General features: G+C 60.2%; 50 protein-coding genes, 4 pseudogenes and 1 other annotated feature (1 of these 55 cut by a window edge). Of the genes and pseudogenes, 28 read left to right on the top strand and 26 right to left on the bottom strand.

Annotated features, from left to right (window positions below; all coding sequences use genetic code 11):
- The first annotated feature begins 276 nt into the window (after positions 1 to 276).
- The 3 genes from KK488_RS11160 to KK488_RS21685 all read left to right on the top strand — a co-directional run bounded on the left by KK488_RS11160 (position 277) and on the right by KK488_RS21685 (position 2,946).
- Positions 277 to 564, top strand: a complete 288-nt coding sequence (locus KK488_RS11160; protein ID WP_214623538.1) for a hypothetical protein — start codon at positions 277 to 279, stop codon at positions 562 to 564.
- A gap of 64 nt (positions 565 to 628) precedes the next feature.
- Positions 629 to 1,621: a phytanoyl-CoA dioxygenase family protein gene (locus tag KK488_RS11165; protein ID WP_432653848.1), complete on the top strand. Its 993-nt coding sequence runs from the start codon at positions 629 to 631 to the stop codon at positions 1,619 to 1,621.
- The gene (locus KK488_RS21685; protein ID WP_214623540.1) at positions 1,564 to 2,946 is read left to right on the top strand and encodes a TylF/MycF/NovP-related O-methyltransferase; all 1,383 of its coding nucleotides are present in this window, start codon (positions 1,564 to 1,566) and stop codon (positions 2,944 to 2,946) included. The genes KK488_RS11165 and KK488_RS21685 overlap by 58 nt, the downstream gene beginning before the upstream one ends.
- Before the next feature lie 5 nt (positions 2,947 to 2,951).
- On the opposite strand, the gene KK488_RS11175 is transcribed toward KK488_RS21685, so the two are convergent.
- From KK488_RS11175 to KK488_RS11190, 4 genes are read right to left on the bottom strand one after another with little or no spacing between them, the layout of a single operon-like run.
- Positions 2,952 to 3,242: a putative quinol monooxygenase gene (locus KK488_RS11175; protein WP_214623542.1), complete on the bottom strand. Its 291-nt coding sequence runs from the start codon at positions 3,240 to 3,242 to the stop codon at positions 2,952 to 2,954.
- Positions 3,243 to 3,266: 24 nt separating this feature from the next.
- A complete protein-coding gene (aguB, locus tag KK488_RS11180; RefSeq protein ID WP_214623544.1) occupies positions 3,267 to 4,145 on the bottom strand; it encodes an N-carbamoylputrescine amidase in 879 nt (292 codons plus the stop codon).
- A gap of 18 nt (positions 4,146 to 4,163) precedes the next feature.
- On the bottom strand, positions 4,164 to 5,147 hold the full coding sequence (locus KK488_RS11185) for an agmatine deiminase family protein (RefSeq protein ID WP_214623546.1): 984 nt from the start codon (positions 5,145 to 5,147) through the stop codon (positions 4,164 to 4,166).
- 23 nt (positions 5,148 to 5,170) lie between these two features.
- Positions 5,171 to 6,250, bottom strand: coding sequence for a polysaccharide biosynthesis/export family protein (locus KK488_RS11190; protein WP_250890291.1), 1,080 nt, complete (start codon positions 6,248 to 6,250; stop codon positions 5,171 to 5,173).
- Positions 6,251 to 6,603: 353 nt separating this feature from the next.
- Here KK488_RS11190 and KK488_RS11195 point away from each other — a divergent pair, with 353 nt between their 5' ends.
- From KK488_RS11195 to KK488_RS11225, 7 genes are all read left to right on the top strand, one after another.
- Positions 6,604 to 8,370, top strand: coding sequence for a glycosyltransferase family 2 protein (locus KK488_RS11195; RefSeq protein ID WP_214623549.1), 1,767 nt, complete (start codon positions 6,604 to 6,606; stop codon positions 8,368 to 8,370).
- Positions 8,371 to 8,568: 198 nt separating this feature from the next.
- Positions 8,569 to 9,603 (top strand): GDP-mannose 4,6-dehydratase, encoded by a 1,035-nt coding sequence (gene gmd, locus KK488_RS11200; protein WP_214624017.1) that lies wholly within the window; start codon positions 8,569 to 8,571, stop codon positions 9,601 to 9,603.
- 34 nt (positions 9,604 to 9,637) lie between these two features.
- On the top strand, positions 9,638 to 10,546 hold the full coding sequence (locus KK488_RS11205; protein WP_214623550.1) for an NAD-dependent epimerase/dehydratase family protein: 909 nt from the start codon (positions 9,638 to 9,640) through the stop codon (positions 10,544 to 10,546).
- Positions 10,547 to 10,619: 73 nt separating this feature from the next.
- Positions 10,620 to 11,597: an ADP-glyceromanno-heptose 6-epimerase gene (rfaD, locus tag KK488_RS11210; RefSeq protein ID WP_214623551.1), complete on the top strand. Its 978-nt coding sequence runs from the start codon at positions 10,620 to 10,622 to the stop codon at positions 11,595 to 11,597.
- A gap of 35 nt (positions 11,598 to 11,632) precedes the next feature.
- Positions 11,633 to 13,060: a D-glycero-beta-D-manno-heptose-7-phosphate kinase gene (gene rfaE1 / locus KK488_RS11215; protein ID WP_349356878.1), complete on the top strand. Its 1,428-nt coding sequence runs from the start codon at positions 11,633 to 11,635 to the stop codon at positions 13,058 to 13,060.
- Positions 13,060 to 14,214, top strand: a complete 1,155-nt coding sequence (locus tag KK488_RS11220; RefSeq protein WP_214623555.1) for an AGE family epimerase/isomerase — start codon at positions 13,060 to 13,062, stop codon at positions 14,212 to 14,214. The genes rfaE1 and KK488_RS11220 overlap by 1 nt, the downstream gene beginning before the upstream one ends.
- Positions 14,211 to 14,744 (top strand): D-glycero-alpha-D-manno-heptose-1,7-bisphosphate 7-phosphatase, encoded by a 534-nt coding sequence (locus KK488_RS11225; RefSeq protein WP_214623557.1) that lies wholly within the window; start codon positions 14,211 to 14,213, stop codon positions 14,742 to 14,744. Before KK488_RS11220 ends, KK488_RS11225 begins: the two co-directional genes overlap by 4 nt.
- Here the strand turns inward: KK488_RS11225 and KK488_RS21690 are convergent.
- Positions 14,707 to 16,593: a glycosyltransferase gene (locus KK488_RS21690; RefSeq protein WP_214623559.1), complete on the bottom strand. Its 1,887-nt coding sequence runs from the start codon at positions 16,591 to 16,593 to the stop codon at positions 14,707 to 14,709. The genes KK488_RS11225 and KK488_RS21690 overlap by 38 nt on opposite strands.
- A gap of 363 nt (positions 16,594 to 16,956) precedes the next feature.
- On the opposite strand from KK488_RS21690, the gene KK488_RS11235 reads away from it, so the two are divergent.
- The 4 genes from KK488_RS11235 (at position 16,957) to KK488_RS11250 (ending at position 22,370) form a co-directional block, all read left to right on the top strand.
- Positions 16,957 to 17,895 (top strand): FkbM family methyltransferase, encoded by a 939-nt coding sequence (locus KK488_RS11235; RefSeq protein WP_214623561.1) that lies wholly within the window; start codon positions 16,957 to 16,959, stop codon positions 17,893 to 17,895.
- 99 nt (positions 17,896 to 17,994) lie between these two features.
- On the top strand, positions 17,995 to 18,468 hold the full coding sequence (locus KK488_RS11240; protein ID WP_214623563.1) for a hypothetical protein: 474 nt from the start codon (positions 17,995 to 17,997) through the stop codon (positions 18,466 to 18,468).
- 40 nt (positions 18,469 to 18,508) lie between these two features.
- Positions 18,509 to 21,001: a glycosyltransferase gene (locus KK488_RS11245; RefSeq protein WP_214623565.1), complete on the top strand. Its 2,493-nt coding sequence runs from the start codon at positions 18,509 to 18,511 to the stop codon at positions 20,999 to 21,001.
- Positions 21,002 to 21,146: 145 nt separating this feature from the next.
- Complete coding sequence (locus tag KK488_RS11250; RefSeq protein ID WP_214623567.1) at positions 21,147 to 22,370, top strand: class I SAM-dependent methyltransferase; 1,224 nt, start codon at positions 21,147 to 21,149, stop codon at positions 22,368 to 22,370.
- Between the two features lie 455 nt (positions 22,371 to 22,825).
- Here the strand turns inward: KK488_RS11250 and KK488_RS11255 are convergent.
- Positions 22,826 to 23,297: pseudogene (locus KK488_RS11255) on the bottom strand (transposase).
- Positions 23,298 to 23,337: 40 nt separating this feature from the next.
- Here KK488_RS11255 and KK488_RS11260 point away from each other — a divergent pair.
- The 3 genes and pseudogenes from KK488_RS11260 to KK488_RS21810 all read left to right on the top strand — a co-directional run.
- Positions 23,338 to 24,063, top strand: a pseudogene (locus KK488_RS11260) (IS3 family transposase); the annotation flags it as partial.
- Between the two features lie 40 nt (positions 24,064 to 24,103).
- Complete coding sequence (locus KK488_RS11265) at positions 24,104 to 25,153, top strand: mannose-1-phosphate guanylyltransferase/mannose-6-phosphate isomerase (protein ID WP_214623569.1); 1,050 nt, start codon at positions 24,104 to 24,106, stop codon at positions 25,151 to 25,153.
- Between the two features lie 562 nt (positions 25,154 to 25,715).
- Positions 25,716 to 25,931: a hypothetical protein gene (locus KK488_RS21810; protein ID WP_432653849.1), complete on the top strand. Its 216-nt coding sequence runs from the start codon at positions 25,716 to 25,718 to the stop codon at positions 25,929 to 25,931.
- A 1,053-nt stretch (positions 25,932 to 26,984) separates the two neighbouring features.
- On the opposite strand, the gene KK488_RS21815 is transcribed toward KK488_RS21810, so the two are convergent.
- Entirely contained in the window at positions 26,985 to 27,431 is a 447-nt protein-coding gene (locus KK488_RS21815) for a DUF3011 domain-containing protein (RefSeq protein ID WP_214623572.1), read from the bottom strand.
- Positions 27,432 to 28,031: 600 nt separating this feature from the next.
- Here KK488_RS21815 and KK488_RS11280 point away from each other — a divergent pair.
- Positions 28,032 to 29,257: pseudogene (locus KK488_RS11280) on the top strand (IS3 family transposase); the annotation flags it as partial.
- Positions 28,313 to 28,429: a sequence feature (AL1L pseudoknot), on the top strand. Its footprint overlaps the pseudogene before it by 117 nt.
- Positions 29,258 to 29,615: 358 nt before the next feature.
- Here the strand turns inward: KK488_RS11280 and KK488_RS11285 are convergent.
- From KK488_RS11285 to KK488_RS11300, 4 genes are all read right to left on the bottom strand, one after another.
- Positions 29,616 to 30,263, bottom strand: coding sequence for an ABC transporter ATP-binding protein (locus tag KK488_RS11285; protein ID WP_214623574.1), 648 nt, complete (start codon positions 30,261 to 30,263; stop codon positions 29,616 to 29,618).
- On the bottom strand, positions 30,260 to 30,988 hold the full coding sequence (locus tag KK488_RS11290) for an ABC transporter permease (RefSeq protein WP_250890296.1): 729 nt from the start codon (positions 30,986 to 30,988) through the stop codon (positions 30,260 to 30,262). Before KK488_RS11290 ends, KK488_RS11285 begins: the two co-directional genes overlap by 4 nt.
- Positions 30,989 to 31,045: 57 nt before the next feature.
- Complete coding sequence (locus KK488_RS11295; RefSeq protein ID WP_250890298.1) at positions 31,046 to 32,116, bottom strand: KpsE/RkpR family capsule polysaccharide export protein; 1,071 nt, start codon at positions 32,114 to 32,116, stop codon at positions 31,046 to 31,048.
- 509 nt (positions 32,117 to 32,625) lie between these two features.
- Positions 32,626 to 33,450 (bottom strand): DUF5672 family protein, encoded by an 825-nt coding sequence (locus KK488_RS11300; RefSeq protein WP_214623580.1) that lies wholly within the window; start codon positions 33,448 to 33,450, stop codon positions 32,626 to 32,628.
- Between the two features lie 198 nt (positions 33,451 to 33,648).
- On the opposite strand from KK488_RS11300, the gene KK488_RS11305 reads away from it, so the two are divergent.
- Complete coding sequence (locus KK488_RS11305; RefSeq protein ID WP_214623581.1) at positions 33,649 to 34,881, top strand: glycosyltransferase family 4 protein; 1,233 nt, start codon at positions 33,649 to 33,651, stop codon at positions 34,879 to 34,881.
- Positions 34,882 to 35,040: 159 nt separating this feature from the next.
- Here the strand turns inward: KK488_RS11305 and KK488_RS11310 are convergent.
- Positions 35,041 to 35,741: pseudogene (locus KK488_RS11310) on the bottom strand (capsular polysaccharide export protein, LipB/KpsS family).
- A gap of 284 nt (positions 35,742 to 36,025) precedes the next feature.
- Here KK488_RS11310 and KK488_RS21700 point away from each other — a divergent pair.
- The gene (locus tag KK488_RS21700) at positions 36,026 to 36,706 is read left to right on the top strand and encodes a glycosyltransferase family protein (protein WP_214623587.1); all 681 of its coding nucleotides are present in this window, start codon (positions 36,026 to 36,028) and stop codon (positions 36,704 to 36,706) included.
- A 233-nt stretch (positions 36,707 to 36,939) separates the two neighbouring features.
- Here the strand turns inward: KK488_RS21700 and KK488_RS11325 are convergent, their stop codons facing one another.
- From KK488_RS11325 to KK488_RS11350, 6 genes are all read right to left on the bottom strand, one after another.
- On the bottom strand, positions 36,940 to 38,148 hold the full coding sequence (locus tag KK488_RS11325; protein ID WP_250890303.1) for a capsule polysaccharide biogenesis protein: 1,209 nt from the start codon (positions 38,146 to 38,148) through the stop codon (positions 36,940 to 36,942).
- A gap of 35 nt (positions 38,149 to 38,183) precedes the next feature.
- Positions 38,184 to 39,698, bottom strand: a complete 1,515-nt coding sequence (locus KK488_RS11330) for a capsular polysaccharide export protein, LipB/KpsS family (protein ID WP_214623589.1) — start codon at positions 39,696 to 39,698, stop codon at positions 38,184 to 38,186.
- A complete protein-coding gene (locus KK488_RS11335) occupies positions 39,695 to 40,567 on the bottom strand; it encodes an alpha/beta hydrolase (RefSeq protein WP_214623591.1) in 873 nt (290 codons plus the stop codon). The genes KK488_RS11330 and KK488_RS11335 overlap by 4 nt, the downstream gene beginning before the upstream one ends.
- 9 nt (positions 40,568 to 40,576) lie before the next feature.
- Positions 40,577 to 41,401 (bottom strand): 3-deoxy-manno-octulosonate cytidylyltransferase family protein, encoded by an 825-nt coding sequence (locus KK488_RS11340; RefSeq protein WP_214623593.1) that lies wholly within the window; start codon positions 41,399 to 41,401, stop codon positions 40,577 to 40,579.
- 62 nt (positions 41,402 to 41,463) lie between these two features.
- The gene (locus KK488_RS11345) at positions 41,464 to 42,354 is read right to left on the bottom strand and encodes a KpsF/GutQ family sugar-phosphate isomerase (protein ID WP_250890305.1); all 891 of its coding nucleotides are present in this window, start codon (positions 42,352 to 42,354) and stop codon (positions 41,464 to 41,466) included.
- A 235-nt stretch (positions 42,355 to 42,589) separates the two neighbouring features.
- Positions 42,590 to 44,353 carry a M28 family metallopeptidase gene (locus KK488_RS11350; RefSeq protein ID WP_214623597.1) on the bottom strand — a complete coding sequence of 588 codons (1,764 nt, stop codon included), beginning with the start codon at positions 44,351 to 44,353 and terminating at the stop codon, positions 42,590 to 42,592.
- 168 nt (positions 44,354 to 44,521) lie between these two features.
- Between KK488_RS11350 and KK488_RS11355 the strand changes: the two genes are divergently transcribed.
- From KK488_RS11355 to KK488_RS11375, 5 genes are all read left to right on the top strand, one after another.
- Positions 44,522 to 46,555 (top strand): S9 family peptidase, encoded by a 2,034-nt coding sequence (locus KK488_RS11355; protein WP_250890307.1) that lies wholly within the window; start codon positions 44,522 to 44,524, stop codon positions 46,553 to 46,555.
- A 64-nt stretch (positions 46,556 to 46,619) separates the two neighbouring features.
- Positions 46,620 to 46,952 carry an ArsR/SmtB family transcription factor gene (locus KK488_RS11360; protein ID WP_214623599.1) on the top strand — a complete coding sequence of 111 codons (333 nt, stop codon included), beginning with the start codon at positions 46,620 to 46,622 and terminating at the stop codon, positions 46,950 to 46,952.
- Positions 46,945 to 47,409 carry an SRPBCC family protein gene (locus KK488_RS11365; RefSeq protein ID WP_214623600.1) on the top strand — a complete coding sequence of 155 codons (465 nt, stop codon included), beginning with the start codon at positions 46,945 to 46,947 and terminating at the stop codon, positions 47,407 to 47,409. Before KK488_RS11360 ends, KK488_RS11365 begins: the two co-directional genes overlap by 8 nt.
- An 8-nt stretch (positions 47,410 to 47,417) precedes the next feature.
- On the top strand, positions 47,418 to 47,627 hold the full coding sequence (locus KK488_RS11370; protein ID WP_214623602.1) for a hypothetical protein: 210 nt from the start codon (positions 47,418 to 47,420) through the stop codon (positions 47,625 to 47,627).
- Positions 47,628 to 47,639: 12 nt separating this feature from the next.
- Positions 47,640 to 48,350, top strand: a complete 711-nt coding sequence (locus tag KK488_RS11375) for a DUF899 domain-containing protein (protein WP_214623604.1) — start codon at positions 47,640 to 47,642, stop codon at positions 48,348 to 48,350.
- 194 nt (positions 48,351 to 48,544) lie between these two features.
- Here the strand turns inward: KK488_RS11375 and KK488_RS11380 are convergent, their stop codons facing one another.
- Positions 48,545 to 49,759, bottom strand: a complete 1,215-nt coding sequence (locus KK488_RS11380) for a PQQ-dependent sugar dehydrogenase (RefSeq protein ID WP_214623606.1) — start codon at positions 49,757 to 49,759, stop codon at positions 48,545 to 48,547.
- Positions 49,760 to 49,879: 120 nt separating this feature from the next.
- Positions 49,880 to 50,494, bottom strand: coding sequence for a 30S ribosomal protein S4 (gene rpsD / locus KK488_RS11385; RefSeq protein WP_214623607.1), 615 nt, complete (start codon positions 50,492 to 50,494; stop codon positions 49,880 to 49,882).
- A 311-nt stretch (positions 50,495 to 50,805) separates the two neighbouring features.
- On the opposite strand from rpsD, the gene KK488_RS11390 reads away from it, so the two are divergent.
- From KK488_RS11390 to KK488_RS11400, 3 genes are all read left to right on the top strand, one after another.
- Positions 50,806 to 51,465 carry an SRPBCC family protein gene (locus KK488_RS11390; protein WP_214623609.1) on the top strand — a complete coding sequence of 220 codons (660 nt, stop codon included), beginning with the start codon at positions 50,806 to 50,808 and terminating at the stop codon, positions 51,463 to 51,465.
- On the top strand, positions 51,465 to 51,809 hold the full coding sequence (locus KK488_RS11395; protein WP_214623610.1) for an ArsR/SmtB family transcription factor: 345 nt from the start codon (positions 51,465 to 51,467) through the stop codon (positions 51,807 to 51,809). Before KK488_RS11390 ends, KK488_RS11395 begins: the two co-directional genes overlap by 1 nt.
- Positions 51,810 to 51,951: 142 nt before the next feature.
- A complete protein-coding gene (locus KK488_RS11400; protein ID WP_214623612.1) occupies positions 51,952 to 52,191 on the top strand; it encodes a hypothetical protein in 240 nt (79 codons plus the stop codon).
- A gap of 13 nt (positions 52,192 to 52,204) precedes the next feature.
- Here KK488_RS11400 and KK488_RS11405 read toward each other — a convergent pair whose 3' ends face one another.
- The 6 genes from KK488_RS11405 to glyA all read right to left on the bottom strand — a co-directional run.
- Positions 52,205 to 53,392 (bottom strand): acyltransferase family protein, encoded by a 1,188-nt coding sequence (locus KK488_RS11405; RefSeq protein WP_214623614.1) that lies wholly within the window; start codon positions 53,390 to 53,392, stop codon positions 52,205 to 52,207.
- A 394-nt stretch (positions 53,393 to 53,786) separates the two neighbouring features.
- Positions 53,787 to 54,062, bottom strand: coding sequence for a hypothetical protein (locus KK488_RS11410; RefSeq protein WP_214623616.1), 276 nt, complete (start codon positions 54,060 to 54,062; stop codon positions 53,787 to 53,789).
- A 91-nt stretch (positions 54,063 to 54,153) separates the two neighbouring features.
- Positions 54,154 to 55,272 (bottom strand): TrmJ/YjtD family RNA methyltransferase, encoded by a 1,119-nt coding sequence (locus KK488_RS11415; RefSeq protein WP_214623619.1) that lies wholly within the window; start codon positions 55,270 to 55,272, stop codon positions 54,154 to 54,156.
- A 195-nt stretch (positions 55,273 to 55,467) separates the two neighbouring features.
- Positions 55,468 to 55,929: a transcriptional regulator NrdR gene (gene nrdR / locus KK488_RS11420; protein WP_214623621.1), complete on the bottom strand. Its 462-nt coding sequence runs from the start codon at positions 55,927 to 55,929 to the stop codon at positions 55,468 to 55,470.
- Positions 55,930 to 56,136: a hypothetical protein gene (locus KK488_RS11425; protein WP_214623622.1), complete on the bottom strand. Its 207-nt coding sequence runs from the start codon at positions 56,134 to 56,136 to the stop codon at positions 55,930 to 55,932.
- 5 nt (positions 56,137 to 56,141) lie between these two features.
- Positions 56,142 to 57,424 carry the 3' portion of a serine hydroxymethyltransferase gene (glyA, locus tag KK488_RS11430; protein ID WP_432653850.1) on the bottom strand. 22 nt of this gene lie beyond the right edge of the window, so the window shows 1,283 of its 1,305 coding nt (coding positions 23–1,305); its start codon lies beyond the right edge, outside the window; the stop codon is at positions 56,142 to 56,144.

Raw genomic sequence — 57,424 nt, forward strand, 5'->3', positions numbered from 1 at the left:
TCTTCGCCCACTGCGCATCGTTCAACTCGTAACGCTTGTTACCCATCGTCCGCTCCGCGTTCCAACACGGAGCCCTATGAATCAGCGATCAGACCTTTTGGAAATCCTGAATGTCGATCCGGCCTAGCACGATCGGCCTGGATTTGGCCAAGAACGCTGATTGGCGGGGCCGTCAGTTGATCCTTCCAAGATGAACGACCCGTTCATCTTGGGTGAATGTCGTGGCTCTTATCCTCGCGTGACTGCCATATCGTGAACACTGGGGGAGACGAGCCGATGCTGATCGCCGCAACCATGATCGCCGCCGCTTCAGGCATTCCGATGATCGATCCGAACAGCGTCATGATCGTCGCGCCCGTCTGTCAGCAAACCGGCCCGCGCAGCGCGAGCCGCGAGGGCGCGCTGTTCCAGGGCAATCGGGATGCCGCGCTTATCGCCGGCACGCGCAAGCTCGGCAAAGAGCCGGCCTCCGATGCGATCGCGGCCATGCTGTATACCGAAGGCCAGTGCTCCAAGCCGGTCGTCGTCAGCCGAAACAAAGGCATGAATTCAAAAGGCAAGTAACAGAGCGCGCTTGTTGAGCTCCGGCCGATTGCAACTGTCGTAGATCATCGCTAGGCAAGCCGCCATGTCGATGAGTCAGACTGTTTTTCCGGGCGTGCCCTTCATTGAATCGCCTCTTTTCGAGATCGATTTGCCGAACTCTTCGCTGAATGCGACGGAGCGCGAAATTGCTGTGCAGCTGAATCGCAATGGCTTCGCTGTCTTCGACTTTCCCGATCCATTGTTGGACGAGAGGATCGAGCGGATTCGCTCGCGTCTGGCGGCACACTTCGGGCTCGCACAGGATGGATCGGGTGATCTTGCCGGGCTGGCGGGCAATCGGGTTCAGGATGACTGGCGGAATGACGACGATGTTCGTGCGATCGCGTCAAATCCTGGCGTTCTGGACCTTTTGACCAAGCTCTACGGCCGTCGCGCCTTTCCCTTCCAGACGCTGAACTTTCCCGTCGGGACGCAACAGGCCTTGCACACCGATTCCGTCCACTTCTCGAGTCTTCCCGAGCGCTTCATGTGCGGCGTGTGGCTGGCCATGGAGGATGTCGGACCCGATTCGGGCGCGCTGACCTACGTGCCAGGCTCGCACCGCTGGCCAATCATGAGCAACGCGATTGTCGGACGTCGAGGATGGCAGAGCGGCCTTCATTCCGCGCAGGATCCTTATGCGGATGCATGGAGCGCCATGCTCAAGACCACTGGGGCGCATCAGGAAACTTTCTATGCGCGCAAGGGGCAGGGGTTAATTTGGTGTGCCAATTTGCTGCATGGTGGCAGCGCGCGTCTCAATGATCAACTGACGCGGTGGTCGCAGGTCACGCACTATTACTTCGACGACTGCATCTATTATACGCCTGCTTTTTCGGATGAGTCCCTGGGACGGCTGGCTCTGCGCGATATCACCGATGCGAGCACGGGCCGGCAAGTGCCGAACCGCTATTTGGACGAGGCGATTGAGCTCGTCCCGCCGCCTTCGGCCTCTTCGCGTCCGTTGGGACCCCGATGGTGGCGGCGGATGCGGAAGGCTTGGCGCAATATCTTGCCGTCTGGGAAGGCCACATGACTCGCTCTTCTGGATCATCGGCCACGCGTCAGTGGAAGCGCCTGCGCAGCCGGCTTGAGCCCAAGGGGCATGTCGATGCCGTCGCTGGCAGGCGCATTTCCGGTTGGGCTTTCAGTGGCAAGCAGCCCGTTCAAGTCGAGGTTTCGGTAAATGGCAAGCTCGTGGCCTCGGTTGCTCCGCACATCGAGCGCCACGACGTCGCCTTTTCCTTTTCGGGCGAGGCGGGCGCGCGCGTCAGCGGCTTCCGGGTAGAACTGCCGGAAGACGTCCTGCCGCCCGACGATATTGTCGATGTCGCAGTCTCCGTCCGCGCGCCGGGATGGACGGGCCGATCGCGCGAACTGAAGCGAGTTTTCATCGCGGGCCGGGAATTGGTCAGGTTGGTCGCAAACGCACCCGATGCCGGTATCGTGGGGCCTTTCCCGAAACCTGTCATCGATGCGGTCGCCGCGATTTGGCCGGAAAGCTGCCGCGATCTTTCCAGCGTCGACGGGCAGCGCGCCTTCATCGGCAAGCTGCGGAAGATTCTCGGTGCGTCCGAGTTGAGGTCGGCGCCGGCGATTGCGGACTATGCGCGCTACCTTCGATCGATCTGGGCGCACTTCAATTTCGTCGACCAGTTCTTCCCGGCGCAGAACGCACGCGCTGCGGAAGGGGCCCCCGATTTCCATTGCAAACCGAACTCTGTGTTCGAGATGCTGTCCATCGCGCATCAGCTTTATGTTCTCAAATCCTACGGGATCGAGGGCGATTTCGGCGAATTCGGTTGCTTCAAGGGCTTCAGCTCGTCGATGCTCAGCCACGCCTGCGCATTGCTCGGCATCCATATGCACATCTTCGATTCCTTCGAGGGGCTGCCGCCCGCTGAGGGGTCGAGCTATGCGGCGGGCGAATATGCCGGGAGTCTTGAGGAGGTCCGTGATCATGTACGTCGTTTCGGTGTGATCGAGGGCGTCGAATTTCACAAGGGCTTTTTCAGCGACACGTTTCGACGGATGTCGCCGCCGCCGCTGATGTGTCTGTGGATGGATGTCGATCTGGAGCTATCGGCGCGCGACATGTTGGCTGCGCTGGATCGGCTTGATCCGCGCGCGACTTTATTCAGCCATGAATGCGTCGCAGACATGTTCCAGGATGGCAATATCGTTACGGCCCCGCATCCGGACAATCCGATTCCGCCGGTGCTTGGGCGCTTTGAAGATTTAGGTCGACCCGTCACAGGACGGTTTATCAGGGGTAATACCGGCGCCTTCTGGCCACGCGAAGAGGCCGTGCCAGTGATGGACCACCAGCTTCTCGTTGAGCTGGTGGAAGCCATCCCTTAAGCAGATCAGCCCTTAATGTAACCGTAGTAGGCGCCATCCGGCGGGCCACCAGCAGCGGCCTTGACCGGATCCAGCGTGCCTTCGGGGAGGTTGGCGAGCGACTTGGCATGATGCTCCTCGCTCGCCCACTTCTCGATCAGGATGAAGCGGTGCTCGTTGCCGAGATCGCGCAGGATCTCGACGCCCTCGCTGCCGTCTGCCTTTTCGACGACCTTCGAGACGCCAAGCAGGGCTTCTTCCATTGCAGCACTTTTTCCTTCGGCGGCGGGTACGATATAGAGGCGGGCAACGGTCATGAGTGTCTCCTGCTTGAGGGGTAATCAGATGTCCTGGGCCAGGCGGCCGTAAAGATCGGGGCGGCGGTCGCGGAAGAAACCCATGCCGGCGCGGTGCGTCCGCACCTGGGCGAGGTCCAATGTGGCAACGATGCTGCCGGATTGCCAGTCTTCGACTTCCGCAACCAGATCGCCCCATTCGTCGGTGATGAAGCTGTGGCCATAGAACGTCTGCGGGCCGATGGCCCCGGGCATTTCTTCCTCGCCGATGCGATTGGCCGCGATCACGGGCATGCAGTTCGAAACGGCGTGGCCCTGCATCGCGCGGCGCCACATGCGGCTCGTGTCGAGCGTTGGGTCATAGGGTTCGGAGCCGATTGCGGTCGGATAGAACAGCATTTCTGCGCCCATCAGTGCCATGGCGCGCGCGACTTCGGGATACCATTGGTCCCAGCAGATGCCGACGCCGATCGTGCCGTAGCGCGTGTTCCAGACCTTGAAGCCGCTATTGCCGGGCCGGAAATAATATTTCTCCTGATAGCCGGGGCCCTCGGGAATGTGGCTCTTGCGATAGACGCCCATGATCTCGCCCTGATCGTCGATCATCGCGAGCGAATTGTAGTGGTGCGGTCCCTCGCGCTCGAAGAAGCTGGTCGGGATATAGACGCCCTGTTCCTTGGCAATGCGCTGCATCGTCGTGACGGCAGGGTGCTCGGCGAGCTGCCGGGCCCGAGCGAACAGCGCCTCATTCTCGACCGTGCAGAAATAAGGGCCTTCGAACAGTTCGGGCGGCAGGATGATCTTGGCGCCACGCGCGGCGGCCTTGTTCACGGCATCGGCCACAGCCTCGATATTCTCGGTCTCATCATCCGAGAAAGCGAGCTGGAGCGCGGCAACGGTGACCTTGGACGGGCGATCGGTCATCAAATCCTCGGAACAAGCTTAGACGGCGGCGGGCAGATGCATACTCATGCAGTGGAAGCTGCCACCGCCTCGCAATATGGTATCGGCAGGCAGGCCGACAATAGCCCTGTCGGGGAAGAAAGGGCGCAGCGCATCGAGCGCAGCCACGTCGTTGGGTGCCCCATATTGCGGGACGATGACGGCGCCGTTGGTGATCGTGAAATTCATGTAGCTGGCCGGCACAATCTCGCCGTCGATTTCGTAATGCCCAACGGACGGAATATGAGCAATTTCGACGCCAAATGCGCGCGCACGAGCTTCCGCGTCGGCATAAATCGCGGTGTTTGGATCATTGTCGGTCGTAGCCCGAGGAATGGCAAGAATTTCAGTGCTTACGAACCGCGCGAGATTGTCGACATGGCCATCGGTATGGTCGAGCTCGAGCCCATTCCCCAGCCACAACATGTTGTTGAGGCCAAGCGACCCAGCGAGCAGCGCCTCGATCTGCGCGCGGCCGAGGGTGGGATTGCGATTCGGGTTGAGCAAGCATTGTTCGGTGGTCACGAAAAGACCCGTGCCGTCAGTGTCTATGGCACCGCCTTCGAAGATGAGCGGAATGTGTCGGCAGGGAAGATCGGTTGTCGCGGCGAGACGCGCGCCGATATCCTTGTCGCCCGGCATGTCGAACTTGCCGCCCCAACCATTAAAATCGAAATCGGCGAGGGCGCGATGGCCGGTGGCGTCGACGACACCGATCGGGCCGGTGTCACGGAGCCAGACATCGCCAAAGGGCATTTGCACAACCTCGACGGCGGGCGCGGCGAGAGCGCGGGCGCGGGCTGCATCCGCCGCCGTACGCGCGATCAACATGACCGCTTCGCCTTGTGCCGCGACGGCAGATGCGAAGGCGGCCGCCTGCGCCTGCGCCTCGGGCAGGGCAGCGGGCCATTCGGCCGGGTCGCCCGGAAAGCCGATCCAGAGATGCTCCTGCGGCGCCCATTCTGCGGGGAGGCGGTGGGTCATGAAGCCCCTTGCAGCGCGACGCGCTACTGCGTGAGTTGACGCGCCAGAACGACCGGCGTGAAGAGCTGGCTTATGATCTGGATCAATTTTGCCGGCTGGTTGGCGCGCGCATTGCCGATGTACAGCAGATCCTTGTCGTGCATAGTGAAGCGCTGCGACAAGAAATATGCGCCCGCCTTCATCATGTTGAGATGATAGACGACAGGCTGTTCCTTGCCATCCGGACCCTCGACAAAGCGAAACAAGAAAATCGCTTTGGGGTCGCCCAGATTGGGGTCCAAACCGCCGGCAAGAGCGACGGCTTCAGCCAGGGAGACGACCGACGCGGGAAAAACGACCTGCTGGGCTCGAGTGGGCGCACCCATCACAGAGAAGGACAGCGGCTGACGCATGATGGTGACGCGATCGCCAGGATAGACCCGAAAGTCGCCGCTCGTTCCGGTCAGTATGTCGCTCAATCTGAGGTCGACATGCTGCGCGCCGCGCAAAACCCTCACAACCATGTCCTTGGTTTCGCCGCGGTTTCCTCCGGCGAGGGCGATCACGTCCGACAGCGTTTCCCGGTTCGTCGGCAACACGAGCCGACCAGGTCGGCCCACCTCGCCGCCAAGGATGATGGAATTCGTGACCGCTTCCCGGATGGTGACGAGGACCTGTGGGTTTTCGGACATTCCGCGCAGCGACGTTCGAATTTCGCCTTCCAATTCGGTCGTCGTCCGTCCCGCGGCGCGAACTGCGCCCGCGAAAGGCACCCTTACATAGCCGCGATCATCCACGCGGAAAGGCGGGAGACGCTCGACCTGCGCCGAGGGTTCTGCGGCTGCGGCATCTGCCACGCTTCGACCGCCGAACAAGGCGACGCCGGCTTCGTAAATGGAAATGTCCAGCACATCGCCTGGACCGATCAGGTCCGTCGGCGGCGCCACGCTGTCGGCAAGAGCGTCCATTCGTGCCGGCGTCACGACGGGCAAGGCCGAAAAATCGGAAAGCTCGACGATGCGAAAAGGAAGGCCGGCATCGGGTGAACGGGCTGCTTTTTCAATCTCCGCCCCGGTTGGGCCGCTGGAGGGCAGTGTCGCGCATCCGCCGGACAGGATGATCAAAGTCGCAGCAAACCCGATTCTGAACGCCGGAATGAAAGGATGTGCGGAGGTGGTTGGTCGCATGAAATGCCCTGGCTGTTTCCGAAGAATTCCGCGCGGCTTAGACTGGACCGCACGACTGTGCAATTGGGCAACTGATGTTCATTTGCCGCCCGTCGCCGCCGTAGGGCAGTCTCACCTGACCTGTAGCCTTTCGGACAGCCAGAAAGCGTGCGATGCCTGTTCGTTTTCGCGCGCCGTTACGCCGGATCGTATTTTGCCCCTCCATGCCAGCGGCCGATCCGAATTCTTGCGATTGTCTGGCGGTCGCAAGGCTTCTATCCCCGTCTTCTTCCGCACTCAGTTGGGTTATGATGAGTTTTTATACCGAGTTTTTCCTAGCCTTGCTGATCCGGCCCGTGCGCGCTCTTGTGGCGCTTTACTGGCACGCCACGCGTAGGCGCGTGCGGGCCCGAAACCAGCTGCGGGCGATAATCTCGCGTTCGCCTTATGTATATTTGCGCTGGCAAAAGCACATCGAGGCGGTCGGCCAGACTCTCGCCGGCGCATCCCGGGAAATGGCATTCTGGCACTACAAACCCCGCATTTCCATTTTTCTCCATATCCTGGCCGAAACAAAAGCTGCCGATGTGGCGTCGTCGATCGCTTCGATCGAAGCGCAATGCTATCCCGAATGGGAACTCCTGATCGTTCTCGCGCCGTCCGCTGAGCGGCCGGCGGACATTTTGGATCAGAGAATTCGATGTGTTGCGAGCCCCGCAAGCACCGATCTGGAGTGTCTCGACGCGGTCCTTGCGGACGCGCTCGGAAGCCATTTGCTGCCCATGACACCGGGGGGCCGACTTTCTCCTGCGGCGCTTTTCCTGCTTCTCGAGCGTTTGAAGGACGATCCAGATGCGTCGATCGTATACGGCGATCAGGACGAGATCGACCGAGCGGGCCGCCGCCAGAGGCCGTGGTTCAAGCCGCGGTGGAATGCCGAGCTCTTTCTAGCGCAGGACTATCTCTCGAGCGCCTGTCTCATCAGCCTGGACTGCGCGCGTTCGACAATCAGGCCGGTCGATGGGGTGGAAGGCGCAGCCATTTATGCACTCCTTTTGTCGATCAGTGCACTGAAGCATGCCAAAATTATTCACCTTGCGAAGGTGATCGTCCATCTGCCGGGCATTGCCGTATCCGATAATCAGGCGGCGCGTGTTGCGGCTGTTGGGCGACACGTCCACGCGGCCGACGGAAAGGCGAGCGCGGGCCGATTTGGCTCGGTGAAGCTGTGTTGGCCGCTGCCCGAGAAGCCTCCGAGGGTCAGCATCGTCATTCCCACCAGAGACCAGGTCTCCTTGCTCAGAGCCTGCATCGAAAGCGTCCGTCGCAACACGGACTATGGCAATTACGAAGTCTTGATCGTCGACAACGGAAGCATTGAAAAGAAAACGAAACTCTATCTCGAAGAGGTATCCAGACATCCGAATTTCAGGATCCTGGATTTCCCGGGCGAATTCAATTTCTCCGCCATCAATAACTACGCAGTCGCGATGAGCGCAGGAGATTATATCTGCCTCCTCAACAACGATGCAGAGGCCTTCATGCCGAACTGGCTCGGCGAGTTGATGCGCTATGCTATCCGGGATGATGTCGGCGCTGCCGGGGCGAAGCTCCTTTATCCGGACGGTTCGATCCAGCACGGCGGTGTCGTCATAGGGCTCGGGAACGCAGCCGGCCATGCGCACCGCAACCTGCCCGACGACGATCCCGGATATTTCGCGCGCGCACACGTCGCCCATTTTGTCAGCGCGGTCACGGCCGCCTGCCTTGTCGTGTCCAAGGCAAAATTTGAGACTGTCGGCGGATTAGACGCCGAGGGCTTCAAGGTGGCTTTTAATGACGTCGACTTTTGCCTCATGCTGGAGCGGGCGGGGTGGCGTAATGTGTACGTACCGCATTCGGTGCTCATCCACCATGAGTCCAAATCGCGCGGCAAGGACGATAATCCAGCAAAACGGAGCCGCTATCTGAAGGAGCTAGACCTGCTGCAGACGCGGTGGGACACGATAGGCTTCCACGATCCGCTTCACCATCCCCATCTGGACCGCGCCAGCGAAACATATGTGATCCACCTATAGCGATAGCTGGACACCCATGAAGGTGGCCGACCCATTACCCCTACCATAACGCAAAATGGATTCTTCCATCCACGGATATTGCGATCCGATCAAGCGATGGCTATACCGAAAAGAGGCCACGAAAATATCGGATTTTACCGATCAATTATTGACTTACTTTCTTACTACAACGTAAAATTTTGGGTGGAGATAGCAAACGTGCTTTCAGCAATCGTTACTGGCATTACTGGACAAGATGGAGCATATCTTGCGCAGTTGCTATTGGAAAAAAACTATCGCGTTTATGGTACTTTCCGCCGAACAAGCTCAGTTAATTTTTGGCGCGTCGAAGAGCTTGGTATTCAAAATAATCCGAACCTGTATCTTGCCGAGTATGATCTCACCGACTGTACTTCGATGATTCGATTAATAGAGCGCAGCGAAGCCAGAGAAATTTACAACCTTGCTGCACAAAGCTTTGTTGGTGTTTCCTTCGATCAGCCGATCGCAACCGCAGATATTACGGGTCTCGGCGCTCTGAATATTCTGGAGGCCATTCGGTGCGTTAATCCGAAGATCCGCTTCTATCAGGCCAGCACCTCGGAAATGTTCGGCAAGGTTCAGGCCGTCCCCCAACGTGAAGACACCCCATTCTGGCCGCGTAGCCCTTATGGTGTTGCCAAGCTGTTTGCGCACTGGGCTACGGTCAATTACCGTGAAAGCTACGATATTTTCGGGAGCAGCGGCATCCTTTTCAATCACGAAAGTCCCTTGCGCGGGCGCGAATTCGTGACGAGAAAGATCACCGACAGCGTCGCCAAAATCCATCTCGGTCAACTCGAATGTCTCGAGCTTGGAAACATCGACGCCAAACGCGACTGGGGCTTTGCCAAGGAATATGTCGCAGGCATGCATGCGATGCTTCAGGCTGACGAACCTGATACCTTTGTTCTGGCCACCGAGCGCACGGAAACAGTGCGCAGCTTCGTGGAGATGGCTTTCCGCGCGGCGGGCTACCAGATTGAGTTCAGGGGCAGTGGCGAGGATGAACATGCGGTTGACGTCGCCACCGGCAAGATCGTGATGCGTATCAACCCGCGCTTTTACCGACCCGCAGAGGTCGAATTGCTGATTGGCGACCCCACAAAAGCGCGGACCAAGCTGGGCTGGGAAGCGACGACCACATTGGAAGACCTGTGCCGAATGATGGTTGAGGCTGATATCGTCCGCAACAAGTCGGGCCGTTCGTTCTGACCTGTTGGTGACGTTGGCAAAGAGGGTAGCTGGAATGAAGCGGGTCCTAGTCACCGGCGCGGAGGGGTTCACCGGAAGGCACCTCCTCCCGCTTCTGACCGAACGTGGTTGGGAGGTGTTTGCGCTTGCCCGATCGATTCCGGAGGCGGACGCTCAAATGATGGAGTCCGCCAGCTGGCATGTTGCAGACCTCACCGATGCTGCATCTTTGCAAGATCTGGTTCGCGACGTTGCGCCCGAGGCGGTTTTGCATCTGGCGGCAATCTCGTCACCGACGCACGGTGACGTCGAGGAATTCTATCGCGTCAACCTCATGGGTTCCCGCAATATGCTCCAGGCGCTTGCCGAGCTCGATCGCCCGCCATCGGCCGTGATGTTGGCTAGCAGCGCCAATGTTTACCGGTCGGCGAGCGAGGGCTGCATTTACGAAACGTCGCCGCTGGGGCCAGTGAACGACTATGGCGTCTCGAAGCTGGCGATGGAGTTTCTGCGCGGCATTTACGCTGCACGATTGCCAATCTCGATCGTGCGTCCGTTCAACTACACCGGCGTCGGGCAATCGCGCACGTTCGTGATCCCCAAGATTGTCGGCGCCATCCGGGATGGTCGCGCCAGCGTCGAACTGGGCGATATTGATGTCAGCCGAGACTGGTCGGACGTGCGCAATGTGGTCGACGTCTATGAGCGGATGCTCCGCACACCTCAAGCCGTGGGGGCGACCGTCAACCTTTGCTCTGGTCGCGCCGTCAGCCTTCGTGAGATAATTGCCAAAGCCGAAAAGATTGCCGGCCTCGCGATTGAGGTTCGCTTTAATCCTGCTTTAGCGCGCCGAAATGAAATTCCCATGCTCTGGGGCAGCAATGCACGCCTCGCTACGCTGATCGGCGGATACGACCCAATCCCGCTGGAGGACACGCTGGACTGGATGCTAACGGGAAGCTAGTGAGCAACTACTGGAATTGCGTATTTACCGTGCCTTATTTTTATCCTGAGCCGGTAAAGTCCTGTGAGGTAAGATGATTGTTGTCACGGGAGCTGCGGGCTTCATCGGATCGAACATCGTGGCCGCGCTTAATAAGCGTGGTGAATATGATGTCGTGGTTTGCGATTGGCTTGGCCTGGACGGCCGCTGGATGAACCTGCGCAAGGCGATGTTCGCAGAACATGTCTTCCCCGAGGATCTTTTCGACCTGATCGAGACACGCCGTCCGGAAGCGGTCATCCACATGGGCGCGAATTCCTCAACCGTCGCGCAGGACGGCGACGAGATCCTACGTGTAAATCTCAATTATACGCTGCGTTTGATCGATCAGTGCGCGCGCCTAGGCATTTCCTTGGTCTATGCATCCTCTGCTGCAACCTATGGGAATGGCGAGCAAGGCTATGTCGATGACTTTTCCTTGCTCGCTTTGCGTGCGCTTAGACCGCTCAACCTTTACGGCTGGAGCAAGTCTCAGATCGATTCAATCGTCGCGTGGCGTGCGGAACAGGGGATGCCCTTACCGCCGCGCTGTATCGGACTGAAGTTCTTCAACGTCTATGGCCCCAATGAATTTCACAAGGGCGACATGATGAGCGTAGTCGGGAAAGCGCATCCGACCATCGTTCGTGGGGAGGCTGTGAGGCTGTTCTCCAGCCATCGTGATGGATATGTTGATGGTGGGCAATTGCGCGACTTCATCCATGTTGATGACGTTGTTTCCGTTGTGTTGTGGATGCTTGAACACGGTCCGGCGGTCGGCGTGTTCAATTGCGGCACGGGCCGCGCAACCAGTTTCCTTGAGTTTGTCGAAGCGATGTTCACAGCGCTTGATCGCGCTCCAAGGGTCGAATTTATCCCGATGCCGGAACATCTCCGCGCTCGATATCAATATTTTACGGAGGCAGACCTAAACAACTTGCGTCGCGTTGGCTATGATAGGCCTTTCATGGATGTCGAGGATGGCGTGGCTCGCTATGCCGAAGTTCTCGAGCGTGAGGACCCGTTTCGGTGATTGTTACCTCACATGAACTGTTGGGAAGCGCACCAGTGGCTTTCAACGGGACTCGGGTTGTCGTGATCGGCGATGCGCTGCTCGATTGCTATGAGATCGGGGAGGTCATACGCATCTCTCCCGAAGCGCCAGTTCCGGTAGTTCTGCATCAGGACCGACGAAGCGTGCCGGGGGGTGCGGCTAACGTTGCGATGAACTGCGCGACGCTTGGCGCCGACGTCACGCTGATCTATGTCGCCGGAAACGACGCTGCAGCCGAAGAATTGACCAAAATTCTTGCCAGAGGCAACATCGACAGCCGCGTCGTGCTTGATGCGAGCAGATCTACCTCGATCAAGACTCGCGTGGTCGCGGGCACTCAGCAGTTGCTGCGACTGGACCGGGAAACGACCGCACCAATAGGACCGAAGATTGAAGATGCCCTTCTGGCAGCCTTCGAATCCGTGATCAACTGTTGTGACACTGTCCTTCTTTCCGATTATTGCAAGGGTAGCCTGACTGACCGGGTGCTCGAACATGTCATTGCGCGCGCTCACTCGCTCGGCGTACCCTGCCTCGTCGATCCCAAACGTAAAGATTTCTCGTCCTATGCTGGGGCTACGCTCATAAAGCCCAATCTGGGAGAATTCGAGGCAGTGGTCGGACATACCTGCAACGAGACCGCCCAGATTGAAGAGGCGGCGGCGAAGCTGTGTCACAAATTGGGCAGCGACTTGTTAGTGACGCGGTCCAGCAAGGGTATGTCATTGCTGTCGCGCGACGCTGAACCCGTACATTTGGCCGCGCGGGCCTTTGAGGTGTTTGATGTTTCCGGCGCCGGCGATACAGTTTTGGCGACACTGGGAGTGGCTCTGGCCGGGCGGTGGGAAATGGCCAAGGCAATGGCGCTTGCGAATGTGGCGGCTGGAATCGTGGTGCAAAAGGCAGGCACCGCCACTCTGGCAATTGACGAACTCAACGAGGCAATCCTGGCCGATCATGCGGTTGCTTTGCCCGGCGGCAGCGTAGTAGACTGGGAGGAAGCACGGAAACGGTGTCAAGATTGGCAGAAGCGCGGCTTAAAAGTCGGGTTCACCAATGGGTGTTTCGATCTGCTTCATCCCGGCCATGTGCGTTCCATCCACGCTGCAGCTTCGCATTGTGATCGTTTGGTGGTCGCGATCAATTCAGACGCATCGGTCCGTCGACTCAAGGGAGCCACCCGGCCGGTTCAAAGCGAACAGGACCGCGCTGAAATTATGGCTGCCCTGTCTCAAGTGGCGCTCGTCATCATCTTTGATGAGGACACGCCATTCGAACTCATCGCCTATCTCGAGCCCGATGTCCTGGTAAAAGGCGCGGACTACCGCGAGGAGGATGTGGCGGGCGGCGATATCGTCAAGGCCAGGGGTGGGAGGATAGTACTGGTGCCGATCTTGGAAGGCCGTTCGACCAGCAAGTTGGTCGAACGCAGTCGCGCCTAATGGCCGGCTCATCCATCGCCAATAAATGTGACGCGACGACACAAGCTTTGCTCGGGCAACTTGCGCGGAGATACAACAGCTGGGCGCGCGATCACGCACTGCCCCTGTGGCGGCAGTATGGCATTGATCGCATACGGGGCGGCTTTTTTGATTGCCTCGATCCGACGAGTCTCGAAAACACCATCGACCATAAACGAGTGCGCGTGACCGCGCGGCAGATATGCGTGTTTGCGCAAGCCACATATTACGGCCTGATGGATGCTGGCGACGAGGTCGGCCATGGCCTCGATCACCTGCTTGGTCCCTGTCGCAATCCAGAAGGCGGCTATTTCAGCAAGATTTCGCACGACGGCAAGGTGATTGCTGCACCGCTGGATCTCTATGACAACGCTTTCGCACTATATGCCCTCTCGCAAGCGTATCAACTGAAGCGCGAATCGCGATTGTTGGAACTTGCTCGCGCTCAGTGTACGTTCCTGAGGATGTATATGTCGCATCCGGCAGGGGGGTTCGCGGAAAGCATTCCATCTGCCTTGCCCCGACGGCAGAACCCACACATGCACCTGCTCGAAGCCGCGCTCGGCTGGTTGAACGCGATAGGCCCCGAACAGCCGTTTCTTGATCTCGCGCGTGAATTGCTGTTGTTGTTCGAGGCGCGATTCATTTGTACCGAAACGCATCTCATACACGAATTCTTTGACGATGCGTGGCAATGCAACGTGCCGGTAGGCGAACCGGGTCACCATTTCGAATGGATCTGGCTGATTTCCCAGTGCCAGGCCTTCGTGCCGCATTTGCCGGATACTGACGCTTTGAACGCCACCGCCTTATGCCATGGGCGCAATGCCGATAATGGCCTGCTATTTGGAAGTTTCGGCCCGAACGGCTCTGACCAGCAAATCGACGTGCGGTTATGGCCCCACACAGAGTGGCTGCGGGCAGAAACGATTGGCGATGGCGAATATCTCCAGCAGGCCGCAGACGCAGTCGACCGTTTTCTTGATCATCCACGTCCGGGCCTGTGGTTTGAACGCTTCCATGTCAATGACGGGCTGGTACTCGAGGATGTTCGCGCCAGCAGCCTCTATCATGTGATGGGCGCCATTAATGCCGTCAATCAAGCTGCCGCGAAACTTGAGCAGGGGCAGCCATGACGCAGCGCGCCGTCTTTTTCGATCGCGATGGCGTCTTGAACGTGGATCATGGCTATGTCGGTACTATCGAACGATTCGATTGGCGCGACGGTGCAGTGGCTGCGATACGAGCTGTAAACGACGCCGGATACTTAGCGATTGTCGTTACCAACCAGTCGGGTGTCGGTCGTGGTAAGTATACGATCGATGATGTAGATGCGCTTCATTCATGGATGAATGAATACTTGGCACTGCACGGCGCGCGGATCGATGCGTTTTATACCTGCCCATTTCACCCAGATGCGATTGTGGAGCGGTATCGTGCATGCGATCATCCCGATCGCAAGCCTAACCCCGGTATGCTGCTTCGCGCCATCGCCGAATTTGACATCGACAGGGATCGCTCGTTTCTCGTCGGTGATTCCTCTAGGGACGTCGCTGCGGCATCAGGTGCAGGTATAAAGGGATACCTGCTTGATGATGGGAATCTAGCCGACATGGTGCGCGATCTGATCAACCGTAGCCTGACTGGCTCATCGAACTCTCCATAGAGGACAGTGCTTCAATGAACCGGCGCCCCACCGTCTCCGGCGAATACAATGCGACAATTCGCCGTTGTCCGGTAGTTGCGATCTGTTCGCGCCAAACATCATCTTCGACAATCCTGCGCATCAGCGCTGCTGCGGCATCAGCATCGGGTTCCGCCCAGATCTGTCCGGTTCCATAAGGGTAGTCGCCAGCGGCCAGCTGGCGCAGACGTACGGGCACTAACGCTGCGGTATCCGACCGTGTGAAATCCATATTACCCGAATGGGCAGTGACAATGACCGGCAAACCGAGGCCCATGCACTCCGCGATATTGCGTCCGAAGCCTTCCGCACGGTGCAGTGACAAAAAGCAATCGCAAGCGCGATAGAGATCGAGCATTTCCCCTCGTTCTAGTAACGATTCAACGAGAAACAGCCGGGGATCACGAGCGGCACGTTGCTTCAGCAATCGCCAGGCCTCGGAGCCGTCGGCGCGCAGACCCTTTATCACCAGGCCGACTGGCTCGTCGCCGCGGGGGAAGGCTCGGTCGAATGCGGTTAGGCAAGCTTTTGGATTTTTCCGCTGGTCATAGGACAGCGCATCATAGGCGAATAAGAACAGGAATCTGTCGGCCGGCAGTCCGAAATCGCCACGTCTGAGGTCAGCGGTTGCCTCGAAGGTAACAGCCATCGGCATGTGCCGCACCGGCACCGTTGCCGAACGCACATAGGCGTCGTGCGTATACCGGCTCGATGCCCAGACTTCATCGACATATGAATAGGCATGTCGCCAGAAGTCGGGAAATTCAGGGAGCTCCCAAGGCCAGAAACCGATCACCACTTGTCCTTCTAGCGCGCGCGGGCCAAGAAGATTGACGGCATAAATCATGTCCATGCCAGTCGTGCAGAAAATCGTGAAACGAAATGGCATCCTGTCCGAGACATGGGAATTGAAGCTGGCGTCTTCGACGGTGATGTTCGAGTGCGGCCCGATGTCGCGGATTGTAAATGGCACACCGACTGCTGCCAACGCCTGTGCTGCCATGCGCACATCTTCACCGATGCCGAAACGCCCGCGCGGATACCCTACCAGATTAACTCCGAATGGCAGGGTCACATCTGCAGATTGGCGACCGAGCGTGGCAAGACCGATGCGCGGGTCGCAAAGAACCCGCCAGCGATTGGCGCCGTTGTGCTTGAGCCATTCGCGCAGTGCCGGGTCGGTCGGTCCGCCAAAGCGTGCTCGGACGTCCGGTTCTTCCTCCCACAACCAATTAAGGATGACGGGCGCGCCATTGTCGTCGACTGTCATAAGCGCGGCGGCATGCGCATCAGTAAGCAAAGCCGACCAGTTGTATTTTGCCATGGCTGTCAGAAAGTACCAGCGCAGCAAACGCATCTGCCCTGCGCGATCTTGCAATTCCTTCGTGGTGATACCCTCGCGTTTTGCAGCTTCGCGCATCAACCATGTTATAGGCGTCAGGCCAAGGGTGGCCAGCTTCGGCCATGGCCTTTGCCAAGCTGACAGCGCTGCGCGGGAGCGGTTGTCGACGATGAAATCCATTTCGGGGAAACCATGGAACATCAACCACAACGAAAACTGCTGGCGCCCTTTGCGGGCTGCAAGGTCAAACGCCTTCCGCAAATCGTGCCGCTCATGGTAAATGTCCAGGGCAAGCGGCGGCAACCTCAGACCAAGCGGAGTCACGATTCGAGGCCGCATCCAGGTTGAAACGAACGGCGCGCACAGCAATTCCAATGCCTCGAAAAGTTTTTCCACAGACGGGATGCACAGCTTCGTCATAGGTGATTTCAAAAAGGCCATTCCTCGATGCCGTGAACGGCTGATATCCGCGGCTGTGCCATTGACCACGCGGAGTGCGCATGTCAAAATAATCCTTCAAGATGGCATTTCTCAAATCAGTTCAATTTTACAGACAGGCTCAGTGCCATTAGGGGTTCTCGAGCGTTGTGAATTCCTGGACGGCTTCCGGCGGCTGACTGTGTGGATCAGGAGGATCAAGCCCGATAACCGCCTGTCGCTGCGGGTACGAGCTGACTTCGTCGCGTCGCAGCATCGGTCCACGCGGTTCATGTGCGAAGGCAAAATCGATGAGCGGAAGCCGCCCACTCCGCCGGTTGGCCGACAAACATTGAGGTAGCGCTGCTCTTCGGTCTATCCAGCCTTGAAATATAGGCCGAACATCGGCATGCCCGAAACATCTACGGAGGTTTGATGTCAGAAATCTATGTTCCGATGCGATTCGGCGCCGATGAATGGATTACGTTCTGCTTTAAATTCCTGCTCGGCCGCGAGCCCGATTTTGATGGCCGCGAGCACTTCCGTGAATATCTGCGAAATAATCCAGATATATCGCCGCATGAGTTTGCCAACGTGTTTATTGGCAGCCCGGAGTTCAGCTCGAAGCATCCGCGCCAGGCTATACATTCTTTGGGCGAGACTGCATCTGTCCACACCATCAATGGCGTGGAAATCTATGTTCGACAGGGTGATTGGGTCTATGCGTCGGCGATTGTCGATGGCGTGTATGAACCCTGGGTTGCCGACATCATCCGCAAGTGCTTACCGATCGGCGGGTGCTTTCTCGACCTTGGCGGCAACATGGGAATTCATTCGGCTGTGGCTTCGGCCGTGGTGGGGCCTACCGGGCAAGTATTCGTCGTGGAGGCTAATGCGGAAAATGCGGGCCTTATTCGTCGTTCCTCGCGCGAATTTGGCCGAGCTAACATCGTGACCCTACCGGTCGCTTTGTCGGATGGGGCAAGAATCTGCCTTTTGTCAGTTGACGATGTGGGTACCAACAAGGCGATCGGGCAGGCAGGTGAGCCCGTGATGACTGCGGCACTCGACCAGTTGCTGCCGGATCTGGAGCGGGTTGATTTGATCAAGCTTGACGTGGAAGGTCATGAGGAATTCGTAATTCGCGGCGCGCAGCAAACTATCAATCGCTTCAAGCCACCAATAATCGCCGAGTATTCTCGGCACGACAACCGGCAGCCTTATGTAAAATCGCTCTTCGAAATGGGATATTCCGTGCGCCTGATCCGGCACGACTGTACGCTTTCCGATTTTTGCGCTAATACCGACCTATTGGATAAGTTAATTCCAGAAAGCTCGCCGGTAATGGATATCCTTTTTACCCGAAGTGATTGAATTTACTGATTATTATTCAAGGTGATTTTTCAATCATTCCGAGATTGGCGAACAAATATGGTAATTGAAAATAGACGTGGCATTTTTGAGCTATTGAGAATGAGCGACGATGATTTCATCGTGGCCGCACACCAAGTGGTATTAGGCAGCGATCCTAACCATGAAGCAATGACCGCGCACCAGAACTATCTGCGCCGCATAGGGGGGCGGATGTTTGTGCTGACTGAATTGGCGAAAACGCAAGTCGGTCGGAAGAATGCGCCGCAACTGCGAGGGTATCGCAAGGCAAAGCTTCGCTATGATCTGCTGAAAATGCCGGTGGTCGGTTGGCTTCTCTCCCTGCTGGGTGTTCGGAACATCGGGGAAAGGACGGTTGACCGGCTCGCGGTGCAAGCGCTGCGCAGCGAGGAAATCATTCGCCGCCTGGGTTACATGCAGTTCACTGTTGATAACATGCGCCGCGAGATGGCTGGATTAAAAACTGGGGTGATAACCGGGAGTATGCCTTCGCCACGGCTCGGTGTGCGTGCACGGGAAATCCAGCAACAACTGAATGTGTTGCTGAACGGCTGAGTCCGCGCGGCCGATTTTGCAGCAATCAGGGGGAAATCGCTTGCATATTCTAATTGACCTGCAGGGCGGGCAGTCCGCCAGCCGCACACGAGGAATCGGGCGATATTCGACAGCGTTGGCACAGGCAATTGCTCGAAACAGCGGCGAGCACAAGATCACGTTCCTGTTGAATGAACTCCTGCCCGATTCTATGCCTGACCTGATCAAGTCGTTCAAAGGAGTTGCGGAACCGCATCAATTCGTGTCTTTTCGAGCACCTGGACCCACGGCTGGCAACTATCCCGAAAACTGGTGGCGTCAACGTGCCGCAGAATTAATCCGCGAGCAATTCATCAGCGACCTCGGCCCCGATGTTGTCCTGAACCTCAGCCTTTTCGAGGGGGCGATAGACAATTCGGTTACCTCGGTTGGCCTACTGCCAGCAAAGTGTCCGGTGGCGACCGTGATTTACGATCTCATTCCGTTGCAGGAACCGGGCAAGTACTTGGTCGATCCGCATCAGCGTACTTGGTATCTGCGGAAACTGGAATCGCTCAGACGTTCGGAGCTATTACTGGCAATTTCTGATTATACGAAGAGCGAAGCGATAGATTGTCTCGGAATCCACGAGAGTCGCATTGTGACCATTCATTCGGCGGCGGACAAGCGCTTTACCAACGAAGGGATCGATAAGGCCCGCAAGGAAGCCGCGCTCAGACGGGCGCATATCACACGTAAGTTTGTCATGTTTACTAGCGCATTTGAACCGCGAAAAAACTTCGAGGGGCTGGTGCGCGCGTTCGGGATGTTACCATATCAATTGCGACGGGAATACCAACTGGTATTGGTATGTGCGATTTCGCTTGAGGGGCAGATAGCGCTACGTCGTATTGCCGATGATATGGGCATGAGCGAAGATGAGCTCGTCTTCGGAGGCTATGTTTCCGACGAAGATCTGGTGGCGCTTTATGCCCAAGCCTCGCTTTTCGTGCTGCCCGCGTTTGCTGAAGGTTTCGGGTTACCGGCGCTCGAAGCCATGGCATGTGGCGCACTTGCCATCGGATCCAACCTCACCAGCGTGCCGGAGGTTATTGGCATTGAGGATGGCCTGTTCGATCCGCATGATCTGGAGGACATGTCGGAGAAGATCGGACAATCGTTGACGGACGAATCGCTTCGCCAGCGTTTGCGTGATCAGGCCAAGCACCAGCTGCAAAAATATAGTTGGGACAATTCCGCATTGATTACCATCAATGCACTGGAAAATCTGGTGGAACAGGTCCCATGCGGACGCGGAGATTTGCTGGTTAGTGCTATCGGAGCCATCAATGGCTTTTCAGTTCCGTCCCCTGCGGACATTGTTCAGGTTTCGCAGGCGATCCAATCCAACGAAGAAACCGTTGCGGCTATCGAAGGGGGATCATTTTACCGCGCAATCGAAAGTGCGGACGCGCCGCGCGACGAGGATATCCGCGTGGTGCGATCTGTCACCTGGGGATCAGATGATGCGCCGCGCATTCTGTTGCTGAAGGTCGACCATATTGGCGACCTGCTAGTTTCGCTCGAAGGCATTGCGCAATTGCGCGCGTTTTGGCCCAAGGCACATATCACCTTGGTCTGCGGGCCATGGAATGTCGATTTGGCGCGAAGCCTTGGCATGTTTGATGAAGTGCTGGCGTGTCAGTTCCTTCCACCGACCGGGGCGGAAATCATCTCTGACGAAGCTGAAGAATATTTTGTTAAATCCGGAATAGATGATTATCTGGAATTGAATCTAGGCAACTTCGATATCGCAATTGATCTGCGATACTATATTGATTCATTAGTTTTGCTTGAATTTACAGATGCAAAGTATAAAGCTGGATTTGCTCCCAGCGGCTATCAACCGCCGCTTGATCTGGCGCTGGCGCTGGTCCCCGATGAAGCCATATCAGTGCAAATGGGGCCCAGGATCGGCAGCCTGATCTCATCCGTGATCGCCACCTTCGGTCACAGCGATGTTGCTGCTCGTGCACTTATTGGTCAAAAAGGCTCACGGCGAGCGTTTGACGAGGGGCCGATCGTTGGCATCGCGCCTGGCACAGGCAATCCAATCAAAGCTTGGGGGCGAGAGCGCTTCTATGAACTGACCCGACTGCTGACGCGCAAAGGCTGTAAAATCGTTCTGTTCGGCGGCGCGGGTGATGCTGAGGATTCTGCCTTCATCATGCGCGCTGCTACGCCGGACATGGCGCTAGATCTTTCCGGTAAGGTGCCACTCCCCGAGCTTTCACAGCATTTTATCGAGCTAGATGCGTTTATCGGCAATGATACGAGTACGACACATCTGGCGGCAATGTTGGGTATACCCACCATCTGCCTCTTTTCCGGGCAGTCGCACCTAGGAAGTTGGAGGCCGCTGGGAAGAGAAGTGCTGACGATGCAGCGCAAGATTGCCTGTGCGCCCTGTCACTTGCGCCAACTCGAACTGTGCGAACACGAACACAAATGCATGGGTATTCCTCCTGGCTTTGTCGCCAGCGAAGTTGAGCAACTCTTGAAGCACACATCTTGATGACTGGTCTTGCTTGATGAAATTATATTACAAGGCCACAGGGTCAGGTGAATCTATTTCTATTAGAGAAAATATACGTCATGGAGTAAGAATAACGTTAAATAAGTTGATACGTAATATTATTGGAAATCCTCCGAGGCGTAAAATGAACATCTTCGAAAATGATTTGGATGCCTTTATTGCGGAGAGTGACCGACTGGGGGGGCCAAATGCACAAGCTTGTCAGGATTACTGGAAGGATTTTACGTATCATCCCAGCCAGCAGCCCGATCAAGGGCTTGATCCTTTCTCGGAAGAGTATGTCGCCCAGCAGGTTGCTTTGTATGAGGAACTATCTGGTCATGCCTATGACGTCGTTCGGGATGAGATTACTGAATTTGAAATAAAAGACCACGTGGAAGGGCCAAATCCCTATAACGAGCATGATCCCGCGACTATGTCAGTTCACATTGATCGCCTTAATTTTGGGATAAGAAACGCTGCTCCTAAATCAGGACATACAGTTCTCGATATGGGTTGCGGCTGGGGGCTATCTTCCGAGTTTTTTGCGTACCTTGGTCTCAAGGTGATCGCCGCGGATATTAACAAACGCTCGATTGAGTTAGTGAACGCAAGAATCGCTCATAAAAATATCATGGATATAACTACTGTTAACGGTACATTTGAAAATGTAATATTAGAAAAACCTGTTGAAATGGCGTTTTTCTACGAATGCCTTCATCATGCCATCAGGCCATGGGTGGTATTCTCAAATCTAAAAAGAAACTTGGTTGATGATGGTAAGATAGTTCTTGCAGGAGAACCCATTAATTCTTTTTGGTGGAAAAATTGGGGTATGCGCCTAGATCCAATTTCTGTGTATTGCATAAGAAAATTTGGCTGGTTTGAGAGTGGTTGGTCACTACCCTTTTTGCGCAAGGCCTTGCTAAAAGCAGGATGCGTTAGCAAAGTTTTTTATCATCCCGATCCGCAGGTGGGTATCAATGTCGTTGGGCAATTTGGGGGATATGAAATCAGTGGTTCCGAAGTTTCTCAAATCATGGACAATGAAGGGTGCAGTGCGGATGAACCGTATCTGATCTTTGGAGCAGATAGTAAGCTTGACCTTGTCATTCCTATAGATTGCTCGATTGCCTATTTGCATATCTGCAATTTCAGAATGAGCCCACTTCAGGTCGAGATCACTTCTGGTGCCGGCTCGATCTGGTCGGGCTACATGCAGAACGGCGAAAACGTCATTCCGGTGCCGTGTAACGGAGAGGATCCAAGACTCACGATCCGAAGTCAGACTTGGTCGCCTGCACAGGATGGGATGTCTCAAGACGACAGGACTCTCGGCGTCCATTTGGCTAAGATACGATTTCAATAGGGCAAACTCCTGATCAACACTGGAGTAAAATGTGCCATTGACGGATTGGACTCGTAACGGTTTTGCGCCGGTCGTCTGAGCGTTTAGAGCTCGCAACAGGAGACCGACGAGATGATGAAGCATTCCGAAGAGTTCAAGCGGGAGGCGGTGCGGATTGCACTGATCGGCGGGTTACCTCGCGACCGGGTCGCGATTTGGAGATAGGGCAGTCGACGCTGGGCAGTTGGGTGTCACAGTATCGGCTATCTGATCTGCTTTCAGCGCCGCAGGCACATTTCGGCGAGAATGAGCGTCTGTGCCTAGAGAACCGTATCCTCAAGGAGGAGAGGGCTTGGTCTGCTGTCGGTTTCGTGGGCACCAAGATTAGGTGTTTATTAGACTGGAGGAAATGCTGCTTTGGATTCGAAGTCGCTTTTCAGCCTGAATGATCATCTGGAGAAATCTAGGCTCAGGACTCATTGATTGATCCAGAAGATGAGGGTTGCTGGATGCAGATGGCGGACATGAAGGTGTGGGCGCATCGATCATAGCTAGTGTGGACGCGCCGCCAGTCCTTGAGCCTGCCGAACATGATCTCGATCTTGTGGCGCTGGCGATAGAGTGCGGCGTCGTGCGCGACTTCAGATGGGTCGTATCGATCATCAATCGGTCGGGCTTACCGCCCTTTGCCGCAAGCCCTGCGAAGATCTTGTTGAACACGCCGAGCCGGCTCCAGCGGATGAACCGGTTGTAGATCGTCTTCGGCGGTCCGTACTCGGCTGGCGCGTCACGCCACCGCAACCCGTTCCTGATCACGAAGATAATGCCGCTGATGATCCTTCGATCGTCGACCCGCGGCACTCCGTGCGACAGCGGGAAATAGGGCTCGATGCGGGTGCTCTGCCACCTGAAAACGGGATCGTTTTGAGGTAGAGTTTTCGGCCTCAGATTTCCTTGGCTGGGCAAGGAGGCGTGGCATGAAGGCATCGAAGTCTACGAGACGCACATCCGCTACGGCTCCCGCCGCGTCTATTACATCCTGCGCCGGGAAGGTTGGGGCGTGAACGCCAAGAAGGTCTACAGGCTTTACAGGGAGTTGGGCCTGCAGCTACGCAACAAGACGCCCAAGCGACGGGTGAAGGCAAAGCTTCGGGAGGATCGTGCGCCAGCGGTCCGGCCGAACGATCTGTGGGCGATGGACTTCGTCCACGATCAACCGGTGACGGGGCGCAAGCTGCGGATCCTGACCGTGGTCGACACGTTCAGCCGGTTCTCGCCGGTGATCGACGCGCGGTTCAGCTACCGCGGAGAGGACGTCGTGGCCACGCTCGATCGGACCTGCCGGAAGGTGGGCTATCCGAAAACCAGGGTAGACAACGGCAGCGAGTTCGTCTCGCGGGACATGGATCTATGGGCTTATCAGAGGGGCGTGACGCTGGACTTCTCGCGGCCTGGCAAGCCGACGGACAATGCCTTCATCGAAGCGTTAAACAGCAAGCTGCGCAGCGAATGCGTGAACACGCACTGGTTCCTGTCGCTGGAAGACGCTTGCGAGAAGCTGGACCGCTGGCGTAGACACTATAACGAAGAGCGACCGCACAGCGCGATCGGGAATATCCCCCCGATCATGCTGGCAAACTCGACCGGGGTCACCAGCCCTCCGGACGCGGGCCAGGCGGAAAACTCTAGACCCGACCGGTCCAAGGTTGGGTAGCAGTGCACTCCGCCGCCGTTCAATTCAGGAGATTCTAGCTGTGCCTGTCCAACAGCGTCTTACGCCCGTCATCCTGTCCGGTGGATCGGGCACGCGGCTGTGGCCGGTGAGTCGGGGCGAGCGGCCCAAGCAATTCATCGCGCTGACCGACGAGCGCACGATGTTCCAGCTCACCCTGGCCCGGATCGCGGGACTGGCCGGTGCGACGGCGCCGGTGATCGTCGGCAATGCCGCGCATGTCGACCTCATCCATGACCAGGGCGACGAGGGCATGACCCTCATCCTCGAGCCGATGGCGCGCAACACCGCGCCTGCCATCGCGCTCGCCGCGATCGCCCTGGAGGAGCAGGACAGCGCGATGCTGGTCATGCCGAGCGACCATGTCATCGCCGACGTCGCCGCCTTCCATGCCGCGATCGCGCGCGCGCGCGATCTCGTCGCGCAGGGCTGGCTGGTGACCTTCGGCATCGAGCCGGATGCGCCGGAGACCGGCTTTGGCTATATCGCGCTCGGTGACGAGCTGGCCGATGGCGTCAGAAAGGTCGCGCGCTTCGTGGAGAAGCCGGACGCCGCGCGCGCAGCGCAGATGCTGGCCGATGGCGGCCATGTCTGGAATGCCGGCATCTTCCTGTTCAGCGCGCGCGCCTATCTGGCAGCACTGGCGCAGCATCAGCCGGCGATGCTGGCTGCGGCCCGCGCGGCGATGGCGGGCGCCAGCCATGGCGGCAACATCATCCAGCCGGCCGCCGAGGCGTTCGCTGCCTGCCCGTCGGACTCGATCGACTATGCGGTAATGGAGCGAGCCGACAAGGTCGCCTGCGCGCCGGTCGCCATGGGCTGGTCGGATGTCGGCAGCTGGGATGCGCTGCATGCGCTCGCCCCCAAGGATGCGGCCAACAATGCACTGCACGGCCCGAGCTATGCGATCGAGGCGACCGGCTGCCTCATCCGCAGCGACGGTCCGCACGTCACCGTCGTCGGCGCCAACGATCTTATCGTCATCGCCACCGGCGACGAGATTCTCATTCTGCCGCGCGGCAAGTCGCAGGACGTCCGCAAGGCTGTCGCTGCGCTGGCGGAACGGGTGTAGCGTTGGGTTTTGCTGCTTACCAGCGTTGGACTGACGGGGGCTTTCAATTACTTCGTTGCTGCCGTCCGGTGCGGCAAATTCGCAAGCGGTTCGGATTAGAGATTTTTTTAGGCCGCATTTTCAACACCCGAGATTCTCAACGAATAATCGTCATGATCTTAGGACTCGAGACTGAGAATGCTGTCGGAAATATCAGTAAATGATTGCAGCCGCTGCACATTGGCGAGCCCAGCTGGATTCGAACCAGCGACCTACCGATTAAAAGTTTGACAATCAAGAGACTCAGGGGACTCAGCCAATCTCATATCTTCCAAAAAAAAGCCTTAAATTCATTATTTAATGACGGATTTCGTCTCGGGCAGTTGCGCCTAGTCATATGCAGTCGTAAACTCAGTGAAACCTTTCGTGGGTGTCGCATGGCAAAGAGAGTACCGGCGCTGACGGCCGTCGCTGTCAACAAACTTAGACCCGATCCTAACAAACGATTGAGCGGGTGGAGGGCGCAGTTCCTGGCCTCAGGCTGCGCGTAAGCCCATCGGGCAACCGCAGCTGGTCCCTCAACGTGCGCGCTAATGGTGTTATGCGACGCTTTAACGTCGGAAACAGTTTTGGCCTTGCAGAAGCCCGTCAGCGGGCAGAAATATTGCGGCGCCAGATCAAGGATGGGGCAGATCCAACAGAAGAATGGCGTGTCAAGCGCGCGCAGGCCGTTGCGGAAAAAAAAGGGGATCGGCACCAGCGACTCGTTCCAAGATCGAAGTGGAAACCAAATGCATAAACAAAATTCAAAATCCACCCAGATCACGGCATCTGTCGAAACTGAGTATCATGCGGAAAACCCTAATATACCGCCCAGCATCATTGTATACTCTGGTTATAGGTCATCTAGTACTTGGTTTTGGTCAAGGTTGCGCAAAAATAGTAGACTTCGGTGTTACTATGAGGTCTTCCATGAAATATTGATTTCAGCATCTCCCGAAATAATACAGAATTTACGGCCTTCGGATTGGCGGTCGCGTCATCCCGACGACGCCCCATATTTGCTCGAATATGCCCCCCTTCTTGGCGAAGGGCCGGGCATTCCGGGATTTCCTATTGCGGAAGAGCCCGGCAGTCGTTTGGTCGGCCGGCAGGGCATTGACGGTCCGCTAGATGAAGACGTTCATGCCTATTTGGAACTACTTTTAAAGTCGGCTTGGGCACAAGGGCAGATACCAGTCATCACCTGCACTCGAATGCTCGCCTTATCCGCCGGGATCAGGCGAAGTTTTCCAAGTTATCACATATTGCTTATCCGAAACCTATTCCGACAATGGAATTCCTATTCCGGCCAGCACCGCACTGGAAACTCTTATTTCCTACACACGCTGTTCCAGACAACATCGTTAGCGGATAGAGTTCCATATATCGCTTATTTGTCATCAATTTTTAAAAAGGAAGACATGGCGTCATTTGATGCGTGGGTCAGTGAAGAAAATTATGATAGGGTTTTTTGTTATTTTATATCTCTGCACATTTACTTATTAATTCACTGCAGCAGAAGTTCTGATCTGATAATAGACGTTAATCGTCTCGCCGAGCCGTCAGGAGCATATCGCCGTGACATAGAATGTGCGATCCATGATGCCGTCAATGTGGAGATCGATTTATCGGATGCCGGAGACGATATCGATTTTCCAAAGCATACACTGCGGTCTGCCAGCTCATGCACACTTTTTCTACAGGGGCTGGTGGCGAAGGCGTGCGTCGTGCTTGGCGCAAATGATGACGAACGATCACTAGCCAACAAGCTGCTGGACGACACGTGGGCTGAGTATGAGCGATTTAGCTACTATACCCGCAGTGCCGCGGACGCATTGAATGTGAGCGCTAATGACGCGCGGAGGACGGAGCTTCGGCTCCTGACTGCAGAGGATCGCGTGAGTGCGGTTGAGCAGGAACGGGACGCACTCGCAGCGGATGCGCAAGAGCATGCTCGCCGGGTCAGCGAAGAACTTGAGGCCGCGAATCGCGCTTTGCAGGAGGCCGCATCCCAAACCGACGGTCTTCGCGCCGACTGCGCCCTGCTTGAAGCCAAGTTGGCAACGCTCAGCGCCGAAAGAAATGCGGCGAATGATCGCGTGAGTGCGGTTGAGCAGGAACGGGACGCACTCGCAGCGGATGCGCAAGAGCATGCTCGCCGGGTCAGCGAAGAACTTGAGGCCGCGAATCGCGCTTTGCAGGAGGCCGCATCCCAAACCGACGGTCTTCGCGCCGACTGCGCCCTGCTTGAAGCCAAGTTGGTGAGCCTCGAGGCAGAATTAGACGAGACGCACGCCTCGCTAGGGCGTGAATCGATCGAAAAAAATGACTTGGCTGTCGAACGCCACCGACTTTACGAAGAACTGAGGCTAGAAGGTGGACCGATGGCGCTACGTCGCGTGTTGCCACTCGCCAGAATATTACGGCCAATCATCCGCTTCCTTGGCAAAGTTAAGTGGAGATTCTGAGGGTCCGTTTGAATATTGTCAGGGATGGTTGTTCGAGGCGGCATGAGGCCGCCGCCTAGCGCCTGCCTTGGAGGCATCGAGGCGTTGTTCGAGGCTACGGAACCGGCATTTCCAGCGGATCATACAGCCGAAGATCCGCTCGTTGATTCAGCATCTCGGCGCCGCCTTTCTGCCTGCGCTTTCCCCACAAAGGACAACCAAAGTTGGGAGTTTGGTCCGATGCAGCACTGGGGTAATCAGCCCGCTGGCGCACCCTCGCCTGGAGCGTGAAACCTTAGTGAAACCCATCCTGTCAATCTCATCGCCATAAAGTCATCGCATCGCGATTAACTCATTTGAACCGCCCCGGGATTGCCGAAGGCCCCAACTCCTGAGAGGAAGGGGCTACGATGAGCAAGACGACGAACAAGTTTGCGCCGGAGGTTCGTGAGCGGGCAGTCCGCATGGTGCTGGACCACGAAGGCGACCATCCATCCCGCTGGGCGGCGATCACATCCATTGCCGAGAAGATCGGCTGTTCGCGCCACACGCTGCTCGAGTGGGTGAAGAAGGCCGAGGTCAACAGCGGCAAGCGCGCCGGCGTTCCCACCGATGTGGCTGACAAGCTGAAGGCGCTGGAGCGCGAGAACCGCGAGCTGCGCCAGGCCAACGAGATCCTACGCAAGGCATCTGCGTATTTTGCCCAGGCGGAGCTCGACCGCCCGTTCAGGCGATGATCGCGTTCATCGACGAGCATCGCGGTGACTATGGGGTCGAGCCGATCTGCCGGGTTCTGCCGATCGCCCCATCCACCTGTCATGAGCATCTGGCGCAGCGGCGCGATCCGTCGCGCCAGTCACCACGTGCCCAGCATGACGAGGCGATGAAGCCCGAGGTTCGGCACGTGTTCGACGCCAACTTCAAGGTCTACGGCGTGCGCAAGGTGTGGCGACAGCTGCGGCGTGAAGGCTTCGACATCGCCCGATGCACGGTGGAGCGGTTGATGCGCGATCTTGGCTTGCAGGGCGTGATCCGCGGCAAGCCGGTGCGCACGACGATGAGCGACAAGACCGCGCCTTGCCCGCTCGACCAGGTGAACCGGCAGTTCCATGCCCCGGCGCCGAACAGGCTGTGGGTCTCGGACTTCACCTAAGTCGCAACGTGGTCGGGGTTCGTCTACGTCGCCTTCGTGATCGACGTCTATGCCCGCTATATCGTGGGCTGGCGGGTGAGCAGGACGGCGCACGCCAGCTTCGTTCTCGATGCCCTCGAGCAGGCGATCCATTATCGGCGCCCTGTCCATCGTGGGGGCCTGATCCACCACAGCGACCGCGGCAGCCAATACGTCTCGATCAAGTATACCGAGCCCCTTGCTGAAGCTGGGATCGAGCCATCGGTAGGCAGCGTAGGCGACAGCTACGATAACGCTTTGGCTGAGACGATAAACGGCCTTTACAAGGCCGAGGTGATCCACCGGCGGGGGCCGTGGCGATCCTTTGAGGCCGTTGAATACGCCACGCTCGAATGGGTGGACTGGTTCAACAACCGCCGGCTGCTCGCGCCCATCGGCAATATATCGCCCGTTGAAGCCGAGGAATGCTACTACGCCAGGCTGGACGACACTCCCATGGCCGCACAATTTAAGCCGAATGGCCTCCGGCAATCCCGGGGCGGTTCAGAGCGACCGCACAGCGCGATCGGGAATATCCCCCCGATCATGCTGGCAAACCCGACCGGGGTCACCAGCCCTCCGGACGCGGGCCAGGCGGAAAACTCTAGACCCGACCGGTCCAAGGTTGGGTAGCAGTGCAGAAGGAGCCGGACTCTACCTCTGACTGGTAACAATCAGGGGCGCACGTCAGTAACGACGACTCTCGTCCAAATGCATGATCAACATTCTTTTTCGGTACGTATGGTTTTCGGATTGGGCCGTTGGCAAATGACTTATCGGAGAAGGGAAATCAGAAAAGCCTGATCTCCAGCCTCTCGTCAGCTCAGAGCATATCGTAGCACTCCAGCGCACGATCGATATCGTCAAACACGGTCCCCGTTCCCTCGTGAAGCACGACGGCACGATTACAGTAGCTGCGGATGATCTCGGGGCTATGAGAAGCGAGGATCAGCGACCGGTCGGCGCGCTTATCGAAGAGCTGGTAATGGCATTTGCGCTGAAAATCCTGATCGCCCACCATGATGACTTCATCGATCAGATAACATTCGAACTCAATCGCCAAGGAGAGGGCGAAGGCCAGCCTCGCTCTCATGCCTGAGGAATAGGTCTTTACGGGCATTTTGAGCTGGACGCCCAGCTCCGAAAAGTCCTCCACGAAATCTCGCAATTCGGTATATTCTCGACCGTAGATGCGGGAGATGAAACGAGCATTGTCATAACCGGTCAAGGCCCCTTGGAAGCCCCCAGTAAAGCCGAGCGGCCATGACAAGGTCATCCCTCTTTCCACGCGACCGGACGTCGGAAGCTCAACTCCGCCGAGCAGTTTGATCAAAGTCGATTTGCCCGAACCATTGCGCCCCAGCAACCCGATCCTCTCGCCGCGCCCGACAGTCATGTTTATCCCTTTGAGGACATGCTTCTGGCCATGTCCGAGCGGATAGAATTTGTGGACGTCCTTACAGATGATCATTCGACCGTCAGCCTTCTCCTGACGCGCCGGCATAACGCCAGTCCAATGGCCGAGCAGATCATTGCGACAACCAGCACCACAGAAACATCATAATAAGGATAGACCGCATCACCGAAGAGGCCATAACGGATCATCTCCATGGCCGACACAAACGGTGACCAGAGCATATAGGGTCGCGCGGCTGCCGGTAGCCACTCAACCATGTTGAAGGTGCCAGAGAACGGAATCATGATGTAGGTCGCGACCGGCAATACCTTCTCCAGCACTTCGGAGAACTCAGAGAGAGGCGCAATAATCAAGCATAACGACAGTGTAAAAATGGAATATAGAAGCCAGCCTGCAAGCAAAAACCCCATCGATTTCGGTGCGGGAAATAAGCCAAAAAAGTGCAAAACGGTAGCAATGAAAGTAAAAGCAAGCATTGCTCCGATCATTTCTATGAGGAATCTCACGATCAGAAAATCAAATATCGTAATTTGTCTATGATATAAAAGGCTCGAGTTGACCTCGAATACCTTAATGCAGCGAGTAACCGCGTGCCGGAAAAGCGTCAGTGGGATGTAGCCGCTGATGACGAATACGATGATGTCGACACCATGCTCTTCCGGCCCCTTCATGGCACGCCAAGTAATGGCAACCAAGCCCGCAAAAAGCAGAGGTTCGACCATCACCCAGAGGAAACCGATATTTTCGCGGCCGAAGCGCGTATTGAGTTCGCGTATCATGAGAGCCTGGATGACTCTTCTCTGCACGCGCCAACTTTCAACTAAGTTGGACATCGCTCAACGATCCGGCGAATGTTCGAGAACGCCGACCACGAGCATCCAGCCGATGAAATAGAGGCAAAGCGCCGTACCGAAGATCGTCAGCATCATGTTGAGCCGGTTAGGGAAGCGCGACATATCCGGCGCTGTGGGCTCGACGACCCGTTCCAGATAGAACTGCTGACGTTGCGCTTCGGCCCGCGCCTGCTCGAGAGAAGCGTTGGCGGCAGTCAATGTCTGCGCGGCGAACTCCTGCTCCATAGCAAGCGCTTCATAGCCGCCCAGCTTGGAGGAAATGGCAGACTGATTGCCAACAACGCGGCCGCTCTGGATGGCGCTTTGACCAGCCAGCGCTTGAATTTGTCGGCGCAATGCGGGGATGGAGGGGTTTTTCGGCGCCATGCGCTCCATGGTCTCCAGGCGTGCCTGCAAAGCCGCTTGTTCTGCAGCCAGCTTGTTCGCCATTTCCAGAACTCCGCCCGCCTGCTTGGCCGGATCGAGCAGGCGTTCTTCGTTGCGATATTCCGTCATGGCAATCCGCGCTGTTTTGACACGCGTCTCTGCCTCGATGACTCTTTTCCTGGCTTCGGAGATCGCGTTGTCGCGCGCCTTCGCGTTCAAACGATTGACTAGCTGTTCGCTCTGATCGAGCAGGAGCAGGTTGATCTTTCGGGCGTCCTGCGGCGTAAAGGCGCGCACGCTGAGGATAGCGAGGCCGGATTCCTGATCGGTATGAACGCTGATCATATCTCCGTAATAGCGATACAGATTCTCGAACCGATCCGATCGGAACGGCGCTGGATAACGGCCGAGAAAGTCCAAGCTGGGGAGCTGATACAGCGTCCGGATTGGAATAGTCTTCGCGAGTTGTGTCAACGCGTCCCGAGACTTGATATAGCTGATCACTTCGCTCGTCTGTTCCTGTCCCGCCGACAGGCCGGTGGTCTGTAGCAGACTGGCGAGCGGCGACACTGCGGACTGGGAGCGGCTTTGGCTTTTTACGATAAATCTCGATTCCGAGATAAATTGATCGGCGGCGAAAAGGTAATAATATAATCCCGCGGCAAGCGTGGGCAGAAGTACAAACATAAGAAACGGGTTTTTTTTTAGGATTCTCGAGACTAGACTCGGACCTCTTCCCTGACTTGCTGCATCTACTTTTAAACTTTGCAGAAACATATCGCGCACTAGCCTATTATTTTTGCTGATCGTTCCACGCGATCGCTGTTGTCATCTCAGAAAAGAGCTTGGTAGTTCGTGGAACTACATTGCCAGTCGCTCGACGCCAACCCGCAGAAAACTGCTTGCACTTGCAGGCGATCGCAATGCAACAGATTCCTTCTTCTGTTTTGCTCGCTCGTGACCAAGCCTCACCACCGGACAACCTCAGAGAACTGTAAGCTGCGCAATAGCAGCAAAAAAGTTTCCACCCCAATCCGCGATCGCGTTTGTGTGGCCGTTATTTCCTTGGTCAGATTCCAGGGTGGTGTCAACGTCGGGATGGCGGCATAAAAGATGAACAAAGTGGGTAAGGGCATTGTCTCCGGGTGACGCCGCTTCGTCGACATAATTGAACGATCGATCGCTATTGAATGATTTCAATCAGTGCGAAATCGAGACTTTACGAGCTCGGCGGCAAAGCTTGGAGCGCGCCGGTCGAAGGGAAAACGGCGCAAAAACTCAATCCTGCAGCGGTTGGCCGCGGACGAATATCCTTTATGCCGCTGATGGCATACCTGGATGACGTCCATAAGTTCCCGTTTTCCGATCACGCCGTATTCGACGGCCGCGAGCAGTTCCTCAAAGGCGGGAAAGTCCATCTGTTCTGCCAAGGCAAATATGCCATGGACTCCGAAATGAGCAGCGTCATCTGGTTCGCGCTCGCGCGCAAAACGACGGGCGATCGCTCGATCCGCGATGCGGATCCCGGCAGTTTCCAGCCCTTGCCGGTTGACCTGGGCAATGCAGAGATCCTCTGGATGCGATCGCCGAAACCAAGGCTGTGTACCGATTTCCAGCAATTTCCGTGAGCGGAGTGAAAAGCCGCCATTGCCGACGTCTCGGCCTGGCGGGTGGTTCACCCAAGGGGCGCCTATATAGTCGAAATCAAGAAATTCATCGGTCCAGGATGAGGCGTCCACGATCGAGCTATCCCACTGAACCACAAGCGCGAAGTCGGTCTCGACGTGATTGAAAAGATTTGTGAGGATGAATTCGCTATAGCTCTGGGCACTGTCCAAGCAATGAATTGGCACGTGCTTGATCTCGTGTCGAGATTGTCGTTTGAGCGGCTGGCTGCTCAGGAGCAGTGCGCTCGCAAAGTCGGTCTGATCCAAGCATCTTTCAAGGGCCCGGAGCGTTGCCTCAAGGGCGATGTCGCTCGCGGCGCAGAGAGTGACGTTATGAAGCGCGAGTTTGCCCATGGCGAGGCTGCATAAACAGTAGGGCGGGGAGGTCAATCGCAGTCCACGCACGTGGCCTCTTTCGGATCGAATGCGCGAGCATCTTCCGCTATCCCTCGTTCCGAGAGAGGTCGGTTGCCATCCCATGCGCAGGCATTGGGCGCACTGGTATGTATGATGTAATTGGACAAGCTGGCGGTGCCGAAATAACGGAACCAAATGCTGCATCGGAATGACAGTTCGATTGGTCCCACCTCCAGCTTTCTCCTCGACGTTAGTCGTCTCGTTTGGCGCGCCTGGGAGGGCAAGCAGCCGACCGGCATTGATCGGACTTGCCTTGCTTATGTCACGCATTTCGGTGCGCGGGCCCAAGCGGTGGTACAACGAGGCAGTTCGACTCTCGTCATGCCTGCCGCTGCCTCCCAGCAGCTGTTCCATATGCTTGCCATGCCAAGCGCTGATACCAAAGCGAAACTGATGCGGTTGGTTGCGGGGGGCTTCCTGTTCCGTCGCCGCGGCGACCTGTCCGGCCAGATATACCTCAACGTCGGTCACACTGGTCTGGACAAGCCGGGCCATAGCGAGTGGATACAGCGCACCGGCGTGATGCCGTTCTATTTCGTTCACGATCTCATTCCGCTTACGCATCCCGAATATTGCCGTCCGGGCGAGCCGGAAAAGCATTTACGCCGCATGACGGCATTGCTGAGCCTTGGCACGGGCGTCATCGCCAACAGCCGCGAGACATTGAACGAATTGGCCGTCTTCGCGGGGTTGCAACAGGCGCTTCATATGCCGCCCGGCCTCGTCGCGCCACTAGGCGTCGGCAAGGCGCTCGGCGCAGCGACAAAGGCTGACGGCGTTACGTTGCCGGGCCGGCCCTATTTCGTAATGCTTGGCACGATCGAGGGGCGCAAGAACCACCTTCTCATACTCAACATCTGGGCCGAGATGGCCCGCCGCCTAGGGACGGCATGCCCGCAACTCGTTGTGATTGGCCAACGCGGCTGGGAGAGCGAGCAGGCCTGCGACATGCTCGATCGCAGCGAAGCAATTCGGGGCCATGTAATAGAACTGTCGCGCTGCGACGACGTTCAGCTTGCGGCTTACATGAGCAATGCGCGGGGGTTGCTCTTTCCCTCATTTGTCGAAGGCTATGGTCTGCCGTTGGTCGAGGCACTTGCTGCCGGCACGCCAGTGATTGCCAGCGATCTCAGCGTTTTCCGTGAGCTCGCCGGAGACATTCCCGATTATATCAGCCCCATCGATGGCCTTGGCTGGTCAAAGGCGGTCGAAGCTTATGCCCACGAAGAAAGCCTCGCGCGTGCAGCCCAGATCGCGCGCATGGTAGGCTGGAGCCCGCCACGCTGGGAGGATCATTTCGTGCGGGTCGATCGCTGGCTGGCGCAGTTCAGCCTTGCGCGGCGCCAAGCGCCGGCCGCCAATGGCTGACTCTATCGCCCACCAAGCGCTCCAGAGCTGAATCGACAAGCGTATTTGTCGCCGATTCACTGGCGAGGCCGCCATAGATCAGGCAGCGATCGTACAGCACGCGGCGGAATGCGTCGAACACAGCTGCCTCCGGTACCTGAGGGCGAAGCCAGAAATCGTCTAGCCGACCTGATGGGTAAGGCCCGGCATGTTGTAGATCGCCTCGCCCAGTGCGATCGTCGGAACCCCGGCTGCGAGGGACAATGTCGATGACGTGTTGTTAACGGTAACGAAGCCCCGCGCACCCGCGGCCAGTGCGGTCAAATTGCCGCCACGGATATGAGTGATCCGGTCGCCGGCACCGAGACTGCGCGCCAGCGAATCGATGTGATTTCGCCAGTTCGTCATGCTCGCGTCGAGCGGATGCTCCTTGACCAGTGGTAAGACGTCCTGGGAGGCTCGGCGCGCGAAGCTCGTGAGCACATATTGGACGGCTTCAGCCATGTCCTGGAAAGGCAAATGCTCGCGGATCTGGAAGTCGTCGGACAGCTGGAGCGAGAACAGAAAGAAAGGCCGCTCGCCGATCTCGGCGACCACCCGGTCGGCAAGCGCCAGTTCACTTTTCTCCATCACAAACTTGCGCGCCCACCCCAGGAATTCAAACGTGAGCGAACTCCTGAGATGCGATCGGTAGAAGGGAAAAGTCGGATCGAACTGGACATAAGAATAGTAGCGGAACGCGTCGCGGGCGCGGCGCTTGAAACTCGCGGTGATCGGCGGGCGGTTGAGAAGGGGCGGGAGACCCCGCGCTTCCTCCAGGAACCAGTTGGGATCAAGCCGCAGCGAGGAGAAGCCGTTACGCCGTTCTGCTCAAGCGTCATCCAATCTGGCCGGATATAACCTTCCTCGAAGACGTGGACATCGATCTTCCGTAATCCCGCCAGCGGTGCGCGGCCATGTGCATCGGCCGGCAATCGCCGAACAAAACCACATCCGTGATGCGCATTATCGGGATCAGGCGCGCGCAGTGATACAGCGCGGCGGAGTGAGCGTCATTTCATCGCTCGCTTTTTCCGATGCACTGTTCGAGATACTCGGGGAGCAGGGCCGGGAGGACCTCGCTCCTCGCCTTAATGCTTTGCTCTGGCGTGGTCTCGGATCCGTGATGGCCAACCAAGTGCGGCCGGGCAATTACGCCGGTAGCATCTATCTCAATGTCGGCCATACCGGCCTCGACAAGCCTGCTCACGCCCGGTGGCTGGAGCGATCGGCGGTCCGCCCGGTCTATTTCGTCCACGACCTCATTCCGCTGCCGCATCCGGAATATTGCCGGCCGGGCGAGCCGCAAAAGCATCTGCGCCGCATGACGGCATTACTGGAGCGTGCCGTGGGCGTGATCGGCAACAGCCGCGACACCCTCAACGAACTGGCGGTCTTTGCCGGACTCCAGCATTCGCTGGGCATGGCGCCGACACTGGTGGCGCCGCTCGGGGCCGAGATGAGTGCCGCCAATTCAGGGCCGGAGCCGACGCCGCACCTGCCGCTCCCCGGCCGCCCCCATTTCGTAATGCTGGGCACCATCGCGGGGCGCAAAAACCACCTCTTGACGTTGACCATCGGGGCCGAGCTCGCTCGCCGGCCGAGCGCGGCCTGTCCGCAACTGGTCATCATCGGCAAGCGCGGCTGGGAGAGCGAGCAGACCGTCGACATGTTCGAGCGGAGCGAGGCGATCCGCTGTCATGTCATCGAGCTTTCGCGCTGCCACGATGCAACGCTCAGCGCCTATATGCGCGGTGCGCGTGCCTTGCTCTTTCCCTCCTTCGTGGAGGGCATGGCCTGCCTCTAGTCGAGGCTTTCGCATGTGGAACACCGGTAATCGCGAGTGACCTGAACTGGCTGGCAATATCCCGGACTATCTTAGCCCAATCGATGGTCTCGGCTGGCAACGCGCCATTGAGGATTACGCCCAAGCTGACTGCGCCGCGCGCAACGCACAACTCATCCGCATGGCGGGCTGGTAAGCACCGACCTGGGAAGCTCATTTCGCCAAGGTCGATCGCTGGCTCGACGAGATCGTGGCTATTCCGCAGCAACCAAAGTAGAGGCCCAGCGGCTGACGCGGTCGCCGACCAGTCGCTCCATTGCGGATTCGACCAGGATCGTCGTCGCCGTCTCGCTGGCGAGGCCGCCATAGATGAGGCAGCGATCGTAGAGCACGCGGCGAAAGGCGTCGAATACGGCTGGCTTGGGGGGCTGCCCGCGCGTCCAGAAATCGTCCAGCCTCCCCTGATAGGTGAGACCGGATATGTTGTAGATCGCCTTACCGAGCGCCATCGTCGGTATACCCGCGGTCAGCGCCAGGGTGGCCGAGGTGCTGTTGACCGTCACCATGCCGCGGGCGCCATCAGTCAGTTGGGCGATGTCGCCGCCCGAAATGCGCATCACGCGGTCGGCGACGCCGGCCCTGCGCGCGAGGCGCTCGACCCGGGCGTTCCAGTTGACGAAGCGCGCATCGAGCGGATGCTCCTTGACCAGCAGGCGCGTATTGGTCGGTGCCCGCCGCGCGAAGCTGTACAGCACATATTCGAATGCCTCTTCCATGTCCGTGAAGGGGCTGTGCTCGCGGATCTGGAAGTCGGTCGAAAGCTGGAGCGGAAACAGGAAATAGGGCGTCTCGTGCAAGATCGAGAGAACCCGCTCGACATGCGCCGCTTCCTTTTTCTCCTGCGTGAATTTGTGGAGCCAGGCGAATCCCTCCATCACCACCGAGCCTTTGCGGTGCGAGCGATAGAAAGGATAGAGCGGGCGGCTGAGCCAGGTGCGTGAATAATAGCGCCAGGCATCCCGCGCGCGCCGATTGAAGCTCGCCGTGATCGGCGGCCGGTCGGGCAGGGGCGGTAGCAACTTGGCCTCTTCGAGATACCAGTCCGGATCGCGCGAGAGGGAGCTGTTGCCGTTGACGCCGCTTGGCTCCAGCGTCAGCCAGTCGGGGCGGATATAGCCTTCCTCGAATACATGGACGTCGATCTTACGGAGCTGCGCCATGCGATGCGCGGCCATGTGCAGCGGCCGGCAGTCGCCGAAGAGGACCACGTCGGTGATCGCGTTGTCGTTGAGGAACCGGTCGATGAACAAGGTCCAGCGCTTGCGGCTGCCGCGATAATCGGTTGCGTCGCCGAGCCAGTCGGCCGCGTCGCCGCCGTTGAGATTGATCCGGAAAATGCCGCACTCCAGTGTGCGTAACCGTTCAGCCAGCTGCCAGAAAAATGGCCCTGGCGGTCCCTGCAAAAACAGAAAGTTTCGGTGCGCTATGGGTTGGAACTTCATCGCATTCCCACAAATTGCGCCGCAGCGCGTTTCGCCCACCCAACCAACCGTCGCAAGGGAACTAGTGCAACATTTTGGCGCTGAACACCAGAGAGCAAACGCATCGTCAATATTTCTGCAGTGCAGGGCAAATTGGTCACAGGATCGAGGTAGCGCGGGTAGCGCAGCAGCACTGCGGCGACCAACGCGTCGAGCGAAAGTGCCTTGCCCCGGCCGGCTGGCGGCGCGCCCAGATCGCGTGTGAGGCCCCATCCGGCGAAGAAGGGCGTCCCGTGCGTGGTCACGGCCTTGCCCTGCAGCAGCGCCTCGAACCCGGCCAGCGAGGTGATCACATGCACCTCGTCCACCATGGCGATGAGCGCGCTGATCGGGCTGGCGGGGTCGATTGCATCGGCATAGTCCAGCGCCGTGCGCGCGGGGATCGCGCCGCGCCGGTGTCCGGCCTCGACGTCGGGATGCGGGCGATAGACGATCCAGGCATCCGGCGCCTGCGCGCGGACCCGCTGCAACAGTTGCAGGTTGGTGCGCACTTCGCCGCCGCCGAAGATCATCGAGCGATCATCCTCCACCTGGCCGACAACGAGCAGATGCCGCCGATCGCCGCCCTCGCGCGGCAGCGGGGTTCCGGTGCCGATGCCATATTTGCTGACGCCCTCACGGACCAGCCAGTCGCGCAGCCGCCCGGCGCGGGCGAGATCGTCCGGCGAGGGATCGTTCTCGCCGAGCATCCGGGTCAGCCGGTTGGGACGCGCCGGGTCGTAATGGACGCCGAGGTCATCGACGATGATCGAGAGCGGCGGCACACAGTCCGCGCCGAGCCCGGCCGAGCGGATGAACCCGTCCTCCACTTCGAGGATGGGCCGGGGGCCGGCTTCCAGCTCGGCGAGAAAGGATGCCGGGACGCGCGCTTTCCAGACGGCGACCGACGCACCCTGCGGCAAGGCCCTGAGCGCCGCGCCGGTCGCCGCCCTGAACGGCACCGGCGTGCCTGCCCAGAGCAGCGGATCAACTGTGTCCCGCTTCCAGTGCGCAAAGCCGAACGCCGCGCCGATGGGACGATTGGCCTCGATCAAGGCGCGCCAGCCTCCGAGCGTCTCGATGAGAGCCAGCGGGCTGACCGGCGCCCCGGTGAAGGGATCGGCATAGGCGACATCCTCGAGCAGGTGTCGCAAAACGAGGGTCTCGATCGTTCGTTCCGCCTCGGCGGACCCGGGGGTAAGCTCATGCAGAGCCGCGAAAGCGCCATCGCCGCGGACCAGGGCAGGCCTGCCGGCGATCGCGCCGAGCAGCAGCCGGGAATCGTCGCCAGCAGCCTCCACGGGCGTGTCCCTCGCCGACCAGACATCGTCCGGATGCCAGAAACTCCCGCCGGCGCGATGACGACGCATCGCCGCGACGAGGGCGCCTGGCGATATGTCAGGCGCGGTACCCGGAGTGGCGCGCACGACCTCATGTCCCTTCGCACCGGGAAAGGGGGGCACCGCGAAGATCGCACGGGCAATCGCGCTCATGGCCGCCGCACCTTCTCGACCCAGCCGGTCGGTGGAAAGGGGAGGGCGGCGAGCGAACCGTTCTGCATCGCGTCGATGGCCTGATTGATCCAGGGGGCGAGGATGCGCATGTCCGGGTTGTGGCGGCTATTCTCGCCGGTCACAAGGCTGGAAGAATGCCCGTAGGCCGAAAACAGATCGTCGCCGCTCCCCAGCGGAATGATCGGGTCGAGGCTGCCCTCGATGATCACGACCGGCACGGTGAGCGCCTTGAGCGCCGCGAGATTGTCCCACCGATCGGGAACGAAGCTGCGCCAGAAGCGCGGCAATGCGTCGGTCACGCTGGTGAAGGCGCTCATCGCAATGATGCCGGCGACATGGCCATCCGCTGCGCCGGCGCGAAGGGCCACGGCCGATCCGATCGAATGACCGACCAGCCAGACTCGCGCGTTCGGTCCCGCCATTGCCCGCGCCCGCGCGATGAAGGCCGCCGCGTCGCGCGTCATGCCTGCTTCGCTCAGGTGTCCGGGATTGCCGCGAAAACCCCGATAGGACGCGACCAGCACGGCATTGCCGGCACCGGCGAGATATTGCGCGGCTTCGGCAGCGCGCAGGGCGTTCCAGTTACGGCCGTGGAAGAAGACATAGATGTCCGGATCGGCCGGTGCGCCGGGCCAGTAATAGCCGGCCAGATCGAGCCCGTCGTCCGTCCGGACAGTGATCGCCTCCGGTGGCGCCTGGACCCAGGAGACGGACGCCGGTGGGGTGCTCCGCGGTGAATAGAGCATCTGCCGGGAGAGCGAACAGCCGCCGAGCGAAAGGCTCGCCGCAATCGCGAGGGGCAGCATCGCGCGCCGGTGTCGCGCGCCGATCCTCCTGCATGCAGTCATGCGATGGACCTAGCCCGTGTCGCGCTGGCGGAGAATTCCTTCGACGAGGCTGATGTCACTTGGATTGTTGACCTCGACGATGGGATAGCCCTGTTCCTCCAGCACCAGCACACTCACCGGCACGCCGGCGACGAGGAAGCGCAGCTGTTCCAGGCCCTCCACGGTCTCCAGCATCGTCGCGCCGGCCGCCACATAGCGCTCGAGCGCTGCACGGCGATAGGCATAGAGTCCGAGATGGAGCAGCACCGGCATGTCCGCATCGGGCATCCGGCCCTCCGGCAGATAGGGCAGGATGCGCTTGGAGAAATAGAGCGCATTGCCGGCGCCATCGAGCACCACTGTGGTGCCGCCCACGCGCCCTTGCGCCGCATCTTCGGCGAGATGGCGGAACGTCTCCGCCGAGCAGCGCACCGCGATCGTTCCGACCTGCGCGTGCGGGTTGGCATGCATATGATCGATCAGTGCGGCGACGAAGGCGGGCGGGGTCAGCAGAGCATCGCCCTGGAAGTTGACCAGCAGATCGGCCTGCGGCAGCCGGTCGAGGCAGGCGGCGATCCGCTCCGTGCCGTTGGCGCAGCTTTCCGGCGTCATCAGCCATGCGCCGCCAAACCCGTCGACCGCGTCGGCAATCCGGCCGTCATCTGTCGCGACGAACACACCTTGTGTGCCGATCACGGCGCTGGCTGCCTCGTAGCTCCACTGGATCAGCGGTTTGGTGGCACCATCGGGGCCGGCAATGGCCATCAGCGGCTTGCCGGGAAAGCGGCTGGAGGCATAGCGCGCCGGGATAATGATGACGGTCCCGGTGTCGCCGGGGGCAGGGCTATCGGTCATAGCCTGTGCCGTCATCCAATCGACGCGAGAACGCAAGTCCACAGATCACGGGGTGATCAGGATCAGGGGACCAGGTCGTGGATGTGCGCGATGGCGATCGGTGTCGAGGGATCGCCGACTTCGGTGACGAACAGCACGGTGATCTTGGCGTTGTTCATCAGGGTCAGCACTTCCTCGACCGGCGTGCCGCTGGGCACGGTGATCGGGTCGCGCGTCATGATGTCGATGGCGCGGGCGGTCAGCACATGGTCGAAGGCTCGGCGCAAGTCACCGTCGGTGATGATGCCGATCAGCGCCCCGTCCTCGCCGATCACGCCGGCGACGCCCTTTCCGCCCGAGGTCATCTCGAAGACGATGTCGCGCATCGGCGCGTGCCAGCTTACCAGCGGCAACGGTTCGTCGAGATCGATCACATCGTCGACCGGCGCGATGCGCGATCCGATCTCGCCGCCCGGATGCCATTGCGCGATGTCGGTGCGGGTCAGGCCCTTTCGCTGCATGACGGCGAGGGCGAGCGCATCGCCCAGAGCCAGCATCATCGTGGTCGAGGTCGTTGGGGCAATCCGCACCGGGCAGGCTTCCTGCGCATCGGGCAACTGCAGCACGATGTCGGACGCGCGCGCGAGTGGCGAGTTCAGCTTGGAGACGATGCCGATCACCGGCACGCCCTGGCGTCGCGCATAAGCCAGCAGCGGGCGCAGCTCGCGCGAGAAGCCGCTGTTGGAGAGGACGAGCAGCAGGTCGCCTGTGGTGACCATGCCGAGATCGCCATGTGCGGCCTCGCTCGCATGGAGGAAGAAGGAGGCAGTGCCCGTGGCCGCGAAGGTGGCGGCAACCTTGCGACCGATATGCCCGGATTTGCCGACGCCTGTGACGATGACGCGCCGCTCGACGGTTAGAATCGCATGGACGGCATCGACAAAGCCATCGTCGACCGACGCAGCCAGATCCATGAGGCCACGTGCTTCCTGAAGAATGGCTGAGCGCCCCGCTTCAAGTGTGGTTGCCTGGTCCTCTAGGGACCGGCCCGCTGCACGATGGTGAAGTGTCGCCATCTGTTTGAAGCTCCCTGCTTGACCGTGTGGCTAATCCCGCCGCTTTGGTTAATCAAGGCAATTTTGCGTCGCAGCAATTCATCGCAGGTGCGGCTCCGCTTATCTATGCTGCGCAGTATAACAAGCTGCGGAGCTAAGGTTTCGGGGCCTTTGCTTCGTCTATCTCCTTTGCGCCCACCCGGCTCTGATCACGCGCCGTGCGGAACTCCGCACTCGGGTACCAGTTGGGCCAGACATCGCTGTTCGCCAGTTCGCGACCGATTCGATAATAGATCTGGAGATCCTGAACGGCGCCCGCCCAGTTCCAGTGCGGATCATATTCGTCCTGCGGCTTGTGGTAGCGATTGGTGACATAATCCTCGGCGGCGGCATGACCGGCCGCCACGCCGCCGTTGATCATGTCCTCGCCGCTCTCGGCATAGACCATCGGCACACCGAGCTTGGCGAAGCTGAAATGGTCGGAGCGATAGAAGCTCCCTTTCTCCGGGGTTGCCTCGGGGACGACGATGCGGCCTTCGTCCCTCACCGCGCGGTTGAGGAAGGCTTCCAGCTCCGACTTACCGCCGCCCACGATCGTCACGTCATGCGTCGGCCCGAAGACGTTGAGCCCGTCCATATTGACTCCGCCCACTGTCTTGCCGAGCGGATAGACCGGGTTCCTGGCATAATATTCCGAGCCGAGCAGGCCGCTTTCCTCCGCCGTCACGGAGAGGAACAGCATCGAGCGGCCGGCCGCACCCGCCTTCACTTGCGCCTGGGCGAGGGCGATGAGGCCGGCCGTGCCGCTCGCATTGTCGAGCGCGCCGTTGCAGATGTCGTCTCCCTTGACCGGCTCGCAACGCCCGAGATGATCCCAGTGGGCCGAATAGAGCACATATTCTCCCGGTCGCGTCTTGCCGGGCAGAATGCCGATGATGTTCCTGGAGGCCTGCCGGCGGATCTTGTTGTCGAAGGCGATGCTGGCGGTAAGGCCGAGCGGCACCGCCCTGAAACCGGGGCGCTTGGCCGCGTCGGAGAGCGCGGCGAAGTCCTTGCCCGCGGCGGCGAAGGTCGCCTTGGCGGCGTCGAGCGTGATCCAGCCGATCGCCTTGCTCTGGTCCATGTGATTATTGGGGGCGTCGATGCCGAGCTGCGGCCCGGTCCAGGAGGAGACGACCACACCCCATGGATAGGCGGCCGGGAAGGTGTCGTGGACGATGATCGCCGCCGCCGCGCCCTGCCGCGCCGCTTCCTCGAACTTGTAGGTCCAGCGGCCATAATAGGTCATTGCGCGGCCGTTGAAGGGGCCGTCCAGTCCCTGCATCTCATAATCGGGATCGTTGATCAGGATGACGACCGTCTTCCCGTGCACGTCGATCCCGGCATAGTCGTTCCAGCCTTTCTCCGGCGCGTTGATGCCATAGCCGACGAATATCATCTCGCTGTCGCGCACCTCGCTATGTGGCACGACCTGATAGGTGCCGACGACCATGTCGGTCTTGTAGGCGAAATGCAGCGGCCTGGTCCCGCCGGCGATGTCGAGCGCCATGTCCGGGCTGTGGGTCAGCTCGACCAGCGGCACGTCCTGCGTCCAGCTGCCCTTGTTGCCGGGCTTGAGGCCGGCTTTCTTCATCTGGTCGATGATGTAGGCGACGGTCTTGGTCTCGGCCGGCGTGGTCGGCGCGCGCCCCTCGAAAGCATTGGAGGAAAGGACGCGCGTGACGGTCTTGAGGGTCGTCACGTTGATCGGCGCCGCCTTGGCGGACGGCGGCAGCGTGAAGGAGAGGCTGGGCGGCGTCGGACTGGGAGCAGGCGTCGCGGCCGGCGCTGGCGTGGGCCGGACCGCGTCCCCCTGGGTGCGGCAGGCAGTCAGCGCCAAAGCGGATGAAATGAGGACAAGCAGGCCGGCTGCGCGCATCGGGGGATCCTGTCGTGAAAAGCAAAGCTTGTCGGCGTGATGGCATTCCGCCGGGAGGAGTTCAAGCGGCGCGGCGGCCGTCCATTTCATCGCCCGGGCGTGCTTGCGGTGCGCGCGTCGGCGTGTTTGAAGGGCGGCAAGGCAGGTTGATCAAGGAGTTACGGGGGAATGAGTCGAGGGGGAAGCGGCAAGGCACTTGCCGTCATGGTATCCGTTGTGATTCTGGCGCAGGGGGTTGCGGGCGGCCGGGCGAATGGACAGGCGCCCGGCGGGGCAGCCGAGAAGGCCCGTCTGACCGTGAAGGACGCGGCCGTCATGTTCGGCGCGCGGGAAAATATCCTCAACGCCAGCCTGTCGCCGGACGGCACCAAGATCGCGTTGCTAGGGACGAATGGCAACAAAGGCGCGGTCCTCAACATCATCGACCTTGCCAGCAGCACGCCGTCGCCGGTTCCCATCCTGACCAGTTCCGGCGAGCCGGAGCGGCTGGCCTGGTGTCGCTGGGCCGGCAACACGCGCATTCTCTGCTATGCCTATGCCAATAGCGTCATCAATACCGGTGACGTCCTCACCGTGAATCGCATCCTGGCGATCAATGTGGACGGCAAGAATCTGCAGGTCCTGCGGACGCCGGAGCATAACGGGCTCGCTCTGGGCTACACCAATTATGGCGGCTCGGTGCTCGATTGGAACACGGGCGTGGACGGTCACGTGTTGATGGTCCGCCGTTACGTACCCGAGCAGACCACGGGCTCGCTGACCGCGCAGACCAAGGAGGGTTTCGGCGTCGACGACATCAACTCCGCCAATCTCCACAGCGCCGGGATTGAACGGCCGCGGGCCTCGGCGGTCGAATATATTTCGGACGGCATCGGGCATGTGCGCATCGTCGGATCGGACACCGGCCTCAATCAAGACGGCTATAATAATGGCCGTGTCGTCTATCAGTATCGCACGAAACCCGGCGGCGAATGGCAGCCGCTGCCGAATCCCAAGTTCGATCCCTATTATGTCGATCCGACGCTCAACGTCGCTTACGGCCTCAAGTCGCAGGACGGACGGAACGTCGCCTACAGTCTCGCGCTCGACGGCAGCGGCAAGGAGACGATGCTGTTCGCGCATCCGACCGTCGATGTCGATGACTTCGCCACGATTGGCCGCAACAGCCGCGTGATCGGCGTGATCTACACGACTGACAGGAGCAACGTCGAATATTTCGACCCCGCAATGAGGCGGCTTGCCAGCGCGCTCGCCAAGGCGATCCCCGCGCTGCCACTGATCCGCATCGTCGATTCGAGCCAGGACGAGCGCAAGCTGCTGATCTCGGCGAGCAGCGATACCGATCCCGGCCGGCTCTACCTGCTCAACCGAGACACCAGTGCCATGACGGAGGTAACGCCGACACGACCGGCCATGGAGCATGTCGCGCTCGCGCCGATGAAGCCCGTCAGTTTCCCCGCTCGCGATGGGACGATGATCCCGGCCTATCTGACCCTGCCGCCCGGCTCGGATGGCAAGAATCTCCCCGGGATCGTCCTGCCGCATGGCGGGCCGGGCGCGCGCGATGCCTGGGGGTTCGACTGGCTCCCGCAATTCTGGGCGCAGATCGGTTATGCCGTCATCCAGCCGAATTTTCGCGGCTCGACCGGCTATGGCGACGCCTGGTTCCAGAACAACGGCTTCCGCAGCTGGCGCGCTGCGATCGGCGACGTCACCGATGCCGGGCACTGGCTGGTCAAGGAGGGCATTGCCGATCCCAAAAAGCTGGCGATCTTCGGCTGGTCCTACGGGGGCTATGCGGCCCTGCAATCGGCCGTGGTGGAGCCGGACCTGTTCAAGGCGGTGGTCGCCGTGGCACCGGTGACGGATCTGGCCCAGTTCAAAGAGGACGCGGCCAATTTCACCCATTATCGCGTCATGAAGGATTTCATCGGCAGCGGGCCGCACATCCTGGAAGGCTCGCCCGCGCGCCAGGCGGGCAAGATTAAGGCGCCGGTGCTCATGTTCAGCGGCACCTATGACGCGAATGTCAGTGTCGGCCAGGCGCGCCTGATGGCCGATCGCCTGCGCGATGCCGGCCACCCCGGCCAGCTCGTCATCTATGACAAGCTCGACCATTATCTGGACGACAGCGCGGCGCGTAGCGACCTGCTCAGCAAGTCCGCCGCCTTCGTCGAGCAGGCGTTCGCCGCCGGCAAATAGCGGCGCCGGACCTGCATAATCCATTAGCATTGACTAATTGATTAGTCTCTGCTAATGGATTGGCATGATGCAGACCATCCCTCTCGATACCGTCATGCGCGCGCTGGCCGATCCCACGCGGCGCGCCTTGTTCGAGCGCGTCGCCACCGCGCGCGAGATCACGGTGATGGAGCTGACGCAGGGCAGCGGGGTGACGCAGGGCGCCATCTCGCAGCATCTCAAATCGCTGAAGCAGGCGGGCCTGGTCGCCGAGCGCCCGGAAGGGCGCCGCGTCTTTTACCGTGCCCAGCCCGAAGGCCTTGAGCCCCTGTTCGACTGGATGACGCATTACGGCGTCTTCTGGCGCGAGCGCTTCGCCAATCTTCGTGAGCTTTTGCAGGAGACCGAGAATGACTGATGCAGCCCTCAAGACCGGAACGGACGAGATCGTCGTCGAGGATGTGCTCCCGTTTCCGCCCGCCCGCATCTGGCAGGCGCTGACCAGCGGCGCCATGATGGCGCGCTGGCTGATGGAGCCGGCCGGATTCGAGCCCGTCGTCGGCAATCGCTTCACCTTCAAGACAACGCCCGCGGGCGGATGGGACGGCTTCATCCGCTGCGAGGTGCTGGAGATCGTCCCCGGGCAGCGCTTCGCCTTCCGCTGGCAGGGCGGCCATGCGGACAATGTCGGCTATGGCTCGTTGCTCGACACGCTGGTGACCTTCACGCTCGCGCCGGACGGGCAGGGGACGCGCCTCAAGATGGTCCATTCCGGCTTCGAGCGGCCGAAGAACGAGATTGCCTACACCAATATGAGCGACGGCTGGGTCAAGGTCATCGACCGGCTCGAGACTGTCGCCGAACAATCGGACTGAGTGGGATCATGGCGGTGTCGCTCCGCGATTGCCTCAGCCTTGCGGCGGCACCGGTCTGTGCCCTGCTGGCGCTGGTGACGTTCGCGACGCTGCAACTGCCGCTCTGTTCGGCTCTGCCCGGCGCTGTGCCGATCGACGGCATGGCACTGATGTATGCGCTGATGAGTTTGTTCCATCTGCCACCTTGGCTGGTGCGCGCGGCGCGCAGCCGGACGTGAAGGAGATCCGCTATGCACCATCCCGTCGTTTCCCGTGAAGACTGGGTGACCGCCCGCAAGGCGCTGCTCGAGAAGGAGCGAGCCATGACCCACGCGCTCGATGCGCTGCGCGCCGAGCGGCGGCAATTGCCGTGGGTGAGGATCGAGAAGAATTATGTGTTCGACGGGCCGGATGGCAAGGTCACCCTCGCCGATTTGTTCGGCGGCCGCAGTCAGCTCGCCATCTATCATTTCATGCTGACGCCCGGCTCCGATCACATTTGCCCCGGTTGCTCGCTGATTAGCGATCATGTCGATGCGGCCCGGCAGCATTTCGAGCAGGCCGATCTCGCCTTTGCCGCAGTTTCCCGGGCGCCGGTCGAGCGGATCGCTGCGGTCAGGCAGCGCATGGGCTGGACCTTCCCGTGGGTTTCCTCGGGGGAGAGCGATTTCAATTATGATTTCGGCGTGTCCTTCACGGCGGAGGATCGGGCCGCAGGGCGGGCCTTCTACAATTATGGCGTCACCAGGGTCGAGAAAAGCCCGGACATGTTCGGCGTCAGCATCTTCGTGCGCGACGAGTTTGGCGACATCTTCCACAGCTACTCGACCTATCATCGTGGCGTCGAGTTGCTGGTCGGTGCGTTCGACTGGCTCGACCTTGCGCCTAAGGGCCGCAACGAAGGCGCCGGCACGATGAGCTGGGTGCGGCTGCACGATCAATATGAGATGGAAAATGCCTGAGCAGCTTCCTTTTCTCGTCATTTCCGCGTTCGCGGGAAGCCGGGGAAGGCACCGAGCCAGCGCTCGTTATCGAGCGTGATTCCGACCGCACCCGGCACCGGATTCCCGTGTTCGCGAGAATGACAATGGTGGAGAGGAGAAAGGCGGCCCGTTTCGGGACCGCCTTTGTCTTTTTCAATCCGGATCGAAGACGCTTACTTCGGCGCCAGCCGATACAGGCCGCCGGGTTTGGCGTCCTCCAGCAGCCAGAGAGCGCCGTCCGGTGCCTGCTCCACGTCGCGCACGCGGAAGGTCATCGCCCAGCGCTCGGCCGGCCTGGCGGTGGCGCCGTCCACGATGATGCGGTTCAGCGTCTTGCTGCCGAGGCCGCCAGTGAAGGCCGACCCCTTCCACTGCGGAAACAGCTTGCCCGAATAGAACATGAGGTTGCCCGGTGCGATAACCGGGGTCCAGTAGATCACCGGCTTGACGAAGTCGGGCCGCGTGTCCGGGCTCGGGATCGGCACCCCGTTATAATTCACCGAATAGGAGACATAGGGCCAGCCGTAATTCTTGCCGGGCTCAATCAGGTTGAGCTCGTCGCCGCCCCGGGGGCCATGCTCGATTTCCCACAGACGCCCGTCCGGCGCGAAGGCCATGCCATAAGGTGTGCGGTGGCCGGTGCTCCAGGTCTCGGACGGGGTCAGGTTCGGTCCCGTGAAATTATAGATCGAGACGACCGGCGCGGTCTTGGCCGCCTCGGTGTCCTTGCCCGGATCGATTACCGGCACCGAGCTTGCGCCCGTCTTGCCTGCCATCGGATTGCCCGGCGCGGGCTTGCCGTCGAGCGTCAGGTGCAGGATCTTGCCGACCGGCTGGTTGGGGTCCTGCGCCGGCCAGAAGCGCTGGCGGTCGCCGACGGTCAGGAACAGGCTCTTCTTGTCGGCCGGGAAGGCGATGGTCGCGCCGACCTGGCCGCCCTTGCCCTTGACCGGATCGCGCCAGATCACCTTGAGGTTGGTGAGCGCCGCCTTGCCCTTGCCGAGTGTCAGCGTCGCGCGGGCGAGCGCCAGGCTCGACGTGCCCTCGGCTTTGCCCGGTTCCGAATAGGTCAGATAGATGCCATGGTCCGTGGCATAGCCCGGTGTCAGATAGATGCCGAGCAGGCCGTTCTGGCCCGCGAACTGGACGGCGGGCACGCCGGTCACTTCGGTCTTGGCGCCCTGCTGCGTGACCAGGAAGATCTTGCCGCCCTTCTCGGTCAGGATGATGCGGCCATCGGGCAGGAAGGCCATGCGCCAGGGCAGATCGAACTCGGCGACCTTGGTGACGGTGAAGGGCTGGTCGGGCGTGGGCGCCTGCTCGCCGGCATTGATCTGGGCCGTGGCAGGCATCGCCCCGAGCAGGAGCAGTGGCAAAATCCGCTTCATTGTCATGTTGATCCCCATCCCGATGAGCACGGTTCGCCGTGCGTTAGCCCAAACGCCCCAAACAGAAAAGGCGATCCGTCGCCGGACCGCCTTTTCTTGTATTCGCTCGGATAGAGGAGATCAGCGCGAGTAGAACTCGACGACCAGGTTCGGCTCCATCTTCACCGGATAGGGCACCTCGTCCAGCGTGGGGACGCGGGTGTAGGTGATCTTCGCGGCGCCGTCGGGGGCGATGTAATCGGGGATGTCGCGCTCGGCGAGGCTCTGCGCCTCCATCACCAGCGCCATTTCCTGCGCCTTCTTGCCCAGCGTGATCTCGTCTCCCGGCTTCACGAGGCGCGAGGCGATGTTGCACTTCACGCCGTTCACATAGATGTGGCCGTGGCTGACGATCTGGCGGGCCGAGAAGATGGTCGGCGCGAACTTGGCGCGGTAGACGACCGCGTCGAGGCGGCGCTCGAGCAGGCCGATCAGGTTCTGGCCGGTGTCGCCCTTCATGCGGCTGGCCTCGAAGTAGTTCTTCTTGAACTGCTTCTCGGTCACGTCGCCATAATAGCCCTTGAGCTTCTGCTTGGCGCGCAGCTGGATGCCGAAGTCCGACATCTTGCCCTTGCGGCGCTGGCCGTGCTGGCCGGGGCCATATTCGCGCTTGTTGACCGGGGACTTGGGACGGCCCCAGATATTCTCGCCCATGCGGCGATCGAGCTTGTACTTGGCGCTGGTGCGCTTCGTCATGTGACTTCCTTCAATTGCAAACAACGTCTGCCCCGCCCTGGAAGAGCGCAGCGTCGATCCCGGTTTTCCGCCTGAGTCCCATGTTGCGAAAATACGCTCAGGGGCAGGGCCACTGCTTCACCGGGGTGCAGGGCCAATCGCGAAGCGGCGCCTATGACGAGGGAGGGCGCACAAGTCAAGGCTTTGCGCGGTATTCATCACTTCGTCATCGCCGCGTTCGCGGGAATGACGAGTGAAAATTATTCAGTACTATCTAATATTAGTGTTATTTAATATTAAAGGCCGACTCGTTATCGACTGGGAGAAGAAGCATGATAGCCAATGCCATCGGCGCGGAAATCCGCCGTTTCGAGGAACGCGAGCATGAGGGGCAACCGTCCCGCGCGGTGATCGCCGAGCGCGTCTATGAGACGGACGCTGCCGATCTGTGGGATGCGCTGACCAACAAGGAGCGCATCCCGCGCTGGTTCCTGCCGGTCAGCGGTGACCTCAAATTGGGCGGCAAGTACCAGCTCCAGGGCAATGCCGGCGGCACGATCACGCGCTGCGATCCGGAGAAGGCGCTGGATCTCACCTGGGAGTTCGGTGGCGGCATGAGCTGGGTGACGGTGCGGCTCGAGCCGGTCGGCGAGGGAGGCGCTACCCGCCTGATCCTGGAGCACATCGCCCCGGTCGGCGTCACGGAGGAGCATTGGGCGAGCTTCGGCCCCGCAGCGGTCGGCACCGGCTGGGATCTCTCCTTCATGGGCCTCGCCATTCATATCGGGAGCGGCGCCGCCGTCGATCCGCAGGCCTTTGCGGCCTGGTCGGCATCCGATGACGGCAAGGGCTTCATGCGGGCCAGCGCGGCCGCCTGGGCGGAAGCCCATATCGCGGGCGGCGAGGATCCCGATACGGCGCGCGCGATGGCCGCGCGCACCGCCAGATTTTACACCGGCGAGGGCGCGCCCGACGGGGGGAGCGCAGCCTGATGCACGCCTTCGACGTGCTGGGCGATCCGGTGCGCCGCCGCCTGCTGGAGCTGATGGCGGAGGGCGAGCGCACGTCCGGCGCAATGACGCAGGTGGTGCAAAGCGAGTTCGGCATCAGCCAGTCGGCCGTGTCGCAGCACCTGCGCATCCTGCGCGAGAGCGGCTTCGCGACGATGCGGCCCGAGGGTGCCCGGCGGCTCTATGCCGTCAATGCCGAGCCGATGCGCGAGGTCGATGCCTGGCTCGGCCAGTTCCGCGCCTTCTGGGTGCCGCGCATGGAAGCGCTGGCAACCGAGGTGGCGCGGGGCAAGCGGGCGCGGATCGGCCGGGAGGAGAGGGACTGAAGATGTCGGCGCGCCGCCTGTCTTTTCCTTGCGGCGGATGACGCCGGAGGCGCCGACGGGATGACCGCATGCGTTGCGCTTCCCATGCCACCACTGGCTTCCTATATCGCCGTCCGGTGAAGAACGGACAGGATGCAGTGGCATGAAAGCGATACCCTGGGATCAACCCGCCACGATGATCGATCTCGACGGCAAGGCGCCACTCCTCGGTACGATCCGGGACTGCGCGCGCCATTTCGCGATCTTCAAGCCCACGGCCAAGGAGCAGGCACGCATCCTTCTGACTCAGCCCGTGCATCGCGAGGGGCGCAAGACGCGCACCTGGCTGCTGGAGCCCAATGAGATCGAGCAGCTTGTGGAGCGGCTCCGCACCGAGGGGTGAGCGCGGATCGCGCTCAGGCGCCCTGCCGGCTGAGGACGCGCGGGGCGGGCGGTCTGGCGATCTGGGGAGGCCTCGTCCCGTCATAGAGCAGGCGCAGCGCCGGCGAGCGCCGCACGATCAGCCAGACGCCCCAGGACAATGCCAGCGTCAGCATCATCAGCAGCCCGGCCTTGAGCGCGAGGGGGAGGATCAGCATCTTGCCCAGGATCACCAGCCCGGTGAGGATCGGCAGGTGGAACAGGTAGATGACGAAGCTCGCCTTCACAATCTCCTGCACCAGCGGCGAGGGCCGGTCGGCGAAGCGCTTGATCGTGGCGATGAGGAGCTGGGACAGGCCGACCGCCGCCAGCGTGTCGAGGAAGCGGCCATAAGGCGGCCAGAGCTGCTCGCGAAAGGCGAGGTCCAGCGCCAGCGCCGCGATGCTCAGCAGCGCGATCGGCAGGGAAAAGCGATACAGCGCCGCCTTAAGCGCCGGCGCGCGCGCGATCAGCGCGCCGATCAGGAACCAGGGCGCGAACTCGATGAGCTGGTCGAGCCGCAGGATCTGCTGCGGCAGCTGGGTGGCGAGGCCCGCCACATAGAAAAGCTCGATCGCGCCGCCCATCCACAGGCCGAGCAAGAGCGCGATCGCGATCAGGGAGACCTCGAAATGCCGCGCCAGCCACGCGTCCCAGGCTGGCCGCAGCGTGGCGTGCGCCAGGCCGGGACTGATGCGATGGGCCAGCGCCGCGGCGCCGCTCAGATAGAGCAGCACGATGAGAAACCAGAGGTGCCGGATCCCGTAGCCGCCCGACGTCAGGCTCTCATGCTTCCAGGATGGCAGCGCCCCGGGCCAGCCGAGATTGGAGATTTCGCACAGCAGGTTGAGCAGCGGATTGAGCGTCAGCAGCGCTGCGACGAGGGGGATGGCCAGCCGCACCAGCCGCCCCTTGAGCCAGGGACCGGGCGCTCGCCGCGCCAGCAGCAACGCCGCGAAATAGCCGGCCACGATGAAAAAGGCTGGCATGCGGAAGACGTGGATCGCCTGCGCGATCGCATTGAAGACCGGGGCGCCTTGTCCCGATGTCAGGATCCACACCTCGTCGGCGCGATAGGTCATGGCGACATGATAGGGGATGCCGAGCAGCATCAGCAGCGCGCGCAGGGCATCCCAATGATGTTCGCGGGCGTGCGGCGGGCAGGCAGTCGTTTGGATCGTCACTGAGGGTTCAATGGCCGGTCGTGACGCGCCGTTCCCGCGCTTTGCGACGAGGCGCGACGTGCAAGGGGCGAGTGGCTTGGGGAAGTCGGGCCGGCCTCCCGCCCTTGTCGCGGATGCCGCGAGGATCAACGCAGGGACATGCCCGCCCAGCCGGAGCGCCGCCTTGTCCTCAAGGCGCCAGTGCCGGAATCGATCCGCATGGAGACTTTGTGCGATGCGAGCCGCGCTCGCCGTCAGGTTTCACGCGGGTTCGCAAACATGGCGAAATATTGCGCGAATGCGCATGCTTTGCCGATGCGACGGCGCACACCGTTGAGGCCGACTGGTCACGCCTCTGCGTTCTTCTTCATGTGCGGCGCTGGATGTGACCGTCAAGGAGCCGCAGACGCGTCCTTCACGGGGTCAGCGATGGGTCGTTATGCGAGCCCTGGGCATGACGACGCCGATCGATCGCCCCGTTCGTATAGGCGTCGACGGCCTTGTCGATCGCCTCCCATTCCGCCTTGGTGTGGCAGGTCCGCTTGGGAACGATGGAGCCCGATACCTCTTCGCGACGGCACACCTTCTTTTCTTCCTTGGGCGCCGGCTGAGCCTGATCTTCGGCGGAAAGGCTCGGGGACGAGATACCGGAAAATGCAGCGAGCATCGCGAGCGAAATGACTAGTCGCACGAATTATCCTTTTCAGGGAGCTGGTTAACCCCTTATTCCGCGCCACGGCCAAATTGCAAGAGCGATTGGCAGGCGCCATTGCGAGATTTTTTCAGCGCGATCGCGGATTGGCGAGCGCGGAGAGTACGCCGCGCAGCGTCCTCACTTCGAGATGGTTCCAGCCAGGCTTGGTGAGCAAGGTGCGCAAGGTGCGCTTGGTTGCGGTGACGCGGCTGGGCGGGAAGAAATAGCCGGCGTCCTCCAGCATCACCTCGAGCTGTCCGATCATCCCCTCCAGCTCATCCTGCGGGGCGGGCGGGAGCAGTTCGGTAACGGTCGGCTGAGCGAGCGAGCGATGCTTCGACCATTCATAGGCGCAGAGGATGACGGCCTGCGCCAGGTTGAGCGAGCCGAATTCCGGATTGACCGGCACGGTGAGGATGGCGCGAGCCAGCGCCACATCGTCGGTCTCCAGTCCCGAGCGCTCCGGTCCGAAGACGATGGCGCTGCGACCCGGCGCGACGAGAATCTCGCGCGCCGCTTCCTGCGGCGTGACGACCGGCTTGGTGACGCCGCGCTTGCGCACGGTCGTCGCATAGACATGGGCGCAATCGGCAACGGCCTCGGCGAGCGTCTCATAGATCTGCGCATCGGCGAGGACCTGATCCGCACCGGCGGCGGAAGGGCCGGCATCGGGATTGGGCCAGCCGTCCCGGGGCGCGACGAGGCGCATCTCGGTGAGTCCGAAATTCAGCATGGCGCGCGCCGCCTTGCCGATATTCTCGCCGAGCTGGGGGCGAACGAGGACGATGACGGGGTGGGGAGCGCGCGCGGTCCCGGCATGGGTCTCGACACGCTCGACCGAAGCGCGAAGCGGACGGTCTTCTGGCTTCCCGGTTGGGTTATCTTCCCGTTCGCTTCGAGCGCTCGTCGAGCGAAGTCGAGACGAGTGTCGAGAAGTCTCCGATGCGGCGGTCACAGCGCTGAAATCGCTCCGGAATAGCGCTTCCTTCTTCTTACGCGACCAGTCCTTGATCTGCTGCTCGCGCTCCAGGGCATCGATGCGTTCAGCGAAGGTCTCGCTGAATACCAGTTCGACGGGCCGGCGATCATGAGTGTAGCCAGGCAATTCTCCCGATTGATGCTGCGCGACGCGGCGCTCAAGATCGTCCGTATGCCCCGTATAATAAGAGCCATCGACGCAACGCAGGATGTAGACCCAGAAACTCATTTGGCGGCGGCCTTCGTTCTCGACATTCGTCTCGACTTCGCTCGACGAACGCTCGAACCGAACGGAAGAAGTGCGGCAATTTAGAACGCGACAAGCTCAGCGGCTACTCAGGACGAACGGAGCCGGGGTCAAGGGGAAAGGAGACGAAGAAAGGGAAGGTCGAGCATCCCCGCCTCTCAAGAGCCAGGCCAACCCTCACTCCCCGCTCACCTCGCGGATCGACCCCGCGAACTCCTGGAAGTCCTTGGCCTCGGTGAAGTCCTTATAGACGCTGGCGAAGCGGATATAGGCGACGCTGTCGAGGCCCTTAAGGCCTTCCATCGCCAACTCGCCGATCTTGGCGGAGGGGACTTCGCTCTCGCCGCTGGTTTCGAGCTGGCGCTGGATACCCGAGACGAGCCGCTCGATGCGCACCGGCTCGATCGCGCGCTTGCGGCAGGCCAGCCCGATCGCGTGAGCGAGCTTGTCGCGGTTGAACGCCTCGCCCCTGCCGTCCGATTTGAGGATGATGATGTCGCGCAGCTGAATCCGCTCGAAAGTGGTGAAGCGCGCGCCGCAGCCCTCGCACTGGCGACGACGGCGGATCGCGGCGCCGTCCTCGGTGGGACGGCTGTCCTTCACCTGGCTGTCTTCATGTGCGCAATAGGGACACCGCATCTAGCGGCGGATCCGCTGCCAGAAGGCGATGCCGGCACCGGCGATCAGGCCGATCGGGAGCGAGACAACGGGCAGCAATGCACCGGCCACCGCCCCGATCGCCGCACCGGTCAGCACCGGCTTGGTCGAGGGATGGGCCAAACCCTGCTTTGCCATGCCGGAGATTTCCGCCTTGGCTTTTTCTATCATATCATCAGGTTCGCTCATGATCTTCAAAGCCCCTCATAGATCGGGAAGCGGGCGGTCAATTCCTTGACCTTCTCGCGCACATGCGCCTCGATCTGGCCGTCGCCTTCCTCGCCATTCCGGCGCAGACCCTCGACCACCTCGGCGATCCAGCCGCCGATCTGGCGGAACTCCGCCTCGCGGAAGCCGCGCGTGGTGCCCGCCGGGGTGCCGAGCCGCAGGCCCGAGGTGACGAAGGGGCTCGCCGTATCGAACGGCACGCTGTTCTTGTTGCAGGTGATGTAGGCGCGATCGAGCGCCTTCTCGCCGGCCTTGCCGGTCGTCTCGCGCGAGCGCAGGTCGATCAGCATCAGGTGATTGTCGGTGCCGCCCGAGACCACCGCGACGCCGGCATCGGCGAGGCTGGAGGCCAGCGCCTTGGCATTGGCGGCGATCTGGTGGGCATAGGCCTTGAACTCGGGCTGCAGCGCCTCGGCGAAGGCGACGGCCTTGGCGGCGATGACATGCACCAGCGGCCCGCCCTGCAGGCCGGGGAAGACCGCCGAGTTGAATTTCTTGGCCAGCGCCTCGTCATTGGTGAGGATGATGCCCGAGCGCGGCCCGCGCATCGACTTGTGCGTGGTCGTGGTGACGACATGAGCGTGCGGGAAAGGCGAGGGATGCGCACCGCCCGCGACGAGGCCGGCGAAGTGCGACATATCGACCAGCAGGGTCGCGCCGACCTCGTCCGCGATCGCGCGGAACGCGGCGAAGTCCCACAGGCGGGGATAGGCAGTCGCGCCGGCGATGATCAGCTTGGGCTTGTGCTGGCGGGCGAGGCTCGCGACCGCGTCCATGTCGAGCAGCTGGTCCTCCTTGCGCACGCCATAAGGCACGCAGTTGAACCATTTGCCGGACATGTTGACTGGCGAGCCATGCGTCAGATGACCGCCCGCCGAGAGATCGAGCCCCATGAAGGTGTCACCCGGCTGCAGCAGCGCCAGGAACACCGCCTGGTTCATCTGGCTGCCGCTGTTGGGCTGGACGTTGGCGAACTGGCAACCGAACAGCTTCTTGGCGCGCTCGATGGCGAGCGTCTCGACCACATCGGCCCATTCGCAGCCGCCATAATAGCGCTTGCCGGGATACCCTTCCGCATATTTGTTGGTGAAGATGGAGCCGGTCGCCTCCAGCACCGCCTTGCTGACGATATTCTCCGAGGCGATCAGTTCGATCTTGTCCTGCTGGCGCTTGAGCTCGCCCTGAACGGCGGCGAACACTTCCGGATCGGCCTGCGCGAGGCCGGCCGAGAAGAAGCCCGGCGCGCGGA

The organism is Sphingobium nicotianae, assembly GCF_018603885.1.
Lineage (GTDB): Bacteria > Pseudomonadota > Alphaproteobacteria > Sphingomonadales > Sphingomonadaceae > Sphingobium > Sphingobium nicotianae.

What these genes read in the sequence shown, in the direction of transcription:
- KK488_RS11290 (WP_250890296.1), bottom strand. Translation starts at nt 30,988, where the DNA reads ATGATACGCGAACTCAATACGCGCTTCGGCCGCGAAAATATCGGTTTC.
- KK488_RS11345 (WP_250890305.1), bottom strand. Translation starts at nt 42,354, where the DNA reads ATGGATCTGGCTGCGTCGGTCGACGATGGCTTTGTCGATGCCGTCCAT.
- KK488_RS11330 (WP_214623589.1), bottom strand. Translation starts at nt 39,698, where the DNA reads ATGAGCGCGATTGCCCGTGCGATCTTCGCGGTGCCCCCCTTTCCCGGT.
- KK488_RS11240 (WP_214623563.1), top strand. Translation starts at nt 17,995, where the DNA reads ATGAGCGACGATGATTTCATCGTGGCCGCACACCAAGTGGTATTAGGC.
- KK488_RS11205 (WP_214623550.1), top strand. Translation starts at nt 9,638, where the DNA reads ATGAAGCGGGTCCTAGTCACCGGCGCGGAGGGGTTCACCGGAAGGCAC.
- KK488_RS11195 (WP_214623549.1), top strand. Translation starts at nt 6,604, where the DNA reads ATGAGTTTTTATACCGAGTTTTTCCTAGCCTTGCTGATCCGGCCCGTG.
- KK488_RS11375 (WP_214623604.1), top strand. Translation starts at nt 47,640, where the DNA reads ATGCACCATCCCGTCGTTTCCCGTGAAGACTGGGTGACCGCCCGCAAG.
- KK488_RS11335 (WP_214623591.1), bottom strand. Translation starts at nt 40,567, where the DNA reads ATGACTGCATGCAGGAGGATCGGCGCGCGACACCGGCGCGCGATGCTG.
- KK488_RS11250 (WP_214623567.1), top strand. Translation starts at nt 21,147, where the DNA reads ATGAACATCTTCGAAAATGATTTGGATGCCTTTATTGCGGAGAGTGAC.
- KK488_RS11395 (WP_214623610.1), top strand. Translation starts at nt 51,465, where the DNA reads ATGCACGCCTTCGACGTGCTGGGCGATCCGGTGCGCCGCCGCCTGCTG.
- KK488_RS11350 (WP_214623597.1), bottom strand. Translation starts at nt 44,353, where the DNA reads ATGCGCGCAGCCGGCCTGCTTGTCCTCATTTCATCCGCTTTGGCGCTG.
- rfaD (WP_214623551.1), top strand. Translation starts at nt 10,620, where the DNA reads ATGATTGTTGTCACGGGAGCTGCGGGCTTCATCGGATCGAACATCGTG.
- KK488_RS11415 (WP_214623619.1), bottom strand. Translation starts at nt 55,272, where the DNA reads ATGAGTTTCTGGGTCTACATCCTGCGTTGCGTCGATGGCTCTTATTAT.
- KK488_RS11220 (WP_214623555.1), top strand. Translation starts at nt 13,060, where the DNA reads ATGGCCGGCTCATCCATCGCCAATAAATGTGACGCGACGACACAAGCT.
- KK488_RS11185 (WP_214623546.1), bottom strand. Translation starts at nt 5,147, where the DNA reads ATGACCCACCGCCTCCCCGCAGAATGGGCGCCGCAGGAGCATCTCTGG.
- KK488_RS11365 (WP_214623600.1), top strand. Translation starts at nt 46,945, where the DNA reads ATGACTGATGCAGCCCTCAAGACCGGAACGGACGAGATCGTCGTCGAG.
- KK488_RS11340 (WP_214623593.1), bottom strand. Translation starts at nt 41,401, where the DNA reads ATGACCGATAGCCCTGCCCCCGGCGACACCGGGACCGTCATCATTATC.
- KK488_RS11360 (WP_214623599.1), top strand. Translation starts at nt 46,620, where the DNA reads ATGATGCAGACCATCCCTCTCGATACCGTCATGCGCGCGCTGGCCGAT.
- KK488_RS11175 (WP_214623542.1), bottom strand. Translation starts at nt 3,242, where the DNA reads ATGACCGTTGCCCGCCTCTATATCGTACCCGCCGCCGAAGGAAAAAGT.
- KK488_RS11285 (WP_214623574.1), bottom strand. Translation starts at nt 30,263, where the DNA reads ATGATCATCTGTAAGGACGTCCACAAATTCTATCCGCTCGGACATGGC.
- KK488_RS11390 (WP_214623609.1), top strand. Translation starts at nt 50,806, where the DNA reads ATGATAGCCAATGCCATCGGCGCGGAAATCCGCCGTTTCGAGGAACGC.
- KK488_RS11225 (WP_214623557.1), top strand. Translation starts at nt 14,211, where the DNA reads ATGACGCAGCGCGCCGTCTTTTTCGATCGCGATGGCGTCTTGAACGTG.
- KK488_RS11355 (WP_250890307.1), top strand. Translation starts at nt 44,522, where the DNA reads ATGAGTCGAGGGGGAAGCGGCAAGGCACTTGCCGTCATGGTATCCGTT.
- rpsD (WP_214623607.1), bottom strand. Translation starts at nt 50,494, where the DNA reads ATGACGAAGCGCACCAGCGCCAAGTACAAGCTCGATCGCCGCATGGGC.
- KK488_RS11165 (WP_432653848.1), top strand. Translation starts at nt 629, where the DNA reads ATGTCGATGAGTCAGACTGTTTTTCCGGGCGTGCCCTTCATTGAATCG.
- KK488_RS11295 (WP_250890298.1), bottom strand. Translation starts at nt 32,116, where the DNA reads ATGTTTGTACTTCTGCCCACGCTTGCCGCGGGATTATATTATTACCTT.
- KK488_RS11400 (WP_214623612.1), top strand. Translation starts at nt 51,952, where the DNA reads ATGAAAGCGATACCCTGGGATCAACCCGCCACGATGATCGATCTCGAC.
- KK488_RS21700 (WP_214623587.1), top strand. Translation starts at nt 36,026, where the DNA reads ATGGCCAACCAAGTGCGGCCGGGCAATTACGCCGGTAGCATCTATCTC.
- KK488_RS11160 (WP_214623538.1), top strand. Translation starts at nt 277, where the DNA reads ATGCTGATCGCCGCAACCATGATCGCCGCCGCTTCAGGCATTCCGATG.
- KK488_RS11235 (WP_214623561.1), top strand. Translation starts at nt 16,957, where the DNA reads ATGTCAGAAATCTATGTTCCGATGCGATTCGGCGCCGATGAATGGATT.
- KK488_RS11425 (WP_214623622.1), bottom strand. Translation starts at nt 56,136, where the DNA reads ATGAGCGAACCTGATGATATGATAGAAAAAGCCAAGGCGGAAATCTCC.
- aguB (WP_214623544.1), bottom strand. Translation starts at nt 4,145, where the DNA reads ATGACCGATCGCCCGTCCAAGGTCACCGTTGCCGCGCTCCAGCTCGCT.
- KK488_RS11305 (WP_214623581.1), top strand. Translation starts at nt 33,649, where the DNA reads ATGCTGCATCGGAATGACAGTTCGATTGGTCCCACCTCCAGCTTTCTC.
- KK488_RS11300 (WP_214623580.1), bottom strand. Translation starts at nt 33,450, where the DNA reads ATGGGCAAACTCGCGCTTCATAACGTCACTCTCTGCGCCGCGAGCGAC.
- nrdR (WP_214623621.1), bottom strand. Translation starts at nt 55,929, where the DNA reads ATGCGGTGTCCCTATTGCGCACATGAAGACAGCCAGGTGAAGGACAGC.
- KK488_RS11380 (WP_214623606.1), bottom strand. Translation starts at nt 49,759, where the DNA reads ATGAAGCGGATTTTGCCACTGCTCCTGCTCGGGGCGATGCCTGCCACG.
- KK488_RS11370 (WP_214623602.1), top strand. Translation starts at nt 47,418, where the DNA reads ATGGCGGTGTCGCTCCGCGATTGCCTCAGCCTTGCGGCGGCACCGGTC.